Here is a 57,671-nt window from a genome sequence, read left to right on the forward strand (position 1 = left end):
TTGACGATTAATATCTAGCCCTTCTTGTAAGAGTGTGTCTCTTAGTCCAGTGAAATGAATTTCTTCACTGTCCACAATAACGCCATCGAAATCGAAAATTACGGCTTTTATCATAGTCAAACTTGAGGTAATCTACTCTATTCCAATCTGGTATCCTGGGGAGGGTAGTTATGAGGGCTTCTGTTCTTGTGTCGATTTGGTTGCTTTTGTGCGGCTCCTTGCTTGACAGTACATTTGCTCAAGGCAGCGTTGGCATAGGAAGGGCTCCACGTACGGCCAGTGAGATAAAGCGAAACCTAAAAACAATTCTAGTTGTAAAGTCAATAAACTCAGATCTTTACACTATTGAAGCCACCGATGAAATTACTGGTGATGAGTTAACTTATCGTGTCTCCCGTAATGCCAAAATCACAACTGAAAAAGGATTTCCAATAGTTGGTCGTGGTAAAGAAGTTAAATTAAGCGACATCCAGCCTGGGCAGCGATTAGAAGTTGTATATCGGGAATCTTTACCTACGCAGTTAACAAGAGTAACGTTGTTGAAAGACAAGGCTAACTAAATTATCAATACTGGAACAGTCCCTTTTCATCACACACAATGGCGACGCTGTTGCTCGTCCCAAGACGGGTGGCACCAGCCGCGATTAATTGTTCTGCCATTTCTCGGCTACGGATGCCACCGGATGCTTTGATTTGGATTTTTCCTTGTGCAGTTTGATAGAGTAGCTTGACATCACCTATGGTTGCGCCAGGCTGGTTGAACCCGGTGGACGTTTTGACAAAGTCTGCTCCAGAGGACTGGATAATTTGGCAAGCCTTGACTTTTTCGTTGTCAGTTAGTAGTGATGTTTCAATAATTACTTTACAGATTGCGTTGTACCTTTGCACTGTCTTAACAACAGCTAAGATATCCGCTTCAACTAGTGAAAAATCACCCTCTTTGAGCTTGCCGATTCTCATAACCATGTCTATTTCACGGGCTCCATTTTCAAGGGCTTGCTGGGCTTCAAAGACCTTAACTTCAGTCGTTGTCGCGCCAAGCGGAAACCCAACAACTGTGCAGACGGTTGTTGCTTGACCAGATAGCTCATGAGCTGCTTGAGAAACCCATGCTGGATTTACGCACACGGATGCGAACCTGTACCGTTTGGCCTCATCACAGCAGCGTGTAATATCGGCACTGGTTGCTTCTGGCTTCAAAAGTGTATGGTCAATGTATGCAGCAAGTGATGATGGTTGTCTGACTATTTCTGACATGGTTACTTGAACGCCCTAATTGCTCTGTAGAACTTGAGTGACGGTTTCACGGGCAAAGCGGTCTTCACTTTGCAGAAGTTGAAGAAGTATCGACTCTCCAGCGTCACCGAGTTTCTTGAGGGACTGAGCTGCATTGTGCCGTACCCACCACGCCTTGTCACTTACGGCGTCCTGGAGTGCTGATAGTCCAGCCGTGAGCTGTAAGTCTCCAATTGCTCGTGCGGCGACGGCACGAACTTCCCAGTTTTTGTCGCCTAGTGCCCGGAGGATACTGCCAATTTCCTGAGATGATTCCACGCCAAGTGCTGTCAAAGCACGAATTGCGCGGGTGCGCAGATTAACTGAATCGCTTTCTAGCAGACGAATTGCAGCTTGTCGTCCAGTGACTGGGTTAATGTAGCTCCGTGCGTGTGATCCGAAATCGGTGATCAAGTCGAGAACAGTGGCCATAATGCGCTCACGGCGCTCCCGTACACCACCGGCCGAGTCTAACAACTCCATGAGTGGAAGCGTCAGGTCAAGCCGCATGTCAAGTAAGCGATTTGCGGCCTGCATCAGTTGCCATCCGTTGGCTTCCGAGAGCGCAAGCACAACCGGTTTGATGCCGCGCGCGTCAGCTAGTTCCGTGAGCGCCCAGACGGCGACCAGCCGTAACTCAGCCGAGCTATGCCTGCTAGCGCGTTCAAGGGTATCGAGTGCGGGGAGGTGGCGTAGCCGACCAAGTCGAAAGGTGGCGCGTGACTGTTCTTCTAGTGTTCCATTACGAACGGTTTGAATGTCATCGGCGATCAGCCCAAGTGTTTCATAGAGCAGCGCCAACGACTTCCGTACGGTGTCAGAGGCTTCTTCTCCGTAAGCCTCAATAATCACGTGCTTGAGCGCCTCAACCTCATCACGGGTCGTTGCTTGCAGAGACTGTGCTATGGTCATCAAGTCTTCAGGTGACTTTGCTTGAGCAATGGCATCCTGTAGCTTACGGAGCTGGCTGCGATAACGTTCATAGTGTCGCCTTTGCTGTTCAATCCAGCGAGCCTGCAAAGCTCGGTAAGACAGCACAAATCCAAGCCCCCCCACCGGCACTATCACTAACAAGCTAGAAATCAGTAATAACCAGTCAGACATTGCGCCTGTCCTTGAGAAATATTGGTCTAGCTCGACCGTGAGAACGGTCAGGCTGAGACGAGCGCCCGCCAGAAACGTTAGGGGAAGTACCCTGTCTCGGCAATTCAAAATTTCCTGACTAGTGATAATTGAGAAGCGCGGGAGCAATCATATTGCTCCCGCGCACGACACGCTCCGCGAAGGATTGCGCTGGCGGCCGGGCCTGAACCGCCTACCCTACTCAGATAGAAAAGACCGGATACCCCTGTACTTCGAAGGCGCGGTCGGCCAAGCGCCGACGTAGCCCAACCGTATCAATCGGCTCATACTTGCTAAAGCGTTTGACGGCTGCAAGTTGCATGCGGAGATTATCTCCTTCTGACAATGTCGGGAGAATCCGTCGGGCCGTCAGTTCAATTCGCCCGACCGCGTCATTGATGAATACCTGCGTTGCGGCTAGGGCATCCTGAGTCGCCACTTCGTCTGGTCGTGACTGGTGAAGCTTCAGTGCTCTGAGGTAACTACTTTCCATGGCAAACACATCCATGGCGATGTCGCTAAAAGCGATGAGCACTTCTTGTTCCTCAGTCAGTTTTTGTCCGTACTTCTGAACGGCAATTCCTGCAATGAGCAGGGCTATTTTCTTGCAGTCAGCAATCGCTTTGCGTTCCTTGGCTAGTGGCGCGTCGTCCTCCTCATCAAAGGAAGGCCCAGCCAGCAATTCTTCAAGGATGCGCTGCGTCGCCTGCATAATCGGCAGTTCACCACGCATGCCCCGCTTGAGCAGCATGCCAGGAATGAGCAGCCGGTTGATTTCATTTGTCCCTTCAAAAATGCGGTTGATGCGCGCGTCACGGTAGGCCCGGGCCACCGGATACTCCTCTGAGTACCCATAGCCGCCGAAGGTTTGAACGGCCTCATCCGCCACATAACCCAGCATTTCGCTGCCATAGACCTTCATAATCGAGCATTCGATGGCATATTCCTCGATGCCCTTGAGAATCCGATCAGCGTCGTCCGCGTCAACGTCGGCAAGAATGTTATGAATGAGACCAGCCGTCCGGTAAGACATGCTCTCCGTGGCGTAAATACGCGCCACCATTTCTCCGATTTTGTGCTTGATAGCACCAAACGAGCCAATCGGGCGATCAAACTGCTTGCGTTCCATGGCGTACTTGGTGGTGTGCTCAAGGATGGACTTTGCCCCGCCAACGACGCCGCCGCCAAGTTTGTAACGCCCCAAGTTCAGGCAGTTGAAAGCAATAAGGTGTCCCTTGCCGACTTCCCCAAGCAGGTTTTCCTTTGGAACTGGGACATTTTCGAGGATGAGCTGGCGCGTCGATGAGCTGTGAATGCCCATCTTGTCCTCTTCCTTGCCGGTCGAAACGCCCGGATAGTCCCGGTGTACAATAAAGGCTGAGAATTTCTCACCATCCACTTTGCAAAATACAATGAAAATATCGGCAAAGCCGGCGTTGGAAATCCACATTTTCGTGCCGTTGAGTATGTAATGCGTGCCTTCTTCGTTGAGCACAGCTTTAGCCCGCGCGCCAAGCGCGTCTGAACCACTCCCTGGCTCTGAGAGCGCATAAGCTGCCAACCACTCCCCAGTTCCAAGTTTAGGCAAGTAGTGCGCCTTCTGCTCCGGTGTGCCAAAGTAGGTAATTGGCCAAGTTCCAATACCTGTATGTCCGCCAAGTGAAACCGAAAAGCCACCAGATCGTGAGATAAATTCAGAGACCAGCATTTGGCATACTTTGTCAAGTTCTAGTCCGTCATACTTAGCCGGAATATCACCTGCCAATAAGCCAATGTCTGCCGCCTTGCGGAGCAAGCTGACGGTCAAGCTGAAGTCACCGGTTTTATATTGCTTTTCAAGCTTCTCCATGTTTGGGAGTACTTCATTATTGACAAAATCAGCCGTGGTTTTAGCAATCATGCGCTGTTCGTCATTGAAGTCTTCTGGCGTGAAGACGTCCTGGGGCGAAACCATTTCAATGAGAAAGCTTCCGCCTTTGGGGTAGGCAGATCGGGTCTCAGGAGCGGGTTTTGGGGCTGACATGGGTGAACATCCTTTCTATACCAGCCTGGGGCTATTGCAGACTGGTATCGTGAGCAAAGTTGGATGGCTAGCGTCGAGGGAGGAGCAACGCCTATGTTACGCGCTCATTGGCTTTCTATGGCTCATTTGCGCGACGAAGATTTGAGGAATGCAAAGCTTTTGAATGATCGCTCAAACATGGCAGCACCCTCTGGGCGTTCCCAGAGCGCGCTTGGCGCCGCAGCTTGAATAATGTAGAGGTTATTTTGGTGAACAATACCGTATTCAACCGTGCGATAGGTTTTTTCCCCGTCTATTTCATAAATGAAAAGTACAGCTTCTCTTCCGGCCAGCGAAGCTTTTTCAAACTTGAGAATACGGAGTTGAGAAGCTGAGATCTCCGAAGTGTCTTGAGATTGGGCCGCGCGACGGTTATCGGCGTAGCTGATTTTCACTTGGCGCAGCCGCGCTTCCATGCCATTCGGCATGATGACGCTTGGAAGGGCAATGACCGCAAAGCGCGGCGACCACATGTCAGACTCTTCGGCCAAGCAGGCAAGCTTGGGCAGGCCTGAATCCTCTTCATTGACGATGGTCCACAGCCGATCCGGCTTGACGAAGCGAATCCCCATGGACTCACTGACGACTTCAGGACTCGCCGCCACGCGCGCGTTATCGTCCGATTTCTCTTGCCCGATGGTCAGCGTATAGAGGGTGACTAGGGTCACAAGCCCTAGCACAACACCATGCCCCCAGCGTTTGGTACGACCTAACATGATCTGGCCTCCTATGCTGCTTCGTCAGCAAAAACCTCGAAAATGCCAGCCGCGCCCATGCCGCCTCCAACGCACATCGTTACCATGCCGTAGCCGCCGCCACGGCGACGCAACTCATAAATCAACGATGCAGTGAGCTTGGCTCCGGTGCAGCCTAGAGGATGCCCAAGCGCAATTGCCCCACCGTTGACATTGACCCGTTCTGGATCAAGTTCCAGTGCCTTGATGACGGCCAGTGATTGCGCGGCGAAGGCTTCGTTGAGTTCGATGAGCTTGATGGCATCGAGCGTCAAGCTAGCTCGCTTCAATGCTTTAGGTATGGCTTCAACCGGACCGATCCCCATGATCTCAGGGGCGACACCCCCGGTGGCAAATGCCACAAAGCGGGCCAGCGGCTTGAGGCCCAGCTCCCGGGCCTTGGCATCTGACATAACAACCGCAGCAGCAGCCCCGTCGCTAGTCTGTGAGGAGTTGCCGGCGGTTACTTGTCCTGCGATGTGGAAAGCTGGCTTGAGTTTTGCCAATGCCTCAAGAGTTGTATCGCTCCGTGGGCCTTCGTCCACCTCGAAAATTTGCTCAGTTGTGACTGTTTTCCCACGCGCGTCACGATGCTTGTGCGTTACGGTGACCGGAGCGATTTCTTCACGAAACTTGCCCTCCGCAAGCGCTGCCAACGCGCGCTGATGGCTACGGTATGAGAACTCATCCGCTGCCTCGCGGGAAATATCGTATTTACGGGCCACCATCTCAGCGGTTAGTCCCATGCCGAGGTAAACATCTGGATAGGTTTCAACCAGCGTTGGGTTAGGGGATAGCTTGTTGCCGGTCATTGGAATGAGCGACATGCTCTCCGTCCCCCCCGCCACGATCACATCCGCGCCGCCAGCCCGAATCCGTTCGGCTGCAAACGCAATCGTTTGCAGCCCAGACGCGCAAAAGCGATTGACCGTCACCGCACTGACCGATACCGGTAATCCGGCGCGCAGGGCAGCAATCCGAGCCACGTTCATGCCTTGTTCGGCCTCTGGCATGGCGCAGCCCATCATCACATCGTCAATCGCAACCGGATCAAGGGGGGACGCGCGCTCGACAGCCGCACGGATGGCTACGGATCCAAAATCATCGGGGCGGACGTGCGCAAGTGCGCCTTTCTTGGCTTTCCCAACCGCCGTGCGGACGGCAGAGACAATGACGGCTTCGTTCATGAACAAATACCTCGGTCAAAAAACAGGTCAGTCGGGTGGTTCAGCTCTCGCCGAGAATTTTCAGGGCGGACCGGTAAGGTTCTTCAAGAGCGGCAATTTCTTGGACACGCTCTTCGTAGTACTGCGTGAACATCTCACGTTGTTCGTCGTCCTTGGCCAGGCCAATTTGCTGTTTCCAGTGACGGAGCCAGATATTGGCTTCCTTGTAGCGTTTGACGATTTCTTCAGGGGTGCGAGCCATAAACCCTCCACAGAGTCAGCAGATAAGGTCTTGCCGCTTGCCTAGTTGCGCAGCGGTTTGCCAGTCTTGAGTGTGTGCTGGATGCGTTCCTGGGTTTTTCGTTCACCCAGCAGGCTCAGGAAGCCCTCCCGCTCCAGATCAAGCAAGTCTTGTTCAGAAACTGTGCTGGGATGGTTGAGGTCACCGCCGGTCAGTACTTTGGCGACCTTGCTCCCGATTAGAACATCATGTTCGGTGGCGTAACCGGCCCGGAACATCTGGTGTAACCCAAGCTTGAGCGCGGCCAACCCGGATTCACCAAGGGCCGGAATATCGCTCCGCATGGTCGGTTGTCGGTAACCTTCCAGGGCCAGCGCGAGAACCGTTTGTTTGGCATCGGCAATCAGTCGGTCGCGGTTCATGGTCACGCCATCCGTCGGCCGCAGGTAGCCCAATTCACGGGCTTCTTCGGCGCTGGTCGAAGTTTTGGCCAGCATGATGTTCTGGAACACTTCCTTGACAAAGGCCAGTAGGTCGGCGTCCGTCCCACGGGCGCGGTCGGCGCAGCGAATGAGCATTTCCTTTGTCCCGCCACCGGCCGGAAGCAGTCCGACGCCAACTTCGACCAATCCGATATAGCTTTCCGCCGCTGCGCGCACCCGGTCGGCATGGAGCGTCATCTCACAGCCACCACCCAGCGTCAGCCCAAACGGCGCAACCACGGTCGGCTTGGGTGAGTATCGCAGCGACATCACCGTGTTCTGGAAGGTCCGAATGGCGTGGTTGAGTTCATCCCACTCACCCTCCTGCGCACCCATCAGCATCATCATCAAGTTGGCCCCAGCACTGAAGTTCTCACCCTGATTTCCAACGACCAACCCGACGAAGTTTTGCGCTACTTCCTTGACGGCGAACTGGATCATGCTGATGGTGTCCGCGCCAAGCGCATTCATCTTGGTATGGAACTCGAGGCAGGCCACGCCATCGCCCAGGTCAATCAACGAAGCTCCAGCGTTTTTCTTGATAACACCCGTCCGCTCCTTGACCGACTTGAGCGCAATGACCCCCACCCGATCTCCGACTGGTTCATGGGTTTTCCGCGCTGGCACAAAAACTGTTGGCTTGGTGTCACTGGCCGCATAGAAACTGGTTTTGCCAGTTGCAAGCAGGTCGGTAACCAGTGCCGGGATTGGCTTGCCATCCGCTTCCAGCCGCTTGACCGTATCGGTCACACCGAGCGCATCCCAGGTTTCAAAGGGGCCAAGCTCCCAGTTGTAGCCCCATTTCATGGCGCGGTCCACCTGCACGAGGTCATCGGTGATTTCGGGAATGCGGTTGGCGGTGTAAACCAGGGCGTCGCCAATCACTGACCACAAAAATTGCCCGACTTTGTCTTTGCCATTGACGAGAAAGCGCAAGCGTTCGCGTCCGTCACTGATGCGTTTGGCTTCTTCGAGGGAAGGGAAGCTGACCTTGGGTTGTGGGCGGTACGTCAGGGTACGGTAGTCCAGCTCGTGGATTTCACGCCCGGCTTCCGTCTGAATCCGTTTGTAAAAGCCCTGTCCGGCCTTGTCGCCAATCCAGCGTCGTTCAACCATCTGGGAAATGAAGTCCGGCGGCACGAACACCCCCCGGCACTCATCTTCGGGAATGGTCTCATAAACGGTTTTGGCAACGGCAACGGTAGTGTCCAGACCCGACAGGTCTCCGGTGCGGAACGTGGCGCTGTTCGGACGCCCGATGGCAGGGCCGGTCATCTTGTCCACTTCGGTAATGGAAAGCCCCATGTCCATCATGACTTGGATCGTCCGCATGAAGCCATAAATGCCAATGCGGTTGGCGATGAAGTTCGGCCGGTCGTTGGCATAAACAATGCCCTTGCCAAGCAACTCGTCGCAGAGCTTGGAAGCAAAGCAGGCGGCTTCAGGATCGGTGTCCGGTGTGCGAATCAGCTCGACCAAGTACATGTAGCGCGGCGGATTGAAGAAGTGGGTTCCCAGAAAGTTCCGCCGGAAATCTTCCGACCGACCGGCAGCCAGCGACGTGATGGGAATACCGGACGTGTTGGAGGTGATCAGGCTGCCTGGCTTGCGGAAGGGTTCAATCTTCTCGTAGAGCGCCTGCTTGATGGCGAGGTTTTCGGTCACGGCCTCAATAATCCAGTCAGCATCTTTCAGCCATTCGAGGTGATCCTCAAGGTTGCCAGCCCGAATCCGGGCAGCATGGCTCGCCAGGAAAAACGGGGCCGGCTTCAGCTTGTGCATCTTTTCAAGCGCTGAAAGCGCAAAGCGGCTGCGGGCTTTCGCATCGGCATCAGGCGGGGTATCAGGCGGAACGATGTCGAGCAACACCACGGGAATTCCAGCATTGGCAAGGTGAGCTGCAATCTGCGCGCCCATCACACCCGCGCCAAGCACGGCCGCCTTTTCCATTCTACGAGCCATAGTCACAAATCCTTTTGGGTTATGAGATCAAGCCAACTCACCTAAGCTGAGTCGGATGCTTGAGGCCTATCCTGTTTGTCACCACGTTGCTGTCACGTGGTAGCTGCGCGCTCCTGTCCATAGATCGCGTCAATTTTGTCCTTGTATTTTTCATCCACGACACGGCGTTTGACCTTGAGCGTTGGTGTCAGCTCGCCGTTTTCAATCGTGAGTTCGTTTTCGAGCAAAGCAATGTTTTTGATTTTTTCCCACTGGGCGAGATGGGGGGTTAGGCGTTCGACTTCCTGCCGATAAAAGTCGAGCACTTTGGGATGTTCGAGTTGTTGCGCCAGACTGGCCGACGTGATGCCAGCTTCACGCGCTAGATTCTCAAGCGTGGACGGCGTCGGTACGATGAGCGCCCCTGGAAACTTTCGTCCATTGCCGACCACGACCGCCTGCACGATGTGTGGGGAAGTCTTCAAAATGTTCTCAATTGGTTGAGGCGCGATGTATTTGCCGCCAGACGTCTTGAAGAGGTCTTTCTTGCGGTCGGTGATCCGTAAGAAGCCATCGGCATCCAACTCGCCAATGTCGCCGGTACAAAACCATCCATCCGCCGTTAGGACTTCGGCAGTTTTGTCGGGCTTGTTGTAATAGCCCCGCATGACGTGCCGGCCACGGGTCAGGATTTCGCCATCGGGCGCGATTTTGATTTCCACCCCGCGAAGTGGCTTTCCAACCGTGCCGGGGCGGTTTTCAGCTTTCGTGTTGGACGTGATGACCGGGGAGGTTTCCGTCAGGCCATAACCCTCCAGGATGGACAACCCCATGGCCGAAAAGACGTGCGCGATGTCTTCAGCGAGAGCCGCTCCGCCAGACGAAAAGAACTTGATGCGGGGCGCGATCTTGTTCTTGATCTTGGACAACACGAGCGCGTGTGCAATGTCATACTGAAGGGAAAGCAAGGGCGGCACCTCACCGCGGCACTTGGCCCGTGAATACTCGCGTCCAGTCTGAAGGGCCCAGGTAAAAAGCTTTGTTTTCAGCCCACCGGCCTTGCGACCCTCGTCTTCAATTTTGGCCAGGATTTTCTCGAAGATGCGTGGCACGCTCGTCATGACTGTGGGCTGAATCTCCATGAGGTTCTGTGCCACGGTGTCCACGCTTTCCGCAAAGTACATCGAGACGCCTGAGTAAACAAAAACGTTCATGACCGTTCGCTCATAGACGTGCGAAAGCGGCAGGTATGACAGCGCGATGTCTTCGGGGCCGAGGTCAGTCAGGCGCTCGACGTTAGCCACCAGATTGAACGTCAAGTTGTCGTGCGTGAGCATAACCCCTTTGGGGTCACCCGTCGTGCCCGAGGTGTAGATGAGCGTCGCCAAGTCGTCCGGCGTGGCCGCGCGAACCATTTCATCGAGAAAATCACTCGGCACACCCCGGTCGCCCATTTGCGCCAGCTCCTCAAAGGTCATGACCTTGACCCGTGACGGGAGTGGCTTCGTGATCGTGACCGGATCAAAGGTCACGATGAACTTCAGTTGGGGCATCTCGCCAATCGCGTTAGCGGCTTTATCGAACTGCTTTTGATTAGAAAGGACGAGCGTTTCCGCACCGGCATCGTTGATGATGTAGGCAATCTGCGCACCGGTGGACGTCCCATAGATCGGGACGTCCACGGCTCCACAGCTCAGGAGCGCTACATCGGTAATCGTCCATTCAAGGCGATTTTCAGAGAGTAATCCCACCCGGTCGCCGCGCTGAATGCCAAGGGCAAGGAATCCTGACCGGGCCTTGCGTACCCGTTCAGCAAAGGCTGCATGCGAAACTTTGACCCACTGCCCAGCTTCTTTGTAAGCAAAGGCATCTTCCTTGGCATGATTGCGGATGGCAGCCGCATATGCTTCACAGAGGGTGGTCGGGAGTTTGGCGACCGATGGGGACGTACCGTATGCCATACCTTATGCCTCGTTGAGTTGGGGCGCTGAATGCCGCGCCTGGGGTGCCAGACCGTGCAAGAGAAGGTCGAGCACTGGCTCGACGGCGCCTGCCAGCGGTTTGCCACGCCGACTCAGAATCCAGTTGGTAGCCATTTCGTCGAGCGCGCCAAAAAACACTTTGGTGGCGATTCGCGCATTGATTTCCGCCCGAAACTCACCAACACGCTGTCCGTCCTCGATGACCTGCTGAATCAGGTCAAGGTACTCACTGAGTTTTTTCGTCGAGAACTCTTCCATGAACTTCGTTGAATGCCGAATCTCGACCTCAAACACCACCGCCAAGTCACGGTCGCGGCCGAGCATTTCCAAGTGTAGCCGCGCAATTTCACGGAGCTGGGCAAGCGGACTCGTCAACGGGGCAATCGCCGCCCGAACGTGCGCAATGAAGGAATCCAGCATTTCCGTGATGATGGAAAAAAGCAGGTCATCCTTGTTTTTGAAATATAAATAGACTGTCCCATCAGCCACGCCGGCTTCCCGCGCCACATCGGAAACTTTGGAATTAAAATAGCCGTTCCGCGCAAAAACCTTTATTGCCGCGCGGAGAATAGTGTCGTGCTTGCCATTCTCACCTTTGGAAGTTGAGGTCGGCAGCTTATCGGCGGTGCGGGTAGTGGCCGCGAGTCGCGCCATCGTGAACGAGCCCTCTAAAAGACTAGATTGAACTGTCGGGACGCCGGTGCGCATCGAAATCGTGCGCTGAATGAATCACCATTCAGAAGCTTAGACGGAACCAGGCTTGGATGCAACGGAAAAATCAGGCGGCAAGGCGTAGCCCGAGGCGCTACCAAGCCAACCGGTCACCGGGAAAGCTGGGTTGCGCAGGTGCGTTCGACTGGTGAAGATGACGTCGCCCTCCTTGCGCCATCCTGTCACGCTTTCGATCAAATATGGTGAATCGGACGGTTTTGCTGACGGCGGGACGCGCCTATCAGGATTTTCGCCTCTGGAGTGGCATTGGCTCGATTGGCTGGAATCTCCTGTTCTTTACCGTCTTCCTGTTGGCTGGCTTGCATGTTGTTCTCTTTCAGGGCTTGGGGATTGAGCGCCAATCATCACCGTTGATGGTGGCGCTCGGGTTTGGAGCCTTTTACGCACTTCATGCGGCCGTGAATTTCCCGCTTGAACTACTTGCTGGGTGGGCGTCTGAACGTAGTTTTGGCATGACACGCCGAACGCTCTGGCGCTGGTTAGGGGCTTACCTGATCGGCGTCATCGGTCAGGGGGTGTTGTTCGTTCTGGGTCTTACCGCACTTTGGCAACTGCGTGAATCCCTCCCGACCGGGTGGTGGTTGGCTGCTGCCGGTGGCAGCTTGGTCATCGTGCTCCTCATGGCTTGTTTACAGCCCTTCCTGCTGCCACCGGTCGTGCGGCTGAAGCCTTTAGCTGCTCCACAGGTGCTGGACCTGATTCCCGCGCCGCTCAGGACCGCGTTGCCGAAAGTAGTTGTGTTCACTGGCGATGATGATGAGGCCGTCAATGGTGGCTTGGTCGGATGGGGGCCGGCAACCCAAATCTGGCTCAGTCAAACCACCCTCGACAAACTCCAAGCCGAGCAAGTCGCGTGTTTACTCATACGCGAGCTTGGGCATCTCAAGGCTGGCCACCGCACGCTTGGTATCGTTGTTTCTGGCCTCTGGCTGGCGGTCGGGGTGGCGGTCGCCGCCAGCTTAACGGACTACGTTGGAACCGGAAGCCCGGCGGACTTGCTCATCCTGGCCGTTGGGATGACGTGGTGGAGCTTTGCCGGATTATTTGTGTTGCCCGCGCTTGGACGGCGCAGTGTGCTAGCGGCTGACCGCTTCTACCTGACCCACGGTGGCAACGCGCAGACCCTGCGGGACACTTTGCTCCGGTTGGCGGAAATCAACCGCGCCCAACCCGATATTGCTGGGGGCAAGCAGCAGGTCTTTCATCCACTACCGAGCCTCGATGCGCGTTTAGCCCACATCGAGCAATACTGTTCGGGAGGTCAGTAACAGCATGTTGCCATTGCCACGTCTCACGTTTTGGCTTTCGATGCCGTGGGGAAACCTCATTGCGCGCGCGCTGCATTGCCATGTCGGGAAGCCTCACCTGTGGTTTCTCCCGCCGTCCTGGATGTAGCCCACTGCCGACCTGTTATTTGATTTCGGGACGACAGACCGCTCCTTCAGGACAGACGACAAATCCGCCAACATAGAACGTCGCGTCTGCGAGTGAGGCGAAACCGGCGGCTCCATAGGGAAAAAGCTTGTCCCGGTCTTGAAAAAGGGCGACTGAAATTTCATCCGGGCTGTCGCTGGGCGTGATGAGGTGGCTGATTTTGTTGTCGCGCGCCACGATGCGAATGCGGTTCCACTGGCGCGCCTCGAACCGTAGCGGCAGCGGATCGCTCTGGACGGGTATCCCCAGGACGCCGTCTCGGTAGAGATATGTGTCAATCCGGCTGGTGGTTGGGGTCGGCGATTCCAGGATAAACACATAGCCATTGCGCTCGTCGCGGCCACGAACGACCCACGCGGCCCGCTGCCCCTGGGCAATCCGCAAGTCAAAATTAATCTCACAGCCGCGAAAGCCGACTTCCTTGGGAAGCCCGACGGCAAAGTTCGTCCCGCCGACGCGCAGAAGTTGCTGCTCAACGGCCCAACCGGGTGGGGCGTCCCATTTGTAGAGATTGGTGAAGTTGTCGGCAAACTCGATGATGGCTTCCAAGCGTGCCCGCAGCAGTGTTGGTTGCTCTGTCGTAAGCGTCAGGTCGGTTTCAAACGTTCGGTAGCGCTCCGCCTCAATCCGCAGCCGGTGCGTTTCATCCGGCGAGAGTTGCTCGATGACCAGCGAGCCGTCGGCCGAGACGTCGCCGCAGTAGACATCATCGGCGTAAACACGGGCGGTTGGTAGGGAATCAATGCGCAAGATGGCCTTGGGCGGTTCGGCAACTTCAACCTTTGCCGTGGCCGCTTCAAGTTTCAGCGTCGCGTTATAGACTGCGCGCGCGCCCTGTCGAATCTGGATTTTACGTGTTCCTGGCGGGCTAATCCGCGCTTCCAACCGCTGGCCGTCCAAACGCCACCGGGCTTCATCGAGCAACTGCCCATCCACGAAAACAGCCGGTTTGGGGGTTGGGCGCAGGCGCAAGTTGGGAATCGAAAGCGTGGCAAAGTTTGGCTTGAGTTCAGCAATGATGGCTTCCGACCGTCCGGCCGTGATTGTGATGTCGCAGGTAAAGTTCTCGTAATCAGCCGCGCGCACTTCGAGCCGGTAGCGCCCTGGGTTGAGCTTTTTTGTGAACTTCCCGTTGATGAGTTGGCCGCTGGGTTGGCTGTTGACCAACACCTCACCGGTCGGCGTATTGCTCGCCACGACCAGCGTACCGGCCGACGGCGGGCGATACGTGGCGGTCTTGATTTTTTTCTCGATGATGACACTGGCTTCTTTCTGCGCCAGGATACTGGCGCTTGGCGCGCCAATAAACAAGACAATGAGAAACAGTGCGGCGGTTATCCTCATGGCTGGGGCGGGTCGGCTGCAACACGGAAGCCCAGAAAAGCTTGTTTCTTGTCGGGGAGCGTCCATTTGCGACTGGTGGTACGGGCGTCCAACAAAAGTGACGCGAAATGGCCGCCACGGTAAACCTTACAGGTCAGGTCACGTTCGGTCGCGCGATAGCCGCTACCCGGATAAACCGTGAAATCAGACGCCGTCCATTCACAGACGTTGCCTCCCATGCCAAAAACCCCGAAAGCACTTCGGTCGCGGGTGTTGTTTGGTTCAACATTGACCGGCAGCACAAGCATTTGGGGGGTGTTGATCGCCTGGCGCGTGTTGGCCGTCCCATCGCGCCAGAAGTCGCCCCATGGGAAGAGCCGCTTGTCCGTTCCACGCGCAGCATATTCCCACTCGTCCTCGGTCGGGAGTCGAAACACAACGCCATCGGGATTGGATTTGGTCAGCCAGGCGCAGTAGGCTTGCGCATCGCGCCACGAAACCTCGGTCACTGGGAAGTCATCCTGCCCGGCCGGGTAAGTGCCTTGTTTCCAGCTTGGCGGCAGAGGGTGTCCGGTTGCTTCAGCAAATCGCTTGTATTCGGCGTTCGTGGTTTCGTATTTGGCAATGTAAAAAGCTTTCACCGTGACAGCGTGAGCCGGTGTTTCATCAATCGGCACGCGCTTGTCACTGGTGAGGTCGTCGGGGCCGGGGTCACGCCCCATGGTAAACGTTCCGGCGGGAACCAGGACGAAACTCTCCAGGGATTTTGGCGCTGCCGTTTGAGTGGGTGTCGGTGCCACACCCACTGGCACTGGCGTGGGCGTAAGCCAGCGGTTGAGCGCCAGTGCGCCAAACACAAGGCTTGGCACAACAACGGCAATTGCTGCGTAGAGCCACCAGTTCCGGGACTTGGTGGCTGGTTCGTCAAGCGGTAACCCGCTGCCATAGGGGCGCGTGTCACTGCTGGAGGCTGGTCGTTTCAGGGTAGCCGCGAAGGTATCTGGGTCGCTATCGGGCAAGGGTGCCAGGATGCGTCCTGGCGCGGATGTTTTGGGCGCAAGCTTTGCCGCCGCAAGCAATGCCTGTGAAAATTCCTGCGCGGTGCGGAAGCGGTCGCTGGGGGACTTCTCCAGAGCGCGATGAATCACCGCCGCGATTTCTTCCGAAATGTTGGGGTTGAATTGCCGAAGCGGCGGCGGTGGCTCGTTCACATGCTTGAGGGCAACCGTAAGTGGGCTGTCACCGTCAAAGGGTGGCTGTCCTGCGCACATTTCATACAGCACAACCCCCAGGGAATAGAGGTCAGCGCGTCCGTCAATGGCGCCGCCACGGCACTGTTCGGGCGACATGTAGCGTGGCGTTCCCATCATGGTGCCTTCCGTGGTCATGTTGACCACGGTCGAGGTTTGAATCTTGGCAATCCCAAAATCCAGCACCTTGACGACTTCTTCACCCCCGGCTTCGGGACTCGTGAGAAAGATATTGTCCGGCTTGAGGTCGCGGTGCGTAATGTTTTGCCGGTGCATAAACTCAAGCACGGCAAAAACCTGTTCGGCGTAACGCACAATCGTTTCAAGTGGCAACCAGCCAACGCGGGCTAGTCGTTCCCGCAGGGTTTCACCCTTGAGAAGTTCCATAATCAGGTAGCAATCACCTTGCTCGACGCCGGAATCAAGGACGCGCACCGCGTTCGGATGCTGAACTCGCGCCATGGCCTTGGCCTCACGCTTGAAGCGCTCGACGGCTTCAGCGTTGCTCGATAGGCTGCTTGCCATGATCTTGATGGCAACCGACGTCTCGAGTTCACAGTGCCGAGCTTCATAGACGCGCCCCATGCCCCCTACGCCAAGCAGTCGCACGATTTCATACTTGTTCTGAAACCGTTGTCCGATGGCGAGACCCTCGACGGGACGTTGTTTGGGGGGGGAAGTCTCAATGGCGACGGGCTGGGTGGCCGGGGCTCCGACCCGGATGGTCTCTCCGCCGGGGGCTGGTTTCAGACGCGCGCCGGTGCCAAGGTTCATCGTCTGCTCAACGGTCAAGTCCTGATCGGTACCGGCCGGAAGCGGGTTTTCCGTTAGTCCGTCCGTCAAAGCAGGCGCTGCCGCTGATGATGCCAGATGGGTGGTTTGGTCCGGCGCGCTTGGTCTGCCGTCAGATGGGTTAGCCATGACGTTTGGTAAACGTTGTCACTTGGGTTATTTGGCTTTGAACTTGACTTTGCCGTCAACAATGTCCACGGTGAAGTTGACCTGGGTCGTATTCCGCTCGGAACACAGCTTCTGTGTGTTCTGAACGATAATTTGGCGGAACTGCTCATAGCTTGTGTTGGTGGCTTCCCCAACCGTTCGTTTCGCCTGTTGTAGGCTCTCATAGAGTTTTCGGATACTTGATTCCTGCTGCTCCTGGGACGTGTTACGGCCAATCTGCACGGTCGTGGGTTCAAATCGTGGCGGCAATGGGTTGCGTTGGAAGTCGCCAAACACAGCGTCCACATCCAGCTCATCAATTGCCTCACCAAATTCCTCGCGCCGCTTTTCTTCACTTTCGCGGAAGTTGGCAAGGTATTGGGCGCGCAAGTCGCGTCCTTCTTCACGGTCTTTGAGTGTGCGGTCCCACAGCCGCCGGAACGCCACGAAGCGGGCGACGATCTGATTGAAACGGAATCGCTGCTGAAACCGCAGTGAGCGATTTTCCTCGATCTTTTTGATGAGCGCTTCGACCCGCCACTTCGTGTCGTAGGGGGGGCGGTCGCGTCCACCGTTGAAGTACATGTCAAACTCGATTTTGAGCCGACGAATTTCCTCATCGAGTAGGCTGATCTGCTCGTCGAGTGACTTAGGTTCGCTCATACCCTAATCCTCACGATGCCGGTGATTCGTTTGGGAAAAGACTACACGACTCGGCGCCAGATTGCATCGCGCATGTGAAGGCACAGGTGAATGGGTTGCTGAAAGAGGCGCGCTCGTCGTTGCCGGATGCCAGGGGGCTTGGCGGTGGCACTGGCACAGCCGCCAGCCTGCCTGGTCAAGTGACCGCTCGGCAAGAACCGGCTCACCGCTGATTTCCCGGATGAGCCGATGATTCGGATCAAAGCGGACAGCGCGCGGCGCAGCTTCAAGCGGCAGTGAGAATGCCTGTTCGGCTTGCGCTTCGATAAACCAGCGCACGGTCTGGCGTTGGCCTTTGGGCAGTTCGATGTCAACCTCAACCGGCGTGCGAACGTAATCGTTTTGAGGATAGGCGCTCCGTGGGTCTTGTTTCTGTGTTTGGCGTACCGTCACGTGGAGCTGTTTCTGGGCAGGGTGGTAGCGATGCGTGACTTCAAACACCGGATGCCCCATGCGATACACCCACTGCTCGAAAAACCAGTCCAGTCCCATGCCGGCGGCGGCTTCCATGGCCCGCCGAAAGTCATGGGTTTCGACATTCTGGAACTGGTGGCGGGTCAGGTAGTCGGTGATGCCGCGTCGCCAGGCCTCTTCGCCCACGACGAACCGCAGCATGTCGAGCGTCAATGCCCCCCGCGAGTAGGCATAGGCGTCAAAGAGGGCGTCCGGGTGGGTGAAGCGGCGCGTCACCAGCGGACGCCGCAGCCCTTCCCGCCAAGCTCGGTGGTAAGCCGCCCGGTGCTCCTCCATGACCGCCTGAAACCGCTGCTCTCCAAACCGGTGCCGGATGTAGAGGGCTTCAAAATAGGTCGCAAACCCTTCACTCAACCAGAGTTCCGACCAGTCCCGGCAGGTGACGAGATTGCCAAACCACTGGTGGGCTAGTTCATGCGCCTGGAGCGCTTCGATGCTTTCAAGTGACTCATGACTGCGCGGCAGCGTGGTGTCGGCGAGGTGGGTCGTGGTGACGTTTTCCATGCCACCCCCGAACTCGGCAACCATCGTTTGGGCGTACTTGGCATAGGGGTAGCGCACGCCGGTTTCCGTTGAAAGAAACGCCATCATGCGGGGCAGGTTGGCAAAGGCGCGTTTGGCGTCGGCATACCGATCCGGGTACACGTAGGACTGCACCGGAATGTCGTCATAGCTGGATTCAATCAAGCGATACCGACCGACCGCGATAGCCAGCAAATAACTGGCATGGGGCTGTTCCATGCGCCAGTGGACGGTGCGCGTGCCATCGCCGTTGTCCGTGTCGGCGACCAACCGTCCGTTGCTGACGACCGTGTAGGGCGTTTCGACCGTGGCGCGCAGCTCGGAGGTGAATTTGTCGTTGGGGGCATCAAAGCAGGGAAACCAGTTCCGGTTGTATTCGGTCTCGCCCTGCGACCAGATTTGGCGCGGTCGCTTGGGTAAGTCTGGGGTCGGCTGAATGAAGGTGAGTCCCGTGCCAAACATCCCGAAAATCCCACCGGTCGGAGGCGTGGCCTGCGCCTCGTACGTGATGACCAGGGTCAGTGTGTCGGCGAGCGTGTAGCTGCGTTCGAGCGTGATATGAAGTTTTTCAGCCGACTTGTCGTGCTTGAAAGCGAGTTGCGCGCCCGTTTCGGTCGTGACACCGGCAACGGTCATCGTCTGTCCAGCGTCGAGTGTCACTTGGCGAAAGTCAGACTGGGTGGGCTTGAGTGTCAGCCGTGCCGTGCCAAAAGTCTTTTGGGCCTGCCAATCAAACCGCAGGTCAAGGGCGATGTGCTGGGTATCGAAGTTGTTGATCCGCACCCACTGGGCCGGAGGCAGTTCCGGCGCTGCCCGCTGGGCCGGCGTCACTGCCCAATCTCGGCAGAGCACGCCGATGAGCAAAATGCCGATGATGCGGAAGACCAAACGCGAGGTAGTCATCTTGGCGCTTGATTCAGGCTGAGATAAGAGTACCCTGACTCGCACCCCAGCTTTGTAATCTTTATCCACAACCGGCACAACCGTTGGTTTCAAGCCGCGCTGAACCACACTCGTCGCCCAGGTCTTGACGGTATGGCCGATAACCTACAACTCCGGCGCGGGCTGACGTTCACCGACGCGCTGGCATTGACGGTTGGAACAATTATCGGCACCGGCGTTTTCCTGAAAACGGCCGCCATGGGGCAGTCCCTTGGCTCGCCATCGGCTGTGTTGGCGGCTTGGGCGGCGGCCGGACTGCTCTCACTGGCCGGCGCACTGACTTATGCCGAATTGGGCGCGATGCTGCCCCGCGCCGGCGGAGAATATGTGTTCTTGCGGGCTGCCTATGGCGACGTGCCGGCCTTTCTCTACGGCTGGATGCGGTTCGCGGTTGCCGCTGCCGGCTCTATCGCCATTTATGGCGTTGGATTTTCAATTTTTCTCGCTGGCATCGTGGATTATGGGCCGCCGTGGTACGAGCCGACCGTTCACATCTTTGGGACGTCTGTTCGATGGCAGTTTGGGGCGCGGCAACTCGTGGCGGTCGGGGCGATTGGGTTCTTTTCCGTGCTCAATTGTTTGGGCGTTGTGGTCGGCGGAAGGTTGCAGTCGTTGCTGACGGCGGTCAAGGTTGCGGCCATCGTGGTTATCGTCGTTGGCGTGTTGTTCGGCTCACGAACCGGCACCTGGGCGCATCTCTGGACGTCTGACCACCCGGCAACCGGCGGCATGGCTGCCTTCGGCGCGGCCATGCTGGCTGCGCTGTGGGCCTTTGATGGCTGGAATAACCTGCCGATGGCCGCCGGTGAAGTGCACGATCCGGGACGAAATGTGCCGCGCGCGCTCATCATAGGCATGCTGGTGGTGCTGGTCGTGTATGGGCTGGCGAACCTGGCGTATTGCTATGCTTTGCCCATGAGCGCCATCGTCACGGCGAACTCAACCGCCTACCCGGACGCGCCGCCGGTGGCTACCAAAGCCGTCCAGACCGTGCTGGGCGACGGGGGCGCCAGACTCGTTTCAGTGGCGTTCGTGCTGTCGAGCTTGGGCGCACTCAATGGGTCAATTCTGACCAATGCGCGTGTGCCATACGCCATGGCCCGCGATGGCTTGTTCTTTGCCGGCTTCGGACGCCTCAACCGCGCGGCCACACCGGCCCGGGCCATGCTGGCGCAAGCGGCGTGGGCCTGCCTGTTGGCGGTGTCGGGAACTTTCGATCAACTGACGGATTATGTCGTGTTTGCCTCCTGGGTTTTCTACGGACTGGCAACCGCCGGCGTGTTCGTGCTGCGCCGGACGCAGCCCCATGCCGAGCGCCCCTACCGAACGCTCGGCTACCCGGTTGTGCCGTTGGTGTTTCTGGCCGTTGCCGGCTGGCTTGTCGTCAACACATTACTGACCAATCCGGTTTCGTCCGGGATTGGGTTGGGCATCATCGCGCTTGGGCTGCCCCTGTACTGGCTCAACCGCCGGCGCGCTTCGTGAGGACAGGGGCCTGACGATTCACCTAGGTCTTGATGTGGGGCGGCGCTTGTCGCAGGGGGCGACGTGGAAAACCAAACTTTCCACGGTCATGCAGACTCAGATTGCAAGCGAATGACCAATCTTGCGCAGTGACGGAGCCTATACATCATGCCTGTTCAGCTTCAGCGCAACCGCCTTCGATACTGGCTTGGATGGATGCTCGTGCTTGGGCTATGCCTTCCACCGCGCATGAGTACGGCGCACTCGACAACGAGTGGCTATGACTTCAGTCTGGTCCGCAATCAGCTCCAGGGTGCCGTTGCCGCCAACCAACCACCGGGGCTATCGCTCATGGTACGCCACCGCAACCAAACGATTTTTCGTGAAGCCTACGGGCGACTTGGCTTCGGCGTACCGTTTACGACGGAATCACGGGTGTTCCTTGCGTCTTCCACCAAGCTGGTCTCCATGGCGGCGGTGATGATTTGTGTTGACCGCGGCTTGATCCGACTGGATGACCCAGTCGGGAATTATCTCCCGGCTTTTCGAGATATGCCCGTTGCCGGCTCGACGCGGCGCGGTTGGCCAACCATCCGGCAGTGCATGTCACATACGGCCGGGATGTATGGCACTTCCACGGCCCTCGCCAATGATGCCATCTCACTTGAGCAAGCCGTGGCGCAAATCGCGGCTGAAAACACGCCTCTTCGCGCGCTACCCGGAACAGACTTTTTTTATGGTGGCGTTTCGATGCACGTCGTCGGGCGTGTGGTCGAAGTCGTCACCGGCGTGCCGTTCGATAGTTTCGTGCGCCAGAATATTTTCACGCCGTGCCGCATGACGCACTCGGCCTTTACCGAATCGGGGGCTATGACCGCTAACCCACGGATTGCGGGTGGTATGTGGTCAACACTCGATGATTACATGAACTTTCTGAGGATGCTTTACGCGGATGGGGTTTTCGAGGGGCGGCGCGTCTTGTCGGTAGCATCCTGCCTGGAGATGCGCCGCGATCAAACCCGTGGCGTCCCAATTACGTCGTCTCCCTATATCAACTACGGCCAGCCTGACACGCGCTATGGATTCGGCTGGTGGCTCAATACGGTTGATGCCAACGGGGTAGGGATCAATGTGAGCGACGGCGGAGCCTTTGGTACGCTCCCCTGGATTGACTACCGAACCGGTGCGCTGGGCGTCTTTTTTTCTCAGACACCGCTCAGCAATGTTTTCCTGCTGACCGAGCAGACCAGGGCTGCGGTCAATCAAACTATTCTGTCGGCAAGACTGCCCCGCGCCCGACCCAAGGCGGTCGGCGTGTATCGGCCGGTGGATGGGAACGTCTATCTGAAGTTTGAAAACTCTTCTGGCTTTGCTGATCTGAATTTTCTCTATGGCCAAGCGCAGGACTTGCCAGTTGCAGGTGACTGGGACGGAGATGGACTGCAATCAGTCGGTATCTTTCGCCAGGGACAGTTTTTCCTGAAAAACACGAATGGGCCGGGTTTTGCTGACATCTCGTTCGACTTCGGTGAACCGGGTGACATCCCCGTAGCCGGCGACTGGAACGGCGACGGACAAGATACCATCGGGGTTTATCGGCAGGGTGTTTTTCTCTTGCGCAACACCAATGACGCTGGACCGCCGGACTATGTCATCAACTATGGTCAGCCCGGCGATTTGCCGGTGGTTGGCGACTGGGATGGCGACCTCACGACGACCGTCGGTTGCTTTCGTCCAGCGGATGGTTTTGCCTACCTCCGTAACTCGAATACCAGTGGCTTTGCCGACCTGTCCTTTTTTTACGGCTCGGCCGGCGACCTTCCACTGGCCGGTGACTGGACCGGACAGGGCTTTGACAGCCTCGGTATCTATCGCCAGGGAACGTTTTTCCTGCGCAATACGAACACGCCCGGCTTTGCTGACTTGGCATTTCAGCTCGGCCTGCCAGGGGATCGCCCCCTCGCCGGACGCTGGCGATAGTCAGGAGCGTCCAGGCTGGAGTGCCGACTTTTCGGCAGGCTCAACAGGTTGGCAAAAACTCGGTATGCGCCCGGAACGCCGGCCGGCAACTGCCGAAACCAGGCACAACCGGTATAAACATACGTTCCCCGTCCAAGCTCGGCGACAACCAAGCCACCAGCGTTGGGCACTTCGCCTTCATCGTGGCTTTCAATCAACGGCGTGTAGCGGGGATCGTACTGGCTGAAGTCATACAGCGAACGTTCCTGCACCCACCCATTCCAATCGGCATCGGTGATCCGATTAGGTCGGGTCAACACCGGATGATCGGGCTGTAAAACCGTGACCTTGGCCGTTTCATCGGTCGTACGGCGTGTCATCCCACCGACCGGGAAGGGCGGCAGTCCCCGCGCAGCGTAGTCAGGGCGCTGGTACTGGACAATGAGCGTTCCGCCTTGCTCGACATAGGCAAGCAGGCGAGCGTGTTCAGCCGCAAAGTCAGGACGGGTCTGCGACGCCCGCACGCCGACGACAATCACATCAAACCGTTGGAGGTCTCCGGTCGCCAGCGCGTCAGCGTCAAGCAGCGTCACCGGCAAGCCAAGTTGCTCGATGGACTGCGGCACGCGGTCGCCACTGCCCATGACGTACCCGACGGTGACCGGCGCAACGTTGACATCGGCGATCACGATCAGTCCCTGTGCGCGTGGATAAAGCCGGCGCGTCTGAATGTGGGGGTAAGTCAGGGTTTGGACGTCGTGCTCGTAGGCGCTGCCACCACTGGCAACCGTCGCCGTCAGCGGGTAGCGTCCATCCTCAACCGCAACAGGTGGGGAGACTTGAAAGACAGCGTACTGGCGGCTTTTGGACGGCAGTTTCAGGGTCACAGTCGCGGGCTGGACGCGCCACCCGTCGGGCGCGGTCAGGGTGAGTGTCCCGTCCCGCATCTGCGACGTGTGATTGGTCACGGCTACCGAAACGCGCAGCGCGCGCCGTCCAGACGCCCGTGATACCAGCCGCAGCGCTTCTGTCAAGCGCACCGAGAGCGCTGGTGTCAGGCTTACTTCAGAAGAAACCTCACCGTGAATGGGGTCAGCGTAGCGATATTCGACTGGGAGCGCGAGCCGGTAGGATTGCCCCCGAATCCGTAGGTGAGCAATCGGTGTTACCCACTGCCCAGTCGCCAGGTCCGCCACTGGGGTTGACGGCAGCGTAATCCGGGCGCTCTGCCAGTAGCCATCGGCAGTCAGACGCGGTTCGACGACAGCCTGGCAAGCATTAATCACTTCAGATACACCCCCGACAACGAGCGGTGGCCCCTCGCCGCCAGGCGCCTCCACCTTGATCGGACGGCTGAACGTGAGCGTGACAACCTGCCCTTCGGTGACGGTTGCCGCGTCTGAAACCGCAGCCGGATAGAAGCCGGCCGCTACCATGACGGCCCGAGCCACTTGCGCTTGTTTGACCTTGAGCTGGTCGGCCGTCGGCTGCCCGTTCAGTGCCTGGCAGCACAGCGCAAGCCGTTCGTAGGCAGTCGCCAGTGGCCCGATGGCTTCAGACGTTGCGCAAGCGGTTTCCGCCAGGCGCTTGGTTGTCACTTCAACGGACTGCATCAACTGCCGTAGTTCATCTGGGGCGTCAGGTGGCAAGAGCGGTTGTAAACTCGTATCCAGCCCATCGAACAAGGAGATTTCGGCTCGTGGATCGGTCGGCACACGGCTTTCCACCAGCTTGACACTCGAAAAACGTTCATCATCCGGCTCCAGCGCCCCCATTTCCTGTGATTTGTGCTGGCTTCGCCCACGCATGGCGATCTGGAAATAGGTGCGCCCCAACAGTGGATCATAGACGCCAGTGGGAATGCTGAGTACCGGGTTGGTGTTTTCCGGTGGCGCAACGTCGGCGCTGACGTAGAGCTTTTGGGCCTGCCAGGCCGGGCCGAGTTCGGGATGCCAGTCGGGGTCGCCGGCCTTGGTGAACGCCTGTGGTGTCAGGAAACCACAGTACTGGTGGTGACCGTGGCCGTCGCGGGGCGTCCCTCCCCAGCGGGACACGATGACGAGTGGCTTGAAATCACGGATCACGCGCACCATGTCCATCAAGATGGCATCCGGGCCGTGAAGCGCCGTCCACTTGGCTTCGGTTTCTTTGAGGGTTTTGCTGAAGCCGAAATCGAAGGCGCGGGTAAAGAACTGCTCGCCGCCGTCAATGGCCCGGGCCTGGTGTAACTCTTCGGTTCGGATCACGCCCAGCGCCGTACCTTGCTCTGTCCCCAGAATGTTTTGCCCGCCTTCGCCGCGGGTTAGCGACAAGTAAGCCACCCGCGCCCCGTCGCCTCGCGCCAGGCGGGCAATCAACGCCGAATCTTCATCGTCAGGGTGCGCCCCGATGTGGAGAACACTGGCCGTAGTCGGCAACTTCCGAAGCTGGAGCTTTAGCCCAACCAGTCCCCGGTCAATGTGCTTGCCGGTCGGTGTCGGTTGTGTAGGCACACGCCCGGCCGCCTTCGGCAAGCTTGCCACCGTCAACAGTCCGAGTAAGAAAACGACTGCCAAGCGCCGCCATGAACCGGCGCCGGGCGACTGCCGGTACTTCATTCGAGCGTCTCCGCGCGCAACCGCTGCCAAACCGCGTAACTTTTCAGCGGCCGCTCGACGACCGCCTGCATGAGGCGGCTGTTGACTTCAGCTACATCGGCTACGACGTGGGTTGGCACAGCCTGTCCCAGAAACTCGTCCGGCCCAAATCGCTGAATTGCTGCATAAGCGCGGCGGGTCAGTGGGCCGATGTCGCGTCCCGCGGACACGCAACTGCGACAGGCCGGCGTCCCATCTGATGCCAGCCGCGCCGGTTGCTCGGCATCAAAGAAAGCACCGCACCGAGCGCATTGCCGCCAGGATGGAAGAAAACCGGCCAACCGCAGCAACCAAGTTTCAACATAAGCCGCCAGGGCCGGCTGTGCCTGCCGGGCTTCATCGAGTCCGGTGGACAGACGGCGCTCAATCGCTTCACAACCGACAGAAAGCAGCCGATAGACCGGGTCGTTGGCTTGATGTGGCGGGAACAGTTCGGAGACGAGTTCCGCCCAGTACGCCAACATGGCCAGCGTCGCCGGGTCGGCCGCCGCGCTGAAGCGGGTTCGCTTCACATCGCACGTCACGAGCTGCGCCAAGTCGCGCCCCTCCCGTTCCCGGTAGGTAATGGCGACCTCCGAAAGCAGTTCGAGCGCCGCACCGTACTTGTTTTTTGAGCTGCGCGCCCCATGCGCCACCGCCCGAATCAAGCCATCCAATCGCGTGAAGAGGACGACAATCTTGTGGCCTTCGCCGTAGTCGTACGTACGTAAGACAAAGGCATCGCTGGTGTGGAGTACGGCAAGGGGCATGACAGGGTTGCAGTTCGGGTGAAATCTAGCATGCTTGGGCGCGCACGGCGATGCGTGGTATCGCCGTGGAGCATTTCTCGTGTGAAAGGACCTTTCCAAACTCATGACCGAACTCATCAACCGCCAGTGGCGACTGGCTGCCCGCCCGGTGGGCAACTTCAAGGATACCGACTTCACTTGGCACGAAGAACCCGTGCCAGCACTCGCCGCCGGACAAGTCCGGGTTCGCAACATCTATCTTTCGCTCGACCCGACCAACCGTATTTGGGCCGCGCAGGATTCCTACCTGCCGGCCGTCCCGCTTGGCGACGTGATGCGGGGTGTCGCCATTGGCGTCGTCGAAGCGTCAACCCATGACGCACTTCCGGAAGGGACCTTCGTTCAAGGCTTGCTCGGCTGGCAGCTTTACTATGTTGGTGATGGAAAAGGGCTGACGCCGATTACGAAAATTCCGGGACAGTCTTTGCTTCTGTACCACGGCGTTCTTGGGGCGATTGGCTTGACGGCCTACTTCGGGCTTCTCGATATCGGCAAGCCCAAGGCCGGTGAAACCTTGGTTGTTTCGGCCGCGGCCGGCGCCGTCGGCTCACTCGTCGGACAAATTGGAAAAATTATCGGGTGTCGGGTCGTTGGCATTGCCGGTGGGCCGGAAAAATGCCGCTGGATCGTCGAAGAACTCGGATTTGACGCTGCCATTGACTACAAGCACGAAAACGTTGCTGCGGCACTGGCCAGCCACTGTCCGCAGGGCATTGACGTGTACTTCGACAATGTCGGTGGTGACATCCTCGATGCGGCACTGGCCCGCATGAACAATTTCGGACGTGTCGTTGCCTGCGGTGCCATTTCACAGTACACCGCCGACCGCCCGCCGGTCGGTCCGTCCAACTTCCTGCTGGTCGTGAGCAAGCGGTTGCGCATCGAAGGCTTCATCGTCCTCGACTATCTGCCCCGCGCCCAGGAAGCCATCCCGCAACTGCTCGGCTGGATTGCCAGCGGTCAGCTCAAGTATCGGCTCGATGTGGTGGATGGCCTCGAACAAGCCCCCCAAGCCGTACGCAAGCTGTTTGATGGCTCAAACCTGGGTAAGCTTGTCGTCAAGGTTTCAGAAGAACCCTCATGACGCGCCAATGACGGCCAGAGTCTTCATTGTTGCCGGCGAGGCTTCAGGCGATGCGCATGCCGCCGAATTGATTCACTGCCTCCAGACTCAGGCAGAAGTGGAAGGCGTGCCGCGCCTACACTGTTACGGCATGGGTGGCGACGGCCTGGCGGCGGCCGGCGTCGCCCCACTGGTGCGCATGGAAGCCGTCAGCGTCATCGGCATCGCCGAGGTGCTCCGCCACTTGCCGACGATCTGGCGGACGTTTCGCCAACTCATTGCTACCGTTGACCAACACCGTCCCGACCTGGCCGTTCTGGTGGACTTCCCGGACTTCAACCTGCGTCTGGCGCGTCAGCTCAGGCGACGGGGCATTCCCATTGTGTGGTACATCAGTCCGCAGGTCTGGGCGTGGCGACGCGGCCGCATCCCGGCGCTCAAGCAACTCGTCACGGAAATGCTGGTCTTGTTTCCGTTCGAGGTGACGTTCTATGCCCAGCACGGCATGGACGTGACATTCGTCGGGCACCCACTCCTGGACCGCGTGCCGCGCTTTTCGGCGGAGGAACAACAGCGAATCCGGGAACGTTTCGGAATAGCGCCGGACAAGCGCATCGTCGCGCTGCTGCCGGGCAGTCGGCGCTCCGAACTCCGGCATTACCTTCAACCGATGCTCCTGGCCGCCGAACGGTTAGCGCGGCAGGACGCGCGCGTGGCCTACGTGCTGCCCTGCGCGCCGTCGCTGGACGCGGCCGAGCTTGCCGAGCGCCTGCGTCAGACGAACGCCCCGGTTACCCTGACCTCCCATGCCTTTTACGAAAGCCTGGCCATTGCCGATGCGGCCGTGGTGGCGTCCGGCACCGCCACACTGGAAACGGCGCTGGTTGGGACGCCGATGGTCATTGTCGGCAAGGTTGCGCCGTTGACCGCGGCCTATCTGCGGCGTTTCGCGCCCCTGCCTTATGTCGGACTCGTCAACTACGTAATGGGTGACGTTGCCGTTCCAGAGCTGCTGCAAGAGCAAGTGACCGGCGAGAACATCGCCCATGCCCTTGGGCGTCTCCTTGCCGACCCAGCCGAACGGGAACGCTTGCAGTCCGTTTACCAGGCGCTTCGCACCCGACTTGGTGAGCAAGGCGCTTCGGCGCGGGCCGCGCAAGCCGTCTGGCGACACTTGACGACCGTCTCACGGATGTCCCAGACAACTGTGACGAGCGCGACCGGATAGGTTTTACAACTTAGGGTTCAAGTCCCAGCGCCCGGAGTTTTTCCTTCAGCCGCTCCACTTCAGCCAAGGCGGCTTCCTTGGCGGCTCGTTCGCGTTCTTTAGCGGCTCGTTCGCGTTCTTTGGCGGCTCGTTCGCGTTCTTTGGCTGCCCGCTCTTGCTCGGCAGCGGCGCGAACTTCGGCCAGCGATTGAAACGGCGTTCCGTCGGGATAGAACAACCGCAACTCACCGTTGACCATTCGGAAGCTGATCCCCAGCCGCGGACTCCGCCAGCCATCCATGTCATCAATCGCAACCAGCGTTTTCCCCTGGCGCTGCCACCCCTGCAAGTCACCGGTCGGCACGTCATAGGCGTAGTACTCTTCCACGCCGTATCGCTCGTAAAAATCAAACTTTCGCGCTTCTTCATCGGGTTTGTTTGAGATTGACCAAAACTCAAACACGACTTGGGGCGGGATGTTATCTTCCTTCCACTGCAAGTAGCTCTGCCGCCGAAACCCACGCACCGACGGCGGTCGCCCAAAGGCCACCAGCACGTCCGGGGCGTGACAAATCCTGGGTTTTCCCTTGACCGGATACCAGAGGATGTCACTTCCAACGAAGTCGTTCGGGAACAGCACTTCCAGATTGCTGCGGGTCTGCATGATGTAGATCGCATGCAGGTCAGAGTTCGACATGGGTTCACCATCTTCGGCCGGGTAGTACACCCCTTCGTCATACTCTGAAAAGGGATTGTCTCGTTCTCGAGCCAACTTGGGCAGCTTGGGCGCTGCGGATAGCAAGGTTGAGGACGTCGGCATCGGGGAACCTCCCGCTCGGCACGTTGGGCCGTGCAGTGGCGCGGCCCGATCTTTCTGTTCGTGATTCTAACAGCCTGACGCAACCCAGCGGCGCGATGCCTCAGGCGCTTTGGCGGGCGCGGTCGTAGGCCTGCACGATGAGTTGCACCAACCGGTGCCGGACGACATCCCGGTTGGTGAACTCGACGATGGCAATTTCAGCAATGTCCCGCAAAACCGTTGTCGCCTCAATCAGACCCGACAACTTCCCGGCCGGCAGGTCAATCTGGGTTGCATCCCCCGTCACGACGACGCGCGAGCCATAGCCGATGCGCGTCAGAAACATCTTCATCTGCTCGGAAGTCGTGTTCTGGGCCTCATCGAGGATGATGAATGCCTCGGCCAGCGTTCGCCCGCGCATAAACGCCAGGGGGGCCACCTCGATGATGCGCTTTTCGAGCATGCGGCTGATTTTATCCGGGTCCGCTAGGTCAAACAGGGCGTCGTAGAGCGGACGCAAGTAAGGGTCAACCTTGTCCTGTAGGTCGCCGGGCAAAAACCCCAGTTTTTCACCGGCCTCAACTGCCGGGCGGGTCAGAATGATGCGCGAAACCTTTTTTTGCCAAAGGTAGTGCAGCCCCATGGCGACGGCGAGAAAGGTCTTGCCCGTGCCGGCCGGACCCATGCCAAACACGAGTTCGTGGGACTGCAAGGCTTCGAGGTAACGGCGCTGCGTCGCGGTTCGCGCCGATACCATCTTGCGTCCGGTCGGGTTGAAGCGGTAGGTCTTGGAAAAAAAGGTCTTGAGTGAGGACGTTCGGTCGTCGGCAATTTGCTTGAACGCCTGGCGTAACTCCTGGCTGGACGGTGCCGCGCCTTCTCTGACCAGTTCGGCGAAGTCGGTGAGAATTGCCTCGACCACGCCGATGTCCCCGGCGTCGCCTTCGATGGTCACTTCACTACCACGCGCCCCGATGCGCACGTTCAGGAGCGTTTCAAGGTAACGGATGTTTTCATCGTACGACCCAAACAGGGCGTCGAGTCCATCGTCGGGGAGCGTCAGTTTTCTCAAGCCATCACCATTCTCTGGTAGAGAGCATCGTAAGCCATCAGCGTGATTGAGTGTGCCCGCCGCCTACTATCTTGAACCCACGGCAACGTGTCAACGGCGGCCGGTTTGACTTGCGCCAGCCATCCGGGTGTGCTTTTCCATTGGCGACAAGCTGGTTCGATCCAGCGCCCAAAGTTACCAAGAATCTTTGCTTACGAAAGGTTTGACGCCGTGCGTTACCTCGCCTGCACACTTACCGCCGTGGTCGTCACGGTTTCTCTATCGGTCATGGCCCAAACAACTCACCCAACCCCGCCGACAGCCAAAAAAGAACCGCGCGTTTTTGAACTGCATGGCGACAAGCGCGTGGATGAATACTTCTGGTTGCGCGATGACAAGCGCCAAAACCCCGAAGTCATCGCCTACCTCGAAGCCGAAAATGCTTACACCGAAAGCGTCATGGCGCCGCACAAGGCGCTGGAGGAAAAGCTCTACCAGGAAATGCTCGGACGAATCAAGGAAACCGACTTGAGCGTTCCCTACAAGTACGGCGGTTTTTTCTATTACTCCCGAACCGAGCAGGGCAAGCAGTACCCGATCTACTGCCGCAAAAAAGGCTCACTCGAAGCTTCAGAAGAAATGTTGATTGACCTCAATCAACTGGCCGAAGGCAAGGCGTTTATGGCGCTCGGCGCATTTGCGGTGAGTGACGATGGCCGCCTGCTCGCCTACACGACGGATGACTCCGGCTATCGGCAATACCGGCTGCACGTCAAGGACCTGACCACCGGTCAACTCCTGCCCGATACGGCCGAGCGCGTGACGAGCGTTGAGTGGGCGGCTGACAACCGCACATTGTTTTTGGTGGTGGAAGACCCGGTGACCAAGCGCTCCAACAAACTCCTGCGGCACACGTTGGGCGGCGCTACCGTCGAAATTTTTGAAGAAAAGGACGAGCTTTACAACCTCGGCCTGGGTCGCACCAATGACCGGCAGTACCTCATTGCGCTCTCCATAAGCGCCACGACGAGTGAAGCTCGCTACTTGCCCAGCCGCCAACCCGATGGTGAGTTTCGGGTGCTGTTTCCGCGGGTTGATGGTATTCGCTATTTCGTTGAGCACCGCCGGGATGAGTGGTTCATCACCACCCAGGATGGCGGCAAAAACTTCCGGGTCGTCCGCGCGCCGGTCGCCAATCCGGCGAAGGAAAACTGGCGTGAGTTCGTGCCGCATAGTCCCAGGGTGAAGATTGACGCGCTCAACCTGTTTGCCAAGCACGCTGTTTTGGAAACCCGCGAAGACGGACTCGAAAGGTTGACGGTTTTTGACCTAGAGAGTGGCAAGTCACACCGCATCACGTTTCCCGAAGCCGCCTACACGGTTGGTGGCGCGACCAATGCGGAGTTTGACACGACGAAATTTCGTTATGCTTACGAGTCGCCAATCACACCACGCTCGGTCTATGAGTACGACCTCGATACCCGCGCCCAAACCTTGCTCAAGCAAAATGAAGTCGTGGGGGGCTATGACAAAGGGCAATACGTCACGAAACGGTTGTTTGCCACGGCAGCGGATGGCACAAAGATTCCCCTGACCGTTACCTACAAGAAGGGCCTGAAACGAACGGGCAAAAATCCAACGCTGCTGTATGGCTACGGCAGCTACGGCATCTCGATTCCTGACGGGTTTTCATCCAACCGGTTGTCGTTGCTCAACCGCGGCATGATCTTCGCCGTTGCCCACATCCGGGGTGGTGGTGAAATGGGTGAGGAATGGCATGAGCAGGGCAAGATGATGCGGAAGAAAAACACGTTCACCGACTTCATCGCCTGCGCCGAGTTTCTGATCAAGGAAAAGTACACATCGCCCGACCGACTCGCCATTCAAGGCGGAAGCGCCGGGGGACTGCTGATGGGGGCAGTCACCAACCTGCGGCCTGACCTCTTTCGGGTGGTCATCTCGCAAGTTCCCTTTGTGGACGTGATGAATACCATGCTCGATGCGACCCTGCCGCTGACGACCGGCGAATATATCGAGTGGGGCAACCCCAATGAGAAGGCCGCTTATGACTACATGCGTTCCTATTCACCCTATGACAACCTCAAGTCTGGGGACTATCCATCCATGCTGGTCATAACGGCGCTCAATGACAGCCAGGTGGCTTATTGGGAACCAGCCAAGTACGTGGCTCGCCTGCGCACGCTCAAGCGTGACCAGAACGTTCTGTTGCTCAAAACCAATTTGAGCGCCGGCCATGGCGGGGCATCGGGGCGCTATGATGCCTTGCGTGAAACGGCCTTTTACTACACGTTTCTACTCACGCAATTGGGCGTTGAGAAATAAACCAAGGACACCCTGCGTCTATGCTCATCAAACGGCCCGCCGACATCAAAAGCTCGGAAATTACCCCGGAGCAGGTGTATATCCACCGGCGGGCCTTCCTGCGGCAAGCCCTGGCGCAGGGGGCACTGACCGTCGGTTCGCTCGCGGCAACGACCGGGTTGTACTACCTGTTTGCCGGAGCGAACCGGCGGCCGCCGGCCGGTCTAGGTCCGGCCAAGTTGTCTGCCACACCGGTGCGCGACCCAGCCCTGACGGCCGACGAAGCCCTGACCGACTACGACGACATCACGCACTACAACAACTTTTATGAGTTTTCGACCGCCAAGCATGATGTCGCCTACGAGGCGCGGGCCCTGGTGACGCGCCCGTGGACAGTCGCGGTTGAAGGGGATGTCCACCGGCCGCGCGCGTTTGACCTTGACGAACTCACGCGCCTGTTTCCACTCGAAGAACGTGTTTACCGGCTGCGGTGCGTGGAAGGGTGGTCCATGGTGATTCCGTGGGTTGGGTTTCCGCTCGCAGACTTGCTCAAGCTGGTCGAGCCACTGGGGAAGGCCCAGTTTGTCGCCTTCGAGACCCTGCATGACCCGAAGCAGTTTCCGCTTCAGCGTGGGCGGCTGCTCGACTGGCCCTATCGGGAAGGGCTGCGCCTCGATGAAGCCTTCCATCCCCTGACGTTGCTGGCGGTTGGGCTTTACGGCAAAACGCTCCCGAATCAAAACGGCGCGCCGCTGCGGCTGGTCGTGCCGTGGAAATACGGCTTCAAGAGCATCAAGTCCATCGTGCGCATCGTCGTCATGGACCACATGCCACGCACCACCTGGCGGGAAGCCGTGCCACGCGAGTATGGGTTTTATGCCAATGTCAATCCCCAGGTGAGCCATCCCCGGTGGAGCCAGGCAACGGAACGGCGGATTGGCGAATTCACCCGGCGACCAACCCTGCTTTTCAACGGCTATGCCGACCAAGTGGCGTCGCTTTACGCCGGGATGGACCTGCGGAAGTACTACTGATCTCCGGCAGGTGAAACGCCGCCCGTCTTTGGGCGGGATGGCGGGTTGGGTGGCGTCCCCTTTGGTGGTTCAAACCCGATTGGCTTTGAGGTCAGCCAGCGGGTAGTACGTGCCGCGCCAGGTGATACCGCCGGTGATGAGTGTCCGCAGCGTCGCGTTCCAAACGATGAACGCAAAGAGCCCAATCGTCGCCGGAAACAGTGGGACATGCCACCACTTGACGCCATGCCGCAGTGAGTTGTCGGCATAGAGCGCCAGCCCAAGCAGTCCGTTGAGCAAGTTGAGCTGCCACACCCAGCCGGTCGTCAGGAGCAGCGCCACCCACGGCCACCCAAACAAGACAAAGAGCGTCAGCGGTCCGGCAATGGCCAGCGTTAGGCTGTAATCCATCCCGGCAAAAACATTTTTCTCAAGACCTTTGATGAGTTCCCAAAGGGAGCGATACCACGTCACGGCTAGTAATCCACGTCCCGCGACCAGTTCTTGTCGTCCGCCGCTGCATTTGATGATTTTGCCGAGCTTCATGTCGTCATCGGGACGCAGGCAAATGACGGCATGGGTGCCGGCCCGGTCATAGGCCACGCGACGAACCAAGTTGAACGCTCCAATCCCAACGAAAACGCGGCTTTTGGGGTCACGCGCCCGCCAGGGGCGGACAAACATCGAGAAACACATCGTGAAGGTTCCGAAAAAGGCCGTCAGCCACACCCCAGGCATCTGAACATCCGGCCCAACCGCGACATGATCCAGTCCCTCGGTGACTGCAAATGCGACAGCACGGCGAACGACGCTCGGATGCATCACGATGTCGGCATCCGTGAAAAGCAAGAAATCGCCCTGCGCCGCCTGCGCGCCAACCCAGTGGGCGTGGTTTTTCCCCAACCAACCAGGTGGCAAGGTCGTTATGGTCACAACCTTGAGCGTCGGATGCTCGCGCTGGATTTGGGCGAGTATCGAACCCGTGGCATCCGTCGAGCGGTCATTGACGACGATGATTTCGAGCGCTGGATACTCTTGCGCCAGTAGCGAGCGCAGCGCTGGCGCGATGGTTTCCGCTTCGTTACGAGCCGCGACGATCACGCTCACAGTCGCATCGGTGCGGGCTTCCGGGGCTGTCACGTCCGCCAAAAACCGAATGGCCCGATTCCCGCGCCCAAGCGCAACGAGCGATATAGCCAGCACGGTGCCGGTGATGATCGCCAGCCATTGCATAACAGATTCAATCAGGATGAGTGACATAACAGTCTCCTTGGCGGCTGTCACACCGGCAGTCCCAGGCCGGGACAGTATCGAGGAAAAGCACCTCGGTATCCAGTCGGCTGGCGGCCAGGTGCCGCCACGCTCGGGCCTCCCACGGCACAGTCCTCGCCAATTTGTGGAGCGCAACGACTGTGTGTTGTCGGACTGGGCCGGCCGTGCGATATAACGTAGCCTCAGCTGTGCCGAGGCCTTAGACAGAAAGCGAGTGACGAAACGTTGTGATGCCTTCACCCTCAACCGTGCGGTCAAACCCGCCTAGCCTTGCTCTCCGTGGCGTCGCCGAGCAGTTGCAGGCGCTCGAAGCCGCCATTGAAACGGTCGTCCGTGGTAAGCACAGTGTTGTCCGGCTGGCGCTGGTCACGCTCGTGGCCGACGGTCACTTGCTCATCGAAGACGTGCCCGGCGTCGGCAAAACAACGCTTGCCCGAACGCTCGCCCGCACCCTGGATTGTTCGTTTCAGCGCATTCAATTCACCAGCGATCTGCTGCCGAGTGACGTGTTGGGACTGAGCGTCTATGACCAGCCAACCGGCCGCTTCGAATTCCGTCAGGGGCCGATTTTTGCCAATGTCGTCTTGGCGGATGAGATCAACCGGACGACACCCAAAACCCAGAGCTGTCTGCTCGAAGCCATGGCCGAAGGGCGCGTGACGATTGAAAATCAGACCTTTGACTTACCTAAGCCGTTTATCGTCCTGGCGACGCAAAATCCGGTCGAGCATCACGGCACGTACCCGCTGCCGGAATCCCAACTTGATCGCTTCACCATGCGGTTGAGCATGGGCTATCCCGCCGCTGAAGATGAGCGTCAAATCCTGCTTGGCAAGTCCCAGCGTGACCCACTGCTGGAACTCACGCCGGTGCTGGCGGCCACGGATGTGCTCGACCTGCAAGAGCGCGCCCGCGCCGTCCGGGTAGATGACGCACTGGTGGATTACTTGCTCCGTATCGTCAATGCCACGCGGACGTCGGAGTTGCTCGAAATGGGCGTCAGCCCACGGGGCAGCCTGGCGCTCTTTCGCGCGGCGCAGGCACAAGCGCTTTTTGATGGACGCGACTACTGTGTGCCGGACGACATCAAGGGGCTGGCTGTTCCGGTGCTGTCCCACCGCATCATGGTCAACCCCCGCTACGCCAGCGGCTCACGCCAAACCGACGACGCCCAATCGGCGCTCGATGACATCCTCAAGACGGTGGCCGTTCCGGTCTAAGCGGAATCTGGTCTAAGCGGAATTTGGATGCGCATCCCCAAGCCTAACGATTGGTCAGCAAGGGAACCCCATCGCGGATGATAACCCGCAATGGCTCCGGCGTCGGTTCATCTGGTGGAGTCGTCGCTGTGGGTTTGGGTGATGCTGGCTTGGTGGTGTGGTGGGATGGCCGCCCATAACGTGCCAGGATAGCTTTGACATAGTGCTTCGTTTCAGCAATGTTTGGCACTTGGTAGCCATTGCGGATGACCCGGTGCTCGCCAGCGTTGTAGCCGGCTAGGGCCAACGACACGTCACCATTGAACATGTCAAGCAGCAACCGAAGGTACTTGACGCCGCCTTCGATATTTTGACGCGCGTCAAAAACATTCCGCGTTCCCATGCGTGCGGCTGTGCCGTCAATCAACTGCATCAACCCTTTGGCACCGGCCGTTGATACGGCGTACGGGTTGAAGCCTGACTCCTGGCGTATGACTTCGACGATGAGTTTCGGATCAACGCCATATTTGGTTGCCATTTCCATAATGATGGCGTCCAGGTCTGGCTTACCGGTTGAAATCGGCGCCAGTGGCGCAGCCGGGAGGACATCGCCTTTGGGTGGCGGGGGAAGGGCGCGGCTCACCAGCACCCAGTTGCCATTCGCGTCCTGACGCGCAATTAGTTCCGCAAATGGCGTTTCGTCGGCGGAGGGCGCATCGGTTGGCGGCTTGGTTTCAGCCTGCGCCGCGCCGGAAAGCGGAGGGGCCGCGGCCCCTGTGACCGGGGGCGCATCGCTCTGCGCGGGCGCATCCTGAGCTGGCGTCACGGGAAGCGTTCGCGGTACGCGGAAGTCGTCATTGGTATGCGTCCGTTGGTAAGGCGCAGTCTCCTGGGCCACAGTGTCAACGCTCAACATCAACACACTGACCGCAACCAGAGCCGAAAACGGCCAGGACGGCAACCAAATCAAGCCAAGTGCTACCGACGCAGCGCGCGCCGCCTGCTGGATAATTCGATTCATCATAAGCCAAAACCATTCGGTGCTGGCTAGCTTAAGATGGACTTTCCAGGCTGTCAACGCGCTGGATGGTGCGCTGGTGTGCCGCGGCCACCGCCTGCCTATGCCGTGTCTGGATCGTCGTGAATGGTCCGCAGGCTCAGGATTTCAAAATGGCGCACGCCCTGCGGCGTTTGGACCTCAACTTCATCGCCAGCTTTTTTGCCCATGAAGCCGCGCCCAAGCGGCGAGGAGGTCGAAATCATCCCCTTTGAAACATCCGCTTCTTCCGGCATGACGAGCCGGTACGTTGCTTCGACATCTTTATCCAGGTCAAGGACGTGCAAGGTTGAGCCGTAGGCCGCCCGGTCACGTGGTAGGGAGTCCAGGTTGATGGTCGCCAGCGCCGCCAACCGCTGGTGGAGTTCTGCCACACGCGCGCCCACCAGGCGGACGCGCTCCCGCGCTGCTTGATACTCGCCGTTTTCGCGTAGGTCGCCATGGGCCGCGGCCCGCTGGAGTTCCCGCGGCAAGTCCACTTTCAGTTCCTGTTCGAGCTGTCGCAATTCGGCTTCTAGCTTTTCTCTCACGGTCATGGTCTCTGCTCCGAAAAATCCTTGGGCATCAAGACGTTGCCCTAGCATGTCGGACTGCTCTGGTGCTACATGTCAACCAGCCAACCAAGTTGACTTTCCCCGACTGGATAAATCTCACGCCAAGGCTTGTGGGGTGAATACTGGTCATTTATACTCGTGGCGTATATCAACTTCGGCAATACGCTCTATAAGCACGATCTTACCGATTTGGCGAACGCCTGATTGCCACAAGCGTCAAGCGCACCAGTTGAAGATGGATGAAATAGCGGAGTTGGATAATAACACAGTTTGTATTCTCACTGAGTAAAGCCTTCACCCGACGGGACCTATCACGAGGTGTTACCTCAGACCAAAACCCCTGACCCGGCTAGCGCACCAGCGACTGAGACCCTGATGGACTTCAGCAAGCTCCTCAATGCGATTCGCGGCAACAAGGCTGCCGACGCATCGGCAGCGCCCAAAGACCGCCCGGAGTCTGAGACAGTTATTCCGGTCGAGGTCTCTCCGACCGTGGCTGCGGCGGACCACCCCCCACCGCTACGCCCCTCTGGCGGTGTCGTGCAATCGCTGCTAGGACCGTTCACAGGTGGCAACCGTGAACCGGCCTCGGTGTCCTCCCAGCCACCCCAAGTCGCCAACGGGCCGCAAGCCGCCAACGGTTATGATGATGATCTGGCATCCGTGCTTCCGTCATCGCCTCTTTCATCGGCTCCGTCCATAACGGACAGTCCACTACCCATAAGCCAGCCAACCTCACTGCCTGGGTTGAGCGCATCCTCGCCACTTGACGGCGATTGGTTCGATGTGCCGTTTGGCCACGAACCACGTCCTGCTGCGACTGGTTCTGAAGTGTCTGTTCTGGACCTGCCGCCGGAGGCGGCAGCCCCTACTCCGGTCAACGCGCAAGCCCTTGAAGACCTGCTGATGACGGCGCCCTCGGTGGCTCCTCCAGCCGATCCGTTTGAAGTTTCCGGGAAAATCGATCTGAGCTGGACGCCCACTGAGACATCCCCACCGGAGACTGGTGTGCTTGATTCGTCCACCAGCTTGGGCGCTGGAATGGAGTCACCACCCTTGCCGTCGTCCGCGGTGGGGACGCCGACGGCGCTCTCTCCGCCTTCGATACCGCCGCCACCCATCATCAACCCCTTGGCTGACTTTGAAGTAGGTGGCTACACTGCGCCTCCACTGCCGACTGGGATTTTATCTTCAGGCGAAGCTCACACTGATTCAGGCGAAGCTCAGGCTGACCACCTGCCGGTCGAGGCAGCCGCGCCGCCAGCTCCATCTGACTTGGACCCGGCCGTGGAAGGTATGGCCCCGCCGCTGGGTCCTGCACAGGCGACCTATGCCGACTGGATCATTGAATATCTTGACGAAGCACTGATCGTTCTTGATGCCCAAAGCGTGATCTGCCAGCTCAACCCCATGGCCGAATACCTGCTCGGTGGGTCCCGGACTGACCTGTGCGGACGGACGCTACTTGACGTCAGCCAGCAGGCCGGCGACAACGCGCCCCTGTGGGAGCATCTGGCGGTAACCTCCGAGGCGCAGCAGTTTTCCACAACCGTCACCCTCCCAGACGGTCAGCCCATGATGGCATCGTTCGTCGTTTGTGACCTTCCGCCCCAATCCAACTGGACCGGGGGACGGGTCATTGCCATTCGTGATGAGACGCGCATCCGGGCGGAAGTTGCCCAAATGATGGAAACGTTGACACCTCCTCCACAAGCATCCGCCCTCAACGTCACACCGGAACAATTGGCCGCTATGCACACCTCGCTTCAGATGGTGCTAGGGTTCGCCGAACTGTTACATCGCGGCGAGTATGGCCCGATGAACCCCCAGCAGTTCGAGATGTTTCGCAATATCGAACACCACGCGAAACAGCTCGCCGGGTGGCTTGGGCTTCCGCAAGGGTAAATCGTGAGTATATTGCCGCGTCCGATGATGTTTGAGCCGCGAATGGAGACTGGAGTTCATGTCTGACTTGCGCGCCGTTGCAGAAGCGGTGGCTGGTCACGTCAGTGGTCAGACGTTCGAGGTCCGCCAGATCACCCATGTCGCCGGCGACTGCGAACCTGATGCCGTGTTTGCCGCGCTGCCTGGTGTCCGGGTGGATGGCCACGACTTCATCCCCGAAGCGCTCGCGCGGGGGGCGCGCGCTGTCCTTTCGGAGCGTCCGGCCCCACCGGACTTCCCAGCCGCCTGGCTGCAAGTTGCCGACGCACGGCGGGCCATGGCGCAGATTGCCGCCCTGCTGCACGGCCATCCCAGCCGCCACCTACGACTGGTCGGCGTGACCGGAACGAACGGTAAGACCACGACGACCTACGTGCTCTATGAAATCTTTCGCGCTGCCCATGGGCATGCCGCCCTCCTCGGCACGATTGAACAGCGCATTGACGACGACACCCGCCCGGCGCGTCTCACAACCCCTGAAGCTCCAGAGACGCAAGCCTTTCTCAGTCGCGCTTATGCCCGTGGTTGCCGCCATGCGGCAATGGAGGTGTCTTCCATTGGGCTGGATCGCCAGCGTGTTGCCGATGTGCGCTTTGCCGCCGCGATTTTCACCAATCTGACGCAAGACCACCTGGATTACCACGGCACGATGGAGCGGTATTTCGATGCCAAGCTCCGGCTCTTCGACGGCCGCAACGGTGAAGTTCCCGGCGTTGCCGTGCTCAACACCGACGACCCCCGGACGAGCGATATTATTGCCGCCCTGCGCCAGCGCGCACCGGTGATGACGTACGCCGTTCGGGACTCCGTCGCGGCCGTCCGCCTTGAACGGCTGACGATGCAACCGCGCGGCATGGCGCTGCGTGTCCAGACGCCGCAGGGCCCCGTTGAGTTGACGACCAAGCTGGTCGGGACGCCGCACGTGTACAACATTCTCGCCGCCACGGCGACGGCGCTGGCGCTGGACACCCCGGTGGATGCCATCGTTGCCGGCGCTGCCAGGGCCGTCGTTCCCGGTCGGTTTGAAATTGTCGAAGGCAGTGATGACGACCTGCTGGTAGCTGTGGACTATGCTCACACGCCGGATGCGTTGGCCAATGTCACAGCGACGGCGCGCGAGCTGGCCGCCATCCGCGGGGGACGGGTCGTGACCCTCTTTGGCTGTGGCGGCGACCGCGACCGCACCAAGCGCCCCCTGATGGCCGAAGCCGCGGCACGTGGCAGCGATGTGGTCATCCTGACTTCTGACAATCCACGCCGGGAATCACCAGAGCGGATCCTCGATGATGCCGAAGTCGGATTGCGCGCCGTGGGCAAACCTTTCCACCGGATTCTGGACCGACGCGAAGCCATTGCCTTTGCGATTCGGACGGCGCAGCCAAGGGATGTCGTGGTGCTGGCGGGCAAGGGCCATGAGACCTATCAAATTCTCAGCAATCTGACCATTCACTTTGATGACCGGGAGGAAGCCCGCCAGGCCCTGCGCGCACTTCGGGCGGACAACGGGACGAAGTTGAACTAGAGTGCGGCGCAAAAACCACCAGACATTGTCTTGGAGTGTACGCTGTGACCATTGCTGAACTTGCCGCGTTGCTGGGTATTCCGTGCCCTGAAGAACTGCGCGTGCTGAAACCCAGCGGGTTTTCGATTGACTCACGCACCGTTCGTCCCGGCGACCTGTTCTTTGCCATTCACGGAAAACGCTTCGACGCCCATGCGTTTGTGCCGGAAGTTCTCGCCCGTGGCGCATGCGCGGCCGTTATCCATCGGGACCTACCAGAACTGGGGGAGCAGGCTGCCACCCGCTGCCTGCGGGTCACGGACACGCTGCGCGCCATGCAGGACCTCGCCCAAGCCCTGCTGCGGCAGTGGGGGCGTCCGATTGTGGGCATCACCGGCAGCATGGGCAAAACGACGGCCAAAGACCTGACCGAACTGGCTCTGGCGCCCTTCGGACGCATCTACGCCTCGGTGGGCAACCTCAACAACGAGTACGGGCTTCCCCTGGCCGTCTTCAACATGCTTTCCGACGGGCGGCGCATGGACGACTACGACCTGGCCATCCTTGAAATGGGGATGAATGAAAAGGGCGAGATTGCCCGCCTGTGCGAGATTGCCCCGCCGGATGTGAGTGTTGTCCTCAACGTCGCGCCCGTTCACATCGAGAACTTCCCCGATGGACTGGAAGGCATTGCGGCTGCCAAGGCTGAAATCGTCCATGGCTTGAAGCCGGAGGGCACTGCCATCCTCAATGCCGATGACCCACGGGTTGCCCGGATGGCAGCGATTGTCCTGGGCCGGCGACAAGATCATGCCGGCGCACAGGTGATGTACTTTGGTCGCTGCGAAGCGGCGCATGTCACGGCGCTCGATGTTGAGCCGCGCGGCCTGTTGGGAACGACCTTCACGCTTTCGACCCTCAAGGGGACGGCCGTCGTCGAGTTCCCGCTGGCCGGCGAACACCATGTCAGCAATGCCCTCGCGGCGGCGGCCGTGGCGACGCACTTTGGCGTCAGCCCGGAAGCCATTGCCCGGCAACTCAAGCAGGCGCGCCCAGGCCCGCACCGGGGCGTCGTGCGGCACTATCCGGGCGGTGTGACTGTGGTGGACGACACCTATAACTCGAATCCGGCGGCGCTGGTGGAAGCCGTCCGGCTGCTTGGGCAGGTGCCGGATGCCACGCGCCGGATCGTCATTGCCGGTGAAATGCGCGAGCTTGGCGGGCATGCCGTAGAGATGCACCTTGCCTGCGGCGTTGCCATTGCCCAGTCCGGTGTGGATATTCTGCTCGGCGTCGCCGGCCATGCCCGTGACTTGGTCGAAGCCGCACGCGCCGAAAACGCGCGCCGGGACGGACGGCTCGTGACGGCGTTTGTTGAAACCGCCGCCGATGCGGGCGATTGGCTCGTCAAGCAGGCGCAAGCGGGGGATGTCATTCTCATCAAGGGATCACGGGGGGTACGGTTGGAGACTTGTCTGGAGGCACTGCCGGTTTAGGCGACGACGATGCTCTACTACGTGCTGTACCAGGTTCTTTACCTCAAGTACCAGGTGTTTGGCCCGCTGCGTGTCTTCGGCTATCCATCCTTTCGCGCTCTGCTGGCAGCTATGACGGCGACACTGATGTGTTTGCTGCTCGGCAAGCCCATGATTGCCTGGCTGCGCCGTCTCAAGTACGGGCAGGAAATCCGCGAGGAAGGCGTCAAGGCCCACCAGGCCAAAAAAGGAACGCCCACGATGGGCGGCATCCTCATCATCACCGGCATTGTTGTCGGCACCGCGCTGTGGGCGGACTTGAGCAGTTTGTTTGTCTGGGTGGTGCTGGTTGCCCTGCTGGCCCACGGCGCGATTGGCTTTGTGGATGATTACCTGAAAATTGCCAAGCGGCAGAACCTCGGCCTACAGGGCCGGTGGAAACTGCTGGGACAAGTAACCACGGCGCTGCTGATTGGCGGCGTCCTCATCGGCTTCGGGGACTATTCCACGCAGTTGAGCGTTCCGTTCTTCAAGGACTTCCAGCCCGACCTCACGCCGTGGCTCTACGTTCCGTTCATGCTACTGGTGATGACAGGCAGCTCCAATGCCGTCAATCTCACCGACGGCCTCGACGGGCTGGCGATCAGCACGACTTTTGTCGTGGCATTCACGCTGACGCTGCTGTGTTACGTCACCGGGCTGTCGGAGCTGGCGCTGTATCTCAACTTGCCGCCGACGCCCGGCGCACTCGAAGTGACGGTGTTCTGCGCGGCGCTTGCTGGTGCCAGTCTGGGCTTTCTGTGGTTCAACGCGCCGCCGGCGGAGGTCTTCATGGGCGATGTCGGAAGCCTCGCTATTGGTGGCTGTATTGGCTGCGTGGCAATTGTCATCAAACAGGAGTTTCTGCTGGTGATTCTGGGTGGCGTGTTTGTCATTGAAACGCTTTCGGTGATTTTGCAAGTCAGCTATTACAAGCTGACCAAGGACCCACAGACCGGCATTGGAAAGCGAATTTTCAAGATGTCGCCGCTCCATCATCACTTCGAGCTGACGGGCTGGAAGGAATCGAAAATCGTCTTCCGGTTTTTGATCGTGCAGATTTTCTTTGCTTTGCTGGCGCTAGCAACGCTCAAGCTCAGGTGAACGGCATGGCGTGTGACGACCAAAACCGCCGAATGGTCGTGATGGGGGCCGGTGTGAGCGGGCTGGCCGCGGCGCGATTTCTGCTGGCGCGCGGTGCGCAGGTCACGGTTGTTGACCGCCGTCCACTTGACCAACTGCCCGAAGCCGCCCGGTCGCTATGCGCGCAGGGCGCGGTCATCGAATGCGGTGACGGCTCGGATGCGACGCTTCTGGCGGCAGACGAAATCGTGCTCAGCCCAGGTGTGCCGCCCACCTTGCCAGGCCTTGAGCGGGCCAGGCAAGCCGGTGTTTCCATCATCGGCGAAATCGAACTGGCATTTCGTCACCTGCGTGGACGCATCGTCGCCATCACCGGCAGTAACGGCAAAAGCACGACCACGACGCTGGTCGGCCAGCTCCTGGCAGAAGGCGGACTCCCGACCCAAGTAGGCGGCAACATCGGCGTGGCGGCCGTGTCATTGGTCGAGACTTCACGCGAGGATGGCTGGACGGTGCTCGAATGCAGCAGCTTCCAACTTGAAACCGTCGTCACGTTTCGTCCGCAGGTGGGCGTGTTGCTCAACATCACCCCCGATCACCTGGACCGGCACGGCACCTTTGAACGCTACGTTGCGGCCAAGCTGAACCTGTTTCGCTGCTTTGACCGGGAGACGCTGGCCGTTCTCAACGCCGACGATCCGACGACGCCGCGCGCCCAGGCCCTGCTGGCCGCGCGTGGCGCGCCGGTTACGCTGTTTTCAGCCCAGCGTGAACTCGCAGAAGGCTTGTTCCTGCGTGGCAATCAAGTGATTTGCCGCACCCGTGAAGCCGAGCGGATTCTCCTCGACCGGGCTGACATTCCACTACCTGGGCAGCACAACCTTGAAAACGCGCTGGCCAGCCTGGCGGTGGCGCTGGCCGCCGGCGTTGCGCCGGAAGATGCCCGAACGACCATCTGCCGCTTTCGCGGCCTGGAACACCGGATGGAATTCGTTGCCGAAATCAACGGCGTCCGGTATTTCAATGATTCCAAGGCCACCAACATCGCAGCGGCGCAAGTCGCCATCGCATCCTTTCCGGCAGGACTCCACGTGATTCTGGGCGGACTCGACAAGGGCAGTGACTTTGCGCCGCTGGTGGAGGTGCTGGCCCCACGGGCCGCATCGGTTGCGCTCATCGGCAAGGCGGCTGAAAAGCTTGAGGCGACGCTGGCCGGACGCCTGCCCCAACCGGTCACGCGCCATCCAAGCCTGGCGGACGCCGTCGCCGCCCTTGCGGCGCGCGCGCGGCCTGGCGACACTGTCTTACTTGCGCCGGCCTGCGCAAGCTTCGACATGTTTGATAACTTTGAACACCGGGGGCAGGTATTCAAGAACATCGTCAAGGGGGAAATTGCGAATGCGCGGAGCAAGCCATCATGAAGCCGACCTTGACTGTTCCGAAGACGGTTCCAATCTCACGCAACTTTGCGACCTTCGTTGATCCCTGGCTGTTTGCGGCCACCATCGCGCTCGTCCTCTGTGGACTCGTCATGGTTTACAGCGCATCGGCGACCCTGGGGCGCGAAAACTACCAGTCACAGTTTCACTTTTTGGTACGTCAGGTGGTGGCGGCGCTCATCGGCGGCGGACTGCTGCTCGGTAGTCTCTGGCTGGGCTATTCGCGCCTCGAACGGCCCTGGGTCGTCTATGGGCTGCTTGGCGTAACGGCTGGGTTGTTGGTCTTGGCGCTGTGCCTGCCGCCGGTGCGCGGCACGCACCGCTTCATCCGGCTGCCGGGCGTGATGTTTCAGCCGTCAGAGCTGGCCAAGTTGGCCCTGGTGCTCTTTCTGGCGTTTTTTCTCAGCCGGAAGGATGTGCTGGCGCGCCGCGATCCGTTCAGGGCGCTGCTGCCGGTTGCGGTCGTTGGCGGGCTGTTGATGGGGCTGGTGTTTTTGGGCCGCGACCTGGGAACGATTTTGATGATGGGCGGCACTGCGTTTGCCATGTTGGTCGTGGCCGGCGTGCCACTGCGCTACCCGGCCGTAGCCGGTGCGCTGTGTTCGCCTTTGCTGCTGTATGCCCTCCTCAAGGAGCCGTACCGCCGCGCGCGGCTGCTGGCCTTCCTCGATCCCTGGAAAGCCCCACGCGAAGAAGGTTTCCAGATCGTGCAATCGCTGATGGCCGTTGGCAGCGGTGGGGTTTCTGGTGTCGGCTTTGCCCAGAGTCGGCAGAAGTTGTTTTACTTGCCGGAAGCCCATACGGATTTCATCTTTTCCGTCATCGCGGAAGAAATCGGCCTCATCGGCAGCCTCATGCTCATCACCCTGTTCGGTGTCATTGCTGTTCGCGGACTGCGGGCCGCGTACCTGGCGCCGGACGACTTTGGCAAGCTGCTGGCAGTGGGCGTCACCGTCTTGCTCGTCGGACAGGCATTGTTCAACTTGAGCGTGGTGCTGAGTCTGGTGCCGGCCAAGGGGATTCCGTTACCATTCATCAGCTATGGCGGAAGTTCGCTCATGATGAGTCTGCTGGCGGCGGGTTGGCTGCTCAGTGTCTCGCAGCGCAACTTGAGCGCGCGGCCATAGCGGCAAGTAACCGAGCCTTTTTGAAAGCGAGTCTAGGTGTGCGCGTCCTCGTGGCGGCCGGCGGAACCGGCGGACATATCTTTCCCGGCATTGCCATTGCCCAGGCGTTGCTCAAGCGCGATCCGACGACCGAGGTGCGCTTTGTCGGCACGGAACGCGGGCTTGAAAAAAAGCTGGTGCCGGCGGCCGGTTTCGACCTGACATTCATTCCGTCGGGGGCGCTCAACAACGTTTCCTGGCGACAGCGGCTGAAAACCCTGGCGGCCCTGCCGGTTGGCTTTTGGCAAGCCTGGCGGCTGGTCGGGCAGTTCAAGCCCGACTTGGCCATCGGCGTTGGAGGTTATGCGTCGGGCCTGGCGATGCTGGCGGCGATGCTGCGCGGGGTGCCGACCCTGGCCGTCGAAGTCAATGTCCTGCCGGGACTCACCAACCGCCTCCTGGCGCGCTTCGTGACGGGCGCGGCGGTGGCTTACCGTGAGACGGCCGCCTACTTTGGCGCGAAAGCCATCCTCACCGGCACGCCGGTGCGCGCTGAGTTCACGCATATTCCGCCGAAACCGGATACCGTGCCCCGGCAGCAAGTACTGGTTTTTGGCGGTAGCCAGGGAGCGCAGGCCATCAACCGTGCCATGGTCGAAGCCGCGCCCCGGTTGGCGACGCACCCGGGCCTGCGTCTCGTCCACCAAACCGGCGAGCGGGATGCCGACATGGTCCGCGCAGCCTATGCCGCCACCGGATTACAAGCTGAAGTTCACCCATTCATTCACGCCATGGCAGACGCCATCAGCGCCGCGGATGTCGTCGTTTGCCGGGCCGGCGCGGCAACGATTGCCGAAATTGCGGCTGCCGGGCGGGCGGCAATTTTTATTCCGTTTCCGCAAGCCGCCGACGATCACCAGCGGAAAAACGCTGAGGCGTTTGTCCGCGCCGGCGCGGGCGAAATGATTCTGCAAGCCGAACTCAGCGGCGAGAAACTCGCCCAAACCCTCCTGAACCTGCTTGCCAACCCGGCACGACTATCCACCATGGAAGCCGCCAGTCGCGCCCTGGCCAGGCCGGATGCGGCCGAACACACCGTAGATGTTGCGTTCCAACTTCTACATCGCCCAAGATGAGGTAGTCATGACCGAACATGTTCACTTCATCGGGATTGGCGGAAGCGGGATGAGCGGAATTGCCGAAGTTGCCCTGCGGCGGGGATGGCAGGTCTCTGGGTCAGACCTGCTGGCCACGGCGACGACTGAGCGCCTCCAGGCACTCGGCGCGGACGTTTTTATCGGCCATGATCCGGCGCACCTTCAGGGGGCGCAGCGCGTGGTGGTCTCGGCTGCTGTCAAAGCTGACAATCCAGAGCGTCTGGCCGCCCAGTCGCAGGGGATTCCGGTGCTGCACCGGGCAGCGATGTTGGCGGAACTGATGCAAGGTCACATCGCCATCACTGTTGCCGGCACGCACGGCAAAACCACGACCAGCGCGATGATTGCGACGGTGCTCCGCGCGGCCGGCTGCGATCCAACGGTCGTCATCGGATCCGCCCTGGACGGCGTCGGCGGTGGCGCGTTGGTTGGGCATGGGCCACACTTTGTCGCCGAAGCCGATGAAAGCGACGGCTCATTTCTGATGCTGCCCCGCACCTTGGCCGTCGTCACCAACATTGACCGCGACCATCTGGACTTCTACCGCGACTTGGAGGACATCACCGAGCACTTCGCCCGCTTTGCCGAGGGGGTTTCGGAAAGCGGCGCGGTCATCGCCTGTGCCGATGACCCCGGCGTGCGGGCGTGGCTTCCGCGCCTGACCAGACGATGCATAACCTACGGACTCACGACCCCTGAGGCGCACCTACGCGCTACCGAGCCGGTTGCGCAACCGCCCTTTGGGTGGACGTTCAAGGTCTGGCACGATGACGTTTGCCTGGGAACGGTGCGACTGTCCGTCCCCGGACGCCACGCCATCCGCAACGCGCTGGCGGCTGTCGCCACCGGGCTTGAACTCGGATTAGACTTCCGAGACATACAAATCGGGCTGGAAACGTTTAAAAATGTTTCCAGACGGTTCCAAATTCGCGGAGAACGGGATAATGTGCTGGTGATTGACGATTACGGCCACCACCCGGTCGAAATTGCCGCCGTTCTCGACGCGGCGCGCAGTGCCGGGCGGCGCATTGTGCTGGTGTTTCAGCCGCACCGCTACTCCCGAACACAATGCCTGTTTGGGGAGTTTGTCACGGCGCTCTGCGGCGCGGATGTGGTTTGTATCGTGGAGGTGTACGCCGCGGGCGAAGCGCCGATAACCGGTGTGACGGGGTCCGCCCTGGCGGCGGCCGTGCAAGCGGCGGGACACAGGGCGGCGTATGATGTCGGGGCGCTCGACGAGGCACTGCCGGCCGTGGCGGCGCTCCTGCGCCCCGGCGATGTCTTGCTGACGGTGGGTGCCGGCAACGTCTGGCAGATCGGTAAGAGGTTTTTGGAGCATGCCGAAGTCTAGTGAGCAAATTTGCGCGGAACTTGCCGTTGACGCCCGCTTTCACCAGCCGATGCGCCGCCTGACCTCGCTGCGCACCGGCGGCGAGATTGCCTGCGTCGCGTTTCCAGACACGCCGGAAAAAGCGGCCAGGTTGGTTCAGATGCTTGACGCCAACGGGATTCGCTGGAGTCCGTTGGGCTACGGCACGAACCTTCTCGTGGCGGATGGCACACTTGACCGCGTTGCGGTGAGCCTGCGCGCATTGAAGACTCCGGTGACCTTCGATGGACTGCGCGTCCGAGTCCCGGCCGGTTACAGCCTGCCGCGTCTGGTCAACCAGTGCGCCGACCGGGGATTGTCCGGGATTGAGGGGCTGGCCCCCATTCCGGGTAGCCTCGGCGGCGCCGTCAAGATGAATGCCGGCTCGCACGGCTACGAGATTGCCGACGTCATCGAATCGGTGGACATCGTCCGTGACGGACGAATCCTGACCCTCCCGCGTGACGAGATTGCCTTTGCTTACCGCCACTCTCCGTTCACGGCGCAGGACCTGATTCTGGGAACGACGTTGCGGCTGCGTCCGGGCAATCCCGAAGCCAGCCGGGCTGAAATTGCCGAGTATCGCCGTCACCGCGCGGCGACGCAGCCGGTCAACGCCAACAGCGCTGGGTGTATGTTCAAAAACCCAGCGACTGGACCGACTACCGGGCGTATGATTGACGAACTTGGACTCAAGGGGAAAAGCATTGGCGGGGCCACCATTTCTCCGCTTCATGCCAACTTTATCGTCACGGATGGTGCCGCGCGGGCGGCCGATGTCTTTGCGCTCATCGAGCACATCCGGTCGCAGGTGCGCAAAACGCATGGCATCGAACTTGAAATGGAAGTCGAAGTCTGGGATTGAGCAGGTAGGAGTGGAGCGTGTCTGTCGCCCGTGAACGAACAACTCGGCAAGTCGTGCCGTCGCGCCGTGAACAAACGCGCGAAGCCGCCGCCGTGCGTCGGCCGCGGGTTATGGCCGGTCCACTCTGGGATACGCTCCGACCTTGGCAACCGTGGCTGATGTGGGGCGCGCTACTCATCGGACTCAGCGGATTTGGCTTTGCCATGACCCAGTCAGATTTATTCAACCTGCGCCATGTGGAAGTGGTCGGTTGTCAGCCGCCGCTGGCGGAAGACATTGAACGCGCCACGCGCCAGCAGGCAACCGGCTCACTGTTGGTGGTATCGCTGACGGCGTTGCGGCAGAACCTGGAAAGCCTAGCGCGGGTTCGGCGCGCGCGCGTCGTCCGTATTCTGCCGGACACCCTGCGCATCATCGTCGAAGAGCGCAAACCCGTTGTCCTGGCGCAAATGGCTGAGCGCAGCGGCCTGGTCTGGCTTGACGAAGAAGGGGTGGTGCTGTCGGTTTATGACCCGGATACCGACGGCGAGCCGCCAAGCATTGCGGTTGGGTTCGTCTCTGACCGAGAGCCAAACGGGCAGCGCGAGAACCGCGCGCGCTTGCAGCTTTACCGTAATTTGATGTGGGCGCTCGATGCCGCCACACCGCGCCTTTCTGAGCGCGTTGAGTCGGTTGATGTCTCCCACCCGGATGACGTGCGCATCCAACTCCGGGACACGCGCATCACCATTGGCCTTGGCAAGGAGGACTTTCGGGTGCGCTTGCTTCACGCTTGTGAGATTGTGGATGCGCTTCAGCGGCGTGACATGGCCATTCTTGAACGCTTGCAGTTTTCTGACCCACGTATTTTCGAGCGGGCGCCGTACCTTCGGGCGGTCAACATGGTCAACCCAAAGCAGGTGAATCTGGAGTTCGATGAGCGCCTGACGGCTGGCGCGCCGCGCGCCGCTGCCGGCGCGAGCCGTCCGACGCCTCCGACGTCCGTTACCAGGAAAACAACCGACAAAAAGCCACCAGAAGCGAGACCCCGCGCGACGGGGCCGGTGCCGCGGAGGTAGCCATGGCTCGGGGCACTCCCTATACGGCGAGCCTGGACCTTGGCTCGACCCGAACCCGCATCGTGATTGCGACCCCAGTTCCTGACCGTGACCGCTGGACGGTGGCCGGTTATGCCGATGTTCCATCCAAAGGCATGCGCAAGGGCGTCGTCGTGAATATCGAACTGGTTGAAGAGACGATTCGCCAGGCGCTCACCGAAGCCGAAAAGATGGCCGGAATCGAGGTTTCTTCAGTTCATGCGAGCTTGTCCGGCATGCATGTTCGGGGGCTGAATGGTCACGGTGTCGTGGCGGTCTCGCACCGCAATCGGCAGATTACGGCGGCGGATGTCCAGCGGGTGATTGAGCAGGCGAGCGCCATCAGCCTGCCGTCCGACCGCGGAATTGTCGAGGTTCTTCCGCAAGAATTCGTCGTGGATGAGCAGGATGGCATTGGCGACCCCCTCGGTATGTTGGGGATGCGGCTCGAAGTTACCATACATATAGTGACTTCGCCGGTGACTGCCTCACAAAACATCGTGACAAGCGCAAACCGGCTGGGTATGATTGTCGAAGACCTCACCCTCGGTTCCCTTGCTGCGGCAACGGCTACGCTCACTGACGAAGAACGTGAATACGGTACGGCCATCGTTGACATTGGTGGTGAAATCACCAGCCTTGCAGTGTTTCAGCGTGGCGCGGTCCGCCACACGGCCATGTTTGGAATCGGGGGAACATCTTTCACGAATGATATTGCGGTGGGGCTTCGGTCGTCCGTGCCGGAAGCTGAACGCATCAAGCAAGCTTTTGGATGCGCTTTCGCGCCCCTATTGCACCCTGATGAGCGCCAGGAACAGTTGGAATTCGCTGCTTCCGGTGGCCGTCCCCGCCTGCTTTCACGGCACGTCTTGTGTGACATGCTCCAGCCGCGGGCCGAAGAGATTTTCAAGCAACTTCAGGAGAATATTCGAGAAGCAGGATTGGAGCGAAAACTGTCAAGCGGCTTGGTTCTGACGGGTGGTGGCAGCCTTTTATCAGGCATTCCCGAACTCGCGGAGCGCATGCTCGACGTTCCGGTGCGAATTGGCACGCCGACCGGACTTGACGGGCTAAACGAAGAACTTCGGCGCGCCGAGTGGGCAACCTCGATTGGATTGATTCTTTCGAGCATTCGTCCACGGGCAAATCATCATTTGCGGCAACGTGAGACGGGTTGGCGAGATTGGTTGACGGGTATAAAAAATTTCTTTTCTTCGCCGAATTCGGCGCGCTGAGCATACTATTTTTTTCATAGCGCAGACGGGTCCCGATCAAGGTTACGGGCAGGAGGCATTTATCCCATGGGAGCAGACAACAAGCGGTCACCGAATCCACCACCAGTGAGGTTTGAATTTGTGGAAAACACAATCTCGAAAGGTGCAAACATCAAGGTTATCGGCGTCGGCGGGGGCGGTGGCAATGCTGTCAATCGCATGATTGAGTCAGGCATCGAAGGTATCTCCTTCCTGGTGGTCAATACCGACATGCAGGCGCTCAGCATGTCAAAGGCGCAGGTCAAGATTCAGATTGGCAGCAAAAAGACACGTGGGTTGGGGGCGGGGGCCGACCCCAAAACAGGACGCGAAGCTGCCCTTGAAGACACCGATAAGATCATAGACGCTCTGGAAGGTGCGGACATGGTCTTCATCACGGCCGGGATGGGTGGTGGAACCGGAACTGGCGCCGCACCGATTGTCGCCGGACTCGCCAGTGAAATGGAAATCCTGACCGTGGCCGTCGTCACCAAGCCCTTCGGATTTGAAGGGCGGCGGCGCATGACGAATGCCGAGAATGGTATCAAGGAGCTTCACCAGTGCGTGGACACCATCATCACCATTCCTAACGACCGCCTTCTGACCACCGTGGATCGCAACACGTCGCTGGCAGATTCATTCCGCATGGCGGACGATGTCCTGCGGCAGGCCGTACAGGGCATTTCAGACCTCATCACTGTTCCCGGCATGATCAACCTCGACTTTGCCGACGTGCGCACGATTATGCGCGGCTCCGGTATCGCGCTCATGGGAACCGGTCAAGCCTCTGGTGAAAACCGGGCCATCCAGGCCACCAACGCGGCGATTGCCAGCCCGCTCCTGGAAGAAGCCTCGATTGAAGGGGCAAGGGGGGTTCTCGTCAACGTGACCGGCGGCAGCAACCTGACGCTGCACGAGGTCAACGAAGCGACTTCCATCATTCAGAAAGCCGCGCACCCAGAAGCCAATATCATCTTTGGCGCGGTCATTGATGAACGGATGCAGGAGGACATGAAAATCACGGTCATTGCAACCGGTTTTGACCAGGTCGCCCAAGCCGCCAATCACCCACCGGCGACGACAACGACGGCGGTGGCCGGCAACGTCGTCACCGCACCATCCTTTGGGCGAGTGGCAAGCTCCAATCCCGAATCTGATCTGTTGGAGACCCCAGCCTTCCTCCGGCGCAAAGCCGAATAGCCTGGCGATGACGCTGCGCGTCATGTTGCCCCGGGTTCCCGCGTCCGTGGGCGCGTTTCAAAGGCCGCTCAGAACGTGTCTGAAAAAGCTTGAAACGCGACACGGCATCCTGCCTGTGAACAGCCGCGCCTTGGGGAGGCGGTTCTGCCGTGGCGCGAACGCGCCGGCGGTGACGCGAGCACTACCGCATCAGGCAAGCACCATCCAGTAACGGCAAACACACAACCCACGAAATTCCCCGACAAGCCACCGTCTTGGAGACGCCGTCACACCGGTTGAAGCACTGGTAGATAGGCGTCACTGTCCCTGAATCCCCCTGTTTTCCGGGGTGCTCGACGCGCTTGCCTGCCGAAACTGCGTGGGGCGGCTTGCCGTCGGCTCGGCAGCCAATCTCGAAAAAGGCCTTGACAGCCAGTGGCTGGATGCTAGATGTTTACAGCACTGAAAATCATTTTCATTTACAGAAAGCGATGCCACCCTAAGTTTTTCATGCATGCTAACGAAGCCTTCCGTGCGGCAACACGGAAGGCTTCCACCGTACGTTCCACCCAGTAGGCAATTGCGGATGGCGCGCACCCCGACACTCTACCCGATGCGTCATCTGGAATGAAGTGACAGTTGGCGTTCTTGCGCCAGCGCAACGATTGGAGTGTTTGTCAGATGACTACCAGCCGTGTCTCCCTTGTATGGCGATCCGTTCGCCTGGTGGTTTGGATGCTTGGATTAGTTCTGGTCGGCGTTGCTGCGCGAGCCGAGGAGCGCGGAACGTTGGTCGGTCAGGTGCGGGAGTCACAGGGCGCGCCGGTTGCCGAAGCTAGTGTGCTCGCGCGCAACCTTGCGACCGGCGTTGTCCGTTCTACGCTGACCGCCGCCGATGGGACGTTCACTGTGAGCGACTTACCCTTTGGACGCTACCAAGTACGAATAACGCGGGATGGGTTTTCAGATGCGCTGGTTGAAGCGCAACTCAGGACCACGAGCGTCACGCTCGATCCGGTGATACTGGTTCCCGGCACCATTCGGGAAGTTGTGACGGTAACGGCAAGTCGCGCCAGCCGCGACACGATGACCACCCCGGAAGTGGTTTCGGTAGTCACGGAGCGACAGCTCCAAGAGCGGCTGCCGGGCACCGCCGCCGATATTCTGCGTGACTTGCCGGGTACATCCACCCAGTCGCAAAGTTTCCTGACACGCCCCATCATTCGTGGCCTGGAAGGGAATCGCGTCCTGGTGCTGGTGGACGGTGAGCGACTCAACCACGGACGGACGCCAACCAGCCACGTTGGGAATGGGGTGGAAACCGGTTTGGTGGATGTCGGGACACTGGAAGCCGTAGAAGTGATGCGTGGGGCTGGCTCGGTGCTCTACGGCACCGAGGCGCTGGGCGGCACCATCAACTTCAGGACTCGTCCCCCGGCGACCACCGATGGTGGGATTCGGGTCAGCGGCGTCGTTGATCCCTTCTTTACCTCGAACGGTCCAGGTGGGCGCTATGGTGGCAGCCTGGGCTTTGCCACCCGGCGATTGACCGTCCGCGCGCGGCAATCCTTCGAGAACTTCAGCGATTACACCTCCGGCGGTCCCGTCGAAACGGGCTACGCTTCGGTCACGCCCCAGTTCAACCCGGTGACGCGCGTGGTGACCGGTTCAACCTACCGAACCAATGCGACCCGCGTTGAAGGTCGCTTCTTCGTTACCGAGCAAATGTTCATTCGGTCGAGCTATGAGCGGTTTCGGGCAGCGCCCTACCAGTACCCACTCCAGGGAACGTTCAACTTTTTGTTCAGCAACCGTGACAAGGTCAACGCTGGTTTGGTCGTGCGTGAACTGTCACCGGTTGTGGCCAGCATACAGGTCAGTGGCTATTACCAGTGGCAGCAGCGGCGTGACCAAGTGACGGTGCGCGCCCTCCCGGCGCTCTTTCAAGTGACCGACCGGCAAATCAACCCGACGACAGGCGGCTTTGATGGCCAGGTTGTGCTGACGCCCTGGCGCAATCACGTGATCACGGCCGGGGTCAGTTTTTACCGTGACACAAGCGCCGATGACCGCATCGTCCTGCGCGGAACCTTGCCGACGCCGCCCGGTGGACTCACGCCGGCGCAAGCCCAGGCCCAAGCGGCACAAATCCGCACCGACCCAGCGGCTCTCCGCGCACTGCGCGCCGCCCAGCCACGGCGTGATGTGCCCAACGCCAACTTTCAGGATGTCGCTTTCTTCGCCCAGGATGAAGTCATCGTCAATCGCTATGTGCGGTTGATTGGTGGCTTGCGGATGGATCACTACCGTTCGCGGGCGCTCGATACGCCGAGCTACGACATCTTCAACCTCGTGCCGCCGGGGACGGCGGGCATCACCGGGCTGGCCTCGCTCCGCCACGCAAACACGGCCCTTACCGGGTCCGGCGGCATTGTCGTCAGCCCCATCCAGAACATCAGCTTGGTGGCGCGGCTCGCGCGCAGTTACCGCGAACCAAACATCTTTGACCGATACAATGCCGGGGCATCGCATACGATCAGCCCGACGACGCGCAGCGTGACAATTCCAAACCCAGACCTCAAACCTGAAACAGGTGTCAACCTGGATGTTGGTTGCAAGGTGCGTTTTACGCGATTTGCCGGCTCGTTGACCTACTTCCGAAATCGCTACAGCAACTTCATCAGTAACTTTGGTGCGCCGGTGCCAGGGTTGGCGCCAATTCCCAACCCGATTCCCGGCGGCGCGCCCCTGGCTGTGCTCCAGCGCCAAAATCTGGGACAGATTCGCATGCAGGGCATCGAAGCCGACGTTGAAGCGCCCTTCCGCTTGCCAGATGCCTTGCGGTCGTCGTTTGTGACCTTGCTCGGCAATATCAGCACGACGCGCGGGGACGATCTACAGACGAACCAGCCGGTTGATCCGTTCAACTTTCCTGTCGTGCCGGTCAAGGCCGTGGTGGGGATGCGCTGGAACTCGGCCACCAATCGCTACTGGCTGGAGTACCGGAGTCGTATCGTCACGACGCAGCGCCGACTCCCGCCGGGAAGCCTCTACGCACAGCCCGGCACGGCGCGGTTGGGCTTCACGGTTCACGACCTGCGGGGTGGCATCAACCTTGACCGTGAACGCTATGGCGTTGCAGTGACGCTTGGCATCGAAAACCTAAGCAACCGCTTTTACCAGGACCTGTTTTCACTCTTTGACGCGCCGGCGCGCGGACGCGCTTTCGTCGCCGGGGTGCGGTTTCGATTTTTCTAACCATTTCGATTTGGGCTGAGCCAGTAAAGGAGCTTGCAACCCATGGACATCGAGTCGCTCTTTCGCTTACCGGAAGACCCAGACCAAGTTTCGGTGCCGGCCCGGATGTGGCTGTGCCCAGATTGTGGCAACGTTCATCTTGCGCTTGGAGGCGCGTACTACACGTTTTCGCCGGAGCAGTTCCGCTACTTCGTCAAAGCGGTCAATGCGTGCGCGGTTCACTATGGGTTGAGCCAAGTCGGGTTTGCTGAAACCCTGCGCCGGTGCTGTGAAACCAATGCCTTTGGACGGCAAAACTAACGGGTTCTGGTGCGTTACCGATGGCGCAAGTCCAGGAACGATTTCCAGAAAACACTCATGGGCCGTTCGACGTGGACGCGCGGCGCATTGACTGTGATGGTTGCCGTTCGATTGTGCCGGAGGTCTTCGCGCACCATGATCGTCGGGCGCCGGCTTACGCGCTGCGCCAGCCTGAGCCTGAAGACGAAAACAGGCAGACGAACGCTACCAAGCGGCCCTGGCGTCTTGCCCGGTTGAAGCCATCGGCGACGATGGCGAGCCAGAAAGCGCCCCGCCTATGCAAACTGACCTGACACCTCATAAGGAGCAACCTGTATGACCGCATCCAACTCAGTCATCGAACCAACCACCGACGCCGGATACACGGCAGAGGACATCGCCCGCGAGTGGGCCGCGCTGCGGCAGACCGAACCCAAACTACGCATTCGTGATGCCGCGTCAAAGCTCGGCGTCAGTGAAGCCCAACTGGTGGCGCTTGGCTGTGGCACGACGGCCACGCGCTTGAACGCCGACTGGGGTGACGTTATCCGGCAACTCGAAGCCCTGGGCCCGGTGATGGCGCTGACGCGCAACACCGTCGTCGTCAGCGAGAAGGATGGCCAGTATCGGAATGTCGAAATTTTTGCCGGCCACACGCGCATGGGGCAGGTGCTCGACAGTGGCATCGATCTCCGGCTGTTTCTCGACCGCTGGGCAATCGGCTTTGCCGTGCGCGAGGAATCGCCCCGCGGACCGCGGCGCAGCTTTCAGTTCTTTGATGCGACCGGAACGGCCGTTCACAAGACCTACCTGCGCGAAGCCAGTGACGTTGCCGCGTTTGAAGAACTGACGGGCCGGTTTGCCAGCTCCGATCAGAGCCGTGAGCAGGCTGTTGCCGCGCCGCCGCCACCGGCTGCCGAAATCCCGGACGCCGAGGTGGA

46 protein-coding genes (2 of these 46 only partly in view) are annotated in these 57,671 nt (G+C 59.5%); 25 read left to right on the forward strand and 21 right to left on the reverse strand.

Translation table 11 applies throughout. The features are described from left to right. Nucleotides 1–114, reverse strand: the start of a protein-coding gene (locus J8C06_RS03410) for an HAD family hydrolase (protein WP_211429390.1). 579 nt of this gene lie to the left of the window's left edge; the window shows 114 of its 693 coding nt (coding positions 1–114); it begins with the start codon at nt 112–114; its stop codon lies off the left edge, out of view. Between the two features lie 56 nt (nt 115–170). Between J8C06_RS03410 and J8C06_RS03415 the strand changes: the two genes are divergently transcribed. After that, the gene (locus J8C06_RS03415; protein ID WP_211429391.1) at nt 171–560 is read left to right on the forward strand and encodes a hypothetical protein; all 390 of its coding nucleotides are present in this window, start codon (nt 171–173) and stop codon (nt 558–560) included. 4 nt (nt 561–564) lie between these two features. On the opposite strand, the gene deoC is transcribed toward J8C06_RS03415, so the two are convergent. The 9 genes from deoC to J8C06_RS03460 form a co-directional block, all read right to left on the reverse strand. Then, nucleotides 565–1,257, reverse strand: a complete 693-nt coding sequence (deoC, locus tag J8C06_RS03420; RefSeq protein WP_211429392.1) for a deoxyribose-phosphate aldolase — start codon at nt 1,255–1,257, stop codon at nt 565–567. A 15-nt stretch (nt 1,258–1,272) separates the two neighbouring features. Beyond that, the gene (locus tag J8C06_RS03425; protein WP_211429393.1) at nt 1,273–2,379 is read right to left on the reverse strand and encodes a HEAT repeat domain-containing protein; all 1,107 of its coding nucleotides are present in this window, start codon (nt 2,377–2,379) and stop codon (nt 1,273–1,275) included. A gap of 220 nt (nt 2,380–2,599) precedes the next feature. Then, nucleotides 2,600–4,420 carry an acyl-CoA dehydrogenase family protein gene (locus tag J8C06_RS03430; protein ID WP_246602072.1) on the reverse strand — a complete coding sequence of 607 codons (1,821 nt, stop codon included), beginning with the start codon at nt 4,418–4,420 and terminating at the stop codon, nt 2,600–2,602. 122 nt (nt 4,421–4,542) lie between these two features. After that, nucleotides 4,543–5,175 carry a hypothetical protein gene (locus J8C06_RS03435; protein WP_211429394.1) on the reverse strand — a complete coding sequence of 211 codons (633 nt, stop codon included), beginning with the start codon at nt 5,173–5,175 and terminating at the stop codon, nt 4,543–4,545. A gap of 11 nt (nt 5,176–5,186) precedes the next feature. Next, nucleotides 5,187–6,380 (reverse strand): thiolase family protein, encoded by a 1,194-nt coding sequence (locus J8C06_RS03440; protein ID WP_211429395.1) that lies wholly within the window; start codon nt 6,378–6,380, stop codon nt 5,187–5,189. 40 nt (nt 6,381–6,420) lie between these two features. After that, complete coding sequence (locus J8C06_RS03445) at nt 6,421–6,621, reverse strand: hypothetical protein (protein WP_211429396.1); 201 nt, start codon at nt 6,619–6,621, stop codon at nt 6,421–6,423. A gap of 41 nt (nt 6,622–6,662) precedes the next feature. After that, nucleotides 6,663–9,044 carry a 3-hydroxyacyl-CoA dehydrogenase/enoyl-CoA hydratase family protein gene (locus J8C06_RS03450; protein WP_211429397.1) on the reverse strand — a complete coding sequence of 794 codons (2,382 nt, stop codon included), beginning with the start codon at nt 9,042–9,044 and terminating at the stop codon, nt 6,663–6,665. A gap of 92 nt (nt 9,045–9,136) precedes the next feature. Then, the gene (locus J8C06_RS03455) at nt 9,137–10,984 is read right to left on the reverse strand and encodes an AMP-dependent synthetase/ligase (protein ID WP_211429398.1); all 1,848 of its coding nucleotides are present in this window, start codon (nt 10,982–10,984) and stop codon (nt 9,137–9,139) included. 3 nt (nt 10,985–10,987) lie between these two features. After that, nucleotides 10,988–11,659, reverse strand: coding sequence for a TetR/AcrR family transcriptional regulator (locus J8C06_RS03460; protein WP_211429399.1), 672 nt, complete (start codon nt 11,657–11,659; stop codon nt 10,988–10,990). Between the two features lie 257 nt (nt 11,660–11,916). Here J8C06_RS03460 and J8C06_RS03465 point away from each other — a divergent pair, with 257 nt between their 5' ends. Continuing rightward, nucleotides 11,917–13,005, forward strand: a complete 1,089-nt coding sequence (locus tag J8C06_RS03465) for a M48 family metalloprotease (RefSeq protein ID WP_211429400.1) — start codon at nt 11,917–11,919, stop codon at nt 13,003–13,005. 142 nt (nt 13,006–13,147) lie between these two features. Here the strand turns inward: J8C06_RS03465 and J8C06_RS03470 are convergent, their stop codons facing one another. The 4 genes from J8C06_RS03470 to J8C06_RS03485 all read right to left on the reverse strand — a co-directional run bounded on the left by J8C06_RS03470 (nt 13,148) and on the right by J8C06_RS03485 (nt 19,284). Continuing rightward, the gene (locus J8C06_RS03470) at nt 13,148–14,515 is read right to left on the reverse strand and encodes a PEGA domain-containing protein (protein WP_211429401.1); all 1,368 of its coding nucleotides are present in this window, start codon (nt 14,513–14,515) and stop codon (nt 13,148–13,150) included. Continuing rightward, nucleotides 14,512–16,587, reverse strand: a complete 2,076-nt coding sequence (locus tag J8C06_RS03475; protein ID WP_211429402.1) for a bifunctional serine/threonine-protein kinase/formylglycine-generating enzyme family protein — start codon at nt 16,585–16,587, stop codon at nt 14,512–14,514. Before J8C06_RS03475 ends, J8C06_RS03470 begins: the two co-directional genes overlap by 4 nt. 105 nt (nt 16,588–16,692) lie before the next feature. Further along, nucleotides 16,693–17,346, reverse strand: a complete 654-nt coding sequence (locus tag J8C06_RS03480) for an MXAN_5187 C-terminal domain-containing protein (RefSeq protein WP_211429403.1) — start codon at nt 17,344–17,346, stop codon at nt 16,693–16,695. A 3-nt stretch (nt 17,347–17,349) separates the two neighbouring features. Continuing rightward, nucleotides 17,350–19,284 (reverse strand): M1 family metallopeptidase, encoded by a 1,935-nt coding sequence (locus tag J8C06_RS03485; RefSeq protein ID WP_211429404.1) that lies wholly within the window; start codon nt 19,282–19,284, stop codon nt 17,350–17,352. Between the two features lie 132 nt (nt 19,285–19,416). On the opposite strand from J8C06_RS03485, the gene J8C06_RS03490 reads away from it, so the two are divergent. Both J8C06_RS03490 and J8C06_RS03495 read left to right on the forward strand, forming a co-directional pair. Beyond that, complete coding sequence (locus J8C06_RS03490) at nt 19,417–20,808, forward strand: APC family permease (protein WP_211429405.1); 1,392 nt, start codon at nt 19,417–19,419, stop codon at nt 20,806–20,808. 147 nt (nt 20,809–20,955) lie between these two features. Beyond that, nucleotides 20,956–22,767 (forward strand): serine hydrolase domain-containing protein, encoded by a 1,812-nt coding sequence (locus tag J8C06_RS03495; RefSeq protein WP_211429406.1) that lies wholly within the window; start codon nt 20,956–20,958, stop codon nt 22,765–22,767. On the opposite strand, the gene J8C06_RS03500 is transcribed toward J8C06_RS03495, so the two are convergent. Then, the gene (locus J8C06_RS03500; protein ID WP_211429407.1) at nt 22,719–25,343 is read right to left on the reverse strand and encodes a PIG-L family deacetylase; all 2,625 of its coding nucleotides are present in this window, start codon (nt 25,341–25,343) and stop codon (nt 22,719–22,721) included. The two genes, J8C06_RS03495 and J8C06_RS03500, sit on opposite strands and share 49 nt — an antisense overlap. Continuing rightward, complete coding sequence (recO, locus tag J8C06_RS03505; RefSeq protein WP_211429408.1) at nt 25,340–26,131, reverse strand: DNA repair protein RecO; 792 nt, start codon at nt 26,129–26,131, stop codon at nt 25,340–25,342. Before recO ends, J8C06_RS03500 begins: the two co-directional genes overlap by 4 nt. Before the next feature lie 103 nt (nt 26,132–26,234). Between recO and J8C06_RS03510 the strand changes: the two genes are divergently transcribed. Together J8C06_RS03510 and lpxB are read left to right on the forward strand one after the other, a co-directional pair. Continuing rightward, nucleotides 26,235–27,254, forward strand: coding sequence for an NADP-dependent oxidoreductase (locus J8C06_RS03510; protein ID WP_211429409.1), 1,020 nt, complete (start codon nt 26,235–26,237; stop codon nt 27,252–27,254). A gap of 7 nt (nt 27,255–27,261) precedes the next feature. Beyond that, on the forward strand, nt 27,262–28,461 hold the full coding sequence (gene lpxB, locus J8C06_RS03515) for a lipid-A-disaccharide synthase (RefSeq protein ID WP_211429410.1): 1,200 nt from the start codon (nt 27,262–27,264) through the stop codon (nt 28,459–28,461). 10 nt (nt 28,462–28,471) lie between these two features. Here the strand turns inward: lpxB and J8C06_RS03520 are convergent, their stop codons facing one another. Together J8C06_RS03520 and J8C06_RS03525 are read right to left on the reverse strand one after the other, a co-directional pair. Beyond that, the gene (locus J8C06_RS03520) at nt 28,472–29,260 is read right to left on the reverse strand and encodes a Uma2 family endonuclease (RefSeq protein ID WP_211429411.1); all 789 of its coding nucleotides are present in this window, start codon (nt 29,258–29,260) and stop codon (nt 28,472–28,474) included. Between the two features lie 100 nt (nt 29,261–29,360). After that, nucleotides 29,361–30,311 carry a PhoH family protein gene (locus tag J8C06_RS03525; protein WP_211429412.1) on the reverse strand — a complete coding sequence of 317 codons (951 nt, stop codon included), beginning with the start codon at nt 30,309–30,311 and terminating at the stop codon, nt 29,361–29,363. 210 nt (nt 30,312–30,521) lie between these two features. Here J8C06_RS03525 and J8C06_RS03530 point away from each other — a divergent pair, with 210 nt between their 5' ends. Beyond that, entirely contained in the window at nt 30,522–32,633 is a 2,112-nt protein-coding gene (locus tag J8C06_RS03530) for a S9 family peptidase (RefSeq protein ID WP_343216874.1), read from the forward strand. Between the two features lie 20 nt (nt 32,634–32,653). Next, nucleotides 32,654–33,646 carry a protein-methionine-sulfoxide reductase catalytic subunit MsrP gene (gene msrP / locus J8C06_RS03535; RefSeq protein WP_211429413.1) on the forward strand — a complete coding sequence of 331 codons (993 nt, stop codon included), beginning with the start codon at nt 32,654–32,656 and terminating at the stop codon, nt 33,644–33,646. A gap of 69 nt (nt 33,647–33,715) precedes the next feature. Here msrP and J8C06_RS03540 read toward each other — a convergent pair whose 3' ends face one another. Continuing rightward, nucleotides 33,716–34,885, reverse strand: coding sequence for a glycosyltransferase family 2 protein (locus tag J8C06_RS03540; protein WP_246602073.1), 1,170 nt, complete (start codon nt 34,883–34,885; stop codon nt 33,716–33,718). 242 nt (nt 34,886–35,127) lie between these two features. Between J8C06_RS03540 and J8C06_RS03545 the strand changes: the two genes are divergently transcribed. Continuing rightward, entirely contained in the window at nt 35,128–36,117 is a 990-nt protein-coding gene (locus tag J8C06_RS03545) for an AAA family ATPase (protein ID WP_211429414.1), read from the forward strand. Between the two features lie 43 nt (nt 36,118–36,160). Here J8C06_RS03545 and J8C06_RS15125 read toward each other — a convergent pair whose 3' ends face one another. Next, nucleotides 36,161–37,120, reverse strand: coding sequence for a lytic transglycosylase domain-containing protein (locus J8C06_RS15125; RefSeq protein ID WP_246602074.1), 960 nt, complete (start codon nt 37,118–37,120; stop codon nt 36,161–36,163). A gap of 95 nt (nt 37,121–37,215) precedes the next feature. After that, nucleotides 37,216–37,689, reverse strand: a complete 474-nt coding sequence (locus J8C06_RS03555) for a GreA/GreB family elongation factor (protein WP_211429415.1) — start codon at nt 37,687–37,689, stop codon at nt 37,216–37,218. Between the two features lie 393 nt (nt 37,690–38,082). Here J8C06_RS03555 and J8C06_RS03560 point away from each other — a divergent pair, with 393 nt between their 5' ends. The 16 genes from J8C06_RS03560 to J8C06_RS03635 form a co-directional block, all read left to right on the forward strand. Beyond that, nucleotides 38,083–39,612, forward strand: coding sequence for a PAS domain-containing protein (locus tag J8C06_RS03560; protein ID WP_211429416.1), 1,530 nt, complete (start codon nt 38,083–38,085; stop codon nt 39,610–39,612). Between the two features lie 58 nt (nt 39,613–39,670). Continuing rightward, complete coding sequence (locus J8C06_RS03565) at nt 39,671–41,173, forward strand: UDP-N-acetylmuramoyl-L-alanyl-D-glutamate--2,6-diaminopimelate ligase (protein ID WP_211429417.1); 1,503 nt, start codon at nt 39,671–39,673, stop codon at nt 41,171–41,173. 44 nt (nt 41,174–41,217) lie between these two features. Then, the gene (locus tag J8C06_RS03570; protein WP_211429418.1) at nt 41,218–42,648 is read left to right on the forward strand and encodes a UDP-N-acetylmuramoyl-tripeptide--D-alanyl-D-alanine ligase; all 1,431 of its coding nucleotides are present in this window, start codon (nt 41,218–41,220) and stop codon (nt 42,646–42,648) included. 9 nt (nt 42,649–42,657) lie between these two features. Continuing rightward, complete coding sequence (mraY, locus tag J8C06_RS03575; RefSeq protein WP_211429419.1) at nt 42,658–43,770, forward strand: phospho-N-acetylmuramoyl-pentapeptide-transferase; 1,113 nt, start codon at nt 42,658–42,660, stop codon at nt 43,768–43,770. Nucleotides 43,771–43,775: 5 nt separating this feature from the next. After that, a complete protein-coding gene (gene murD / locus J8C06_RS03580; protein ID WP_211429420.1) occupies nt 43,776–45,170 on the forward strand; it encodes a UDP-N-acetylmuramoyl-L-alanine--D-glutamate ligase in 1,395 nt (464 codons plus the stop codon). After that, on the forward strand, nt 45,167–46,315 hold the full coding sequence (gene ftsW / locus J8C06_RS03585) for a putative lipid II flippase FtsW (protein ID WP_211429421.1): 1,149 nt from the start codon (nt 45,167–45,169) through the stop codon (nt 46,313–46,315). The genes murD and ftsW overlap by 4 nt, the downstream gene beginning before the upstream one ends. Before the next feature lie 20 nt (nt 46,316–46,335). After that, nucleotides 46,336–47,430, forward strand: coding sequence for an undecaprenyldiphospho-muramoylpentapeptide beta-N-acetylglucosaminyltransferase (gene murG / locus J8C06_RS03590; RefSeq protein ID WP_211429422.1), 1,095 nt, complete (start codon nt 46,336–46,338; stop codon nt 47,428–47,430). A 7-nt stretch (nt 47,431–47,437) separates the two neighbouring features. Next, entirely contained in the window at nt 47,438–48,802 is a 1,365-nt protein-coding gene (murC, locus tag J8C06_RS03595) for a UDP-N-acetylmuramate--L-alanine ligase (protein WP_211429423.1), read from the forward strand. Further along, a complete protein-coding gene (murB, locus tag J8C06_RS03600; protein ID WP_211429424.1) occupies nt 48,789–49,685 on the forward strand; it encodes a UDP-N-acetylmuramate dehydrogenase in 897 nt (298 codons plus the stop codon). The genes murC and murB overlap by 14 nt, the downstream gene beginning before the upstream one ends. Nucleotides 49,686–49,702: 17 nt before the next feature. Continuing rightward, nucleotides 49,703–50,743 carry a cell division protein FtsQ/DivIB gene (locus J8C06_RS03605; RefSeq protein WP_211429425.1) on the forward strand — a complete coding sequence of 347 codons (1,041 nt, stop codon included), beginning with the start codon at nt 49,703–49,705 and terminating at the stop codon, nt 50,741–50,743. A 2-nt stretch (nt 50,744–50,745) separates the two neighbouring features. Next, nucleotides 50,746–51,996: a cell division protein FtsA gene (ftsA, locus tag J8C06_RS03610; protein ID WP_211429426.1), complete on the forward strand. Its 1,251-nt coding sequence runs from the start codon at nt 50,746–50,748 to the stop codon at nt 51,994–51,996. Between the two features lie 120 nt (nt 51,997–52,116). Next, nucleotides 52,117–53,214 carry a cell division protein FtsZ gene (gene ftsZ / locus J8C06_RS03615; protein ID WP_455423712.1) on the forward strand — a complete coding sequence of 366 codons (1,098 nt, stop codon included), beginning with the start codon at nt 52,117–52,119 and terminating at the stop codon, nt 53,212–53,214. A gap of 714 nt (nt 53,215–53,928) precedes the next feature. Continuing rightward, a complete protein-coding gene (locus J8C06_RS03620; protein WP_211429428.1) occupies nt 53,929–56,451 on the forward strand; it encodes a TonB-dependent receptor in 2,523 nt (840 codons plus the stop codon). Between the two features lie 42 nt (nt 56,452–56,493). Next, nucleotides 56,494–56,751 (forward strand): hypothetical protein, encoded by a 258-nt coding sequence (locus tag J8C06_RS03625; protein WP_211429429.1) that lies wholly within the window; start codon nt 56,494–56,496, stop codon nt 56,749–56,751. A gap of 20 nt (nt 56,752–56,771) precedes the next feature. Further along, the gene (locus J8C06_RS15400) at nt 56,772–57,044 is read left to right on the forward strand and encodes a ferredoxin (protein WP_211429430.1); all 273 of its coding nucleotides are present in this window, start codon (nt 56,772–56,774) and stop codon (nt 57,042–57,044) included. Between the two features lie 22 nt (nt 57,045–57,066). Continuing rightward, nucleotides 57,067–57,671, forward strand: partial view of a hemin-degrading factor gene (locus tag J8C06_RS03635; protein ID WP_211429431.1) — the 5' portion only. It continues 484 nt past the right edge of the window; 605 of the gene's 1,089 nt are visible here — the first part of the coding sequence; its start codon is at nt 57,067–57,069; the stop codon falls past the right edge of the window.

The sequence above is a fragment of the Chloracidobacterium validum genome (assembly GCF_018304825.1).
GTDB lineage: Bacteria > Acidobacteriota > Blastocatellia > Chloracidobacteriales > Chloracidobacteriaceae > Chloracidobacterium > Chloracidobacterium validum.

Coding starts and splice junctions, on each gene's coding strand:
- J8C06_RS03415 (WP_211429391.1), top strand. CDS start 171: ATGAGGGCTTCTGTTCTTGTGTCGATTTGGTTGCTTTTGTGCGGCTCC.
- deoC (WP_211429392.1), bottom strand. CDS start 1,257: ATGTCAGAAATAGTCAGACAACCATCATCACTTGCTGCATACATTGAC.
- J8C06_RS03425 (WP_211429393.1), bottom strand. CDS start 2,379: ATGTCTGACTGGTTATTACTGATTTCTAGCTTGTTAGTGATAGTGCCG.
- J8C06_RS03430 (WP_246602072.1), bottom strand. CDS start 4,420: ATGTCAGCCCCAAAACCCGCTCCTGAGACCCGATCTGCCTACCCCAAA.
- J8C06_RS03435 (WP_211429394.1), bottom strand. CDS start 5,175: ATGTTAGGTCGTACCAAACGCTGGGGGCATGGTGTTGTGCTAGGGCTT.
- J8C06_RS03440 (WP_211429395.1), bottom strand. CDS start 6,380: ATGAACGAAGCCGTCATTGTCTCTGCCGTCCGCACGGCGGTTGGGAAA.
- J8C06_RS03445 (WP_211429396.1), bottom strand. CDS start 6,621: ATGGCTCGCACCCCTGAAGAAATCGTCAAACGCTACAAGGAAGCCAAT.
- J8C06_RS03450 (WP_211429397.1), bottom strand. CDS start 9,044: ATGGCTCGTAGAATGGAAAAGGCGGCCGTGCTTGGCGCGGGTGTGATG.
- J8C06_RS03455 (WP_211429398.1), bottom strand. CDS start 10,984: ATGGCATACGGTACGTCCCCATCGGTCGCCAAACTCCCGACCACCCTC.
- J8C06_RS03460 (WP_211429399.1), bottom strand. CDS start 11,659: ATGGCGCGACTCGCGGCCACTACCCGCACCGCCGATAAGCTGCCGACC.
- J8C06_RS03465 (WP_211429400.1), top strand. CDS start 11,917: ATGGTGAATCGGACGGTTTTGCTGACGGCGGGACGCGCCTATCAGGAT.
- J8C06_RS03470 (WP_211429401.1), bottom strand. CDS start 14,515: ATGAGGATAACCGCCGCACTGTTTCTCATTGTCTTGTTTATTGGCGCG.
- J8C06_RS03480 (WP_211429403.1), bottom strand. CDS start 17,346: ATGAGCGAACCTAAGTCACTCGACGAGCAGATCAGCCTACTCGATGAG.
- J8C06_RS03485 (WP_211429404.1), bottom strand. CDS start 19,284: ATGACTACCTCGCGTTTGGTCTTCCGCATCATCGGCATTTTGCTCATC.
- J8C06_RS03490 (WP_211429405.1), top strand. CDS start 19,417: ATGGCCGATAACCTACAACTCCGGCGCGGGCTGACGTTCACCGACGCG.
- J8C06_RS03495 (WP_211429406.1), top strand. CDS start 20,956: ATGCCTGTTCAGCTTCAGCGCAACCGCCTTCGATACTGGCTTGGATGG.
- J8C06_RS03500 (WP_211429407.1), bottom strand. CDS start 25,343: ATGAAGTACCGGCAGTCGCCCGGCGCCGGTTCATGGCGGCGCTTGGCA.
- recO (WP_211429408.1), bottom strand. CDS start 26,131: ATGCCCCTTGCCGTACTCCACACCAGCGATGCCTTTGTCTTACGTACG.
- J8C06_RS03510 (WP_211429409.1), top strand. CDS start 26,235: ATGACCGAACTCATCAACCGCCAGTGGCGACTGGCTGCCCGCCCGGTG.
- lpxB (WP_211429410.1), top strand. CDS start 27,262: ATGACGGCCAGAGTCTTCATTGTTGCCGGCGAGGCTTCAGGCGATGCG.
- J8C06_RS03520 (WP_211429411.1), bottom strand. CDS start 29,260: ATGCCGACGTCCTCAACCTTGCTATCCGCAGCGCCCAAGCTGCCCAAG.
- msrP (WP_211429413.1), top strand. CDS start 32,654: ATGCTCATCAAACGGCCCGCCGACATCAAAAGCTCGGAAATTACCCCG.
- J8C06_RS03540 (WP_246602073.1), bottom strand. CDS start 34,885: ATGTCACTCATCCTGATTGAATCTGTTATGCAATGGCTGGCGATCATC.
- J8C06_RS03545 (WP_211429414.1), top strand. CDS start 35,128: ATGCCTTCACCCTCAACCGTGCGGTCAAACCCGCCTAGCCTTGCTCTC.
- J8C06_RS15125 (WP_246602074.1), bottom strand. CDS start 37,120: ATGATGAATCGAATTATCCAGCAGGCGGCGCGCGCTGCGTCGGTAGCA.
- J8C06_RS03555 (WP_211429415.1), bottom strand. CDS start 37,689: ATGACCGTGAGAGAAAAGCTAGAAGCCGAATTGCGACAGCTCGAACAG.
- J8C06_RS03560 (WP_211429416.1), top strand. CDS start 38,083: ATGGACTTCAGCAAGCTCCTCAATGCGATTCGCGGCAACAAGGCTGCC.
- J8C06_RS03565 (WP_211429417.1), top strand. CDS start 39,671: ATGTCTGACTTGCGCGCCGTTGCAGAAGCGGTGGCTGGTCACGTCAGT.
- mraY (WP_211429419.1), top strand. CDS start 42,658: ATGCTCTACTACGTGCTGTACCAGGTTCTTTACCTCAAGTACCAGGTG.
- murD (WP_211429420.1), top strand. CDS start 43,776: ATGGCGTGTGACGACCAAAACCGCCGAATGGTCGTGATGGGGGCCGGT.
- ftsW (WP_211429421.1), top strand. CDS start 45,167: ATGAAGCCGACCTTGACTGTTCCGAAGACGGTTCCAATCTCACGCAAC.
- murC (WP_211429423.1), top strand. CDS start 47,438: ATGACCGAACATGTTCACTTCATCGGGATTGGCGGAAGCGGGATGAGC.
- murB (WP_211429424.1), top strand. CDS start 48,789: ATGCCGAAGTCTAGTGAGCAAATTTGCGCGGAACTTGCCGTTGACGCC.
- ftsA (WP_211429426.1), top strand. CDS start 50,746: ATGGCTCGGGGCACTCCCTATACGGCGAGCCTGGACCTTGGCTCGACC.
- J8C06_RS03620 (WP_211429428.1), top strand. CDS start 53,929: ATGCTTGGATTAGTTCTGGTCGGCGTTGCTGCGCGAGCCGAGGAGCGC.
- J8C06_RS03625 (WP_211429429.1), top strand. CDS start 56,494: ATGGACATCGAGTCGCTCTTTCGCTTACCGGAAGACCCAGACCAAGTT.
- J8C06_RS15400 (WP_211429430.1), top strand. CDS start 56,772: ATGGCGCAAGTCCAGGAACGATTTCCAGAAAACACTCATGGGCCGTTC.